The 57,671-nt window shown below is 72.7% G+C and carries 44 protein-coding genes, 1 tRNA gene and 1 pseudogene (1 of these 46 running past the window's edge); 26 read left to right on the top strand and 20 right to left on the bottom strand.

The annotated features are described in order from the left end of the window. The 11 genes from BT364_RS32790 to BT364_RS32740 form a co-directional block, all read left to right on the top strand. Positions 1-78, top strand: the 3' end of a protein-coding gene (locus tag BT364_RS32790) for a carbohydrate ABC transporter permease (RefSeq protein WP_072488848.1). It extends 864 nt beyond the left edge of the window; only the last 78 of its 942 coding nucleotides appear in the window; its start codon lies off the left edge, out of view; its stop codon occupies positions 76-78. A gap of 1 nt (position 79) precedes the next feature. After that, positions 80-982, top strand: coding sequence for a carbohydrate ABC transporter permease (locus BT364_RS32785; protein WP_072488847.1), 903 nt, complete (start codon positions 80-82; stop codon positions 980-982). A 3-nt stretch (positions 983-985) separates the two neighbouring features. Continuing rightward, positions 986-2,251, top strand: a complete 1,266-nt coding sequence (locus tag BT364_RS32780) for a 6-phospho-beta-glucosidase (RefSeq protein ID WP_072488846.1) — start codon at positions 986-988, stop codon at positions 2,249-2,251. Beyond that, a complete protein-coding gene (locus BT364_RS32775; protein ID WP_072488845.1) occupies positions 2,242-3,216 on the top strand; it encodes an N-acetylglucosamine kinase in 975 nt (324 codons plus the stop codon). Before BT364_RS32780 ends, BT364_RS32775 begins: the two co-directional genes overlap by 10 nt. Positions 3,217-3,554: 338 nt before the next feature. Next, on the top strand, positions 3,555-4,946 hold the full coding sequence (locus tag BT364_RS32770; RefSeq protein ID WP_371268674.1) for a hypothetical protein: 1,392 nt from the start codon (positions 3,555-3,557) through the stop codon (positions 4,944-4,946). Between the two features lie 11 nt (positions 4,947-4,957). After that, complete coding sequence (locus BT364_RS32765) at positions 4,958-6,013, top strand: glutamate ABC transporter substrate-binding protein (protein ID WP_107408369.1); 1,056 nt, start codon at positions 4,958-4,960, stop codon at positions 6,011-6,013. 104 nt (positions 6,014-6,117) lie between these two features. Further along, on the top strand, positions 6,118-7,443 hold the full coding sequence (locus BT364_RS32760) for a coiled-coil domain-containing protein (protein WP_072488842.1): 1,326 nt from the start codon (positions 6,118-6,120) through the stop codon (positions 7,441-7,443). A gap of 61 nt (positions 7,444-7,504) precedes the next feature. Beyond that, the gene (locus tag BT364_RS32755; protein ID WP_072488841.1) at positions 7,505-10,255 is read left to right on the top strand and encodes a serine/threonine-protein kinase; all 2,751 of its coding nucleotides are present in this window, start codon (positions 7,505-7,507) and stop codon (positions 10,253-10,255) included. 2 nt (positions 10,256-10,257) lie between these two features. After that, positions 10,258-11,604: a protein phosphatase 2C domain-containing protein gene (locus tag BT364_RS32750; RefSeq protein ID WP_177328331.1), complete on the top strand. Its 1,347-nt coding sequence runs from the start codon at positions 10,258-10,260 to the stop codon at positions 11,602-11,604. A gap of 122 nt (positions 11,605-11,726) precedes the next feature. After that, complete coding sequence (locus BT364_RS32745) at positions 11,727-13,085, top strand: vWA domain-containing protein (RefSeq protein WP_072488840.1); 1,359 nt, start codon at positions 11,727-11,729, stop codon at positions 13,083-13,085. Between the two features lie 154 nt (positions 13,086-13,239). Next, positions 13,240-14,475: an FHA domain-containing protein gene (locus tag BT364_RS32740; protein ID WP_072488839.1), complete on the top strand. Its 1,236-nt coding sequence runs from the start codon at positions 13,240-13,242 to the stop codon at positions 14,473-14,475. Between the two features lie 6 nt (positions 14,476-14,481). On the opposite strand, the gene BT364_RS32735 is transcribed toward BT364_RS32740, so the two are convergent. Then, positions 14,482-15,462 carry a methyltransferase domain-containing protein gene (locus BT364_RS32735; protein ID WP_072488838.1) on the bottom strand — a complete coding sequence of 327 codons (981 nt, stop codon included), beginning with the start codon at positions 15,460-15,462 and terminating at the stop codon, positions 14,482-14,484. A gap of 131 nt (positions 15,463-15,593) precedes the next feature. Between BT364_RS32735 and BT364_RS32730 the strand changes: the two genes are divergently transcribed. The 6 genes from BT364_RS32730 (at position 15,594) to BT364_RS32705 (ending at position 26,126) form a co-directional block, all read left to right on the top strand. After that, complete coding sequence (locus tag BT364_RS32730) at positions 15,594-15,998, top strand: globin (RefSeq protein ID WP_072488837.1); 405 nt, start codon at positions 15,594-15,596, stop codon at positions 15,996-15,998. Positions 15,999-16,916: 918 nt separating this feature from the next. Beyond that, complete coding sequence (locus BT364_RS32725) at positions 16,917-19,514, top strand: FtsX-like permease family protein (RefSeq protein ID WP_371268675.1); 2,598 nt, start codon at positions 16,917-16,919, stop codon at positions 19,512-19,514. Position 19,515: 1 nt separating this feature from the next. Next, a complete protein-coding gene (locus tag BT364_RS32720) occupies positions 19,516-22,311 on the top strand; it encodes an FtsX-like permease family protein (protein ID WP_072488835.1) in 2,796 nt (931 codons plus the stop codon). Beyond that, positions 22,308-23,270: an ABC transporter ATP-binding protein gene (locus BT364_RS32715; RefSeq protein ID WP_072488834.1), complete on the top strand. Its 963-nt coding sequence runs from the start codon at positions 22,308-22,310 to the stop codon at positions 23,268-23,270. The genes BT364_RS32720 and BT364_RS32715 overlap by 4 nt, the downstream gene beginning before the upstream one ends. 112 nt (positions 23,271-23,382) lie before the next feature. After that, positions 23,383-24,933 (top strand): alpha/beta hydrolase, encoded by a 1,551-nt coding sequence (locus BT364_RS32710; RefSeq protein WP_072488833.1) that lies wholly within the window; start codon positions 23,383-23,385, stop codon positions 24,931-24,933. Further along, positions 24,930-26,126 carry a serine hydrolase domain-containing protein gene (locus tag BT364_RS32705; RefSeq protein ID WP_079179754.1) on the top strand — a complete coding sequence of 399 codons (1,197 nt, stop codon included), beginning with the start codon at positions 24,930-24,932 and terminating at the stop codon, positions 26,124-26,126. Before BT364_RS32710 ends, BT364_RS32705 begins: the two co-directional genes overlap by 4 nt. A 22-nt stretch (positions 26,127-26,148) precedes the next feature. On the opposite strand, the gene BT364_RS32700 is transcribed toward BT364_RS32705, so the two are convergent. The 7 genes from BT364_RS32700 to BT364_RS32670 all read right to left on the bottom strand — a co-directional run bounded on the left by BT364_RS32700 (position 26,149) and on the right by BT364_RS32670 (position 35,038). Then, positions 26,149-26,829 carry a DUF8010 domain-containing protein gene (locus BT364_RS32700; RefSeq protein ID WP_072488831.1) on the bottom strand — a complete coding sequence of 227 codons (681 nt, stop codon included), beginning with the start codon at positions 26,827-26,829 and terminating at the stop codon, positions 26,149-26,151. Next, the gene (locus BT364_RS32695) at positions 26,826-27,248 is read right to left on the bottom strand and encodes an acyl-CoA thioesterase (protein WP_177328330.1); all 423 of its coding nucleotides are present in this window, start codon (positions 27,246-27,248) and stop codon (positions 26,826-26,828) included. Before BT364_RS32695 ends, BT364_RS32700 begins: the two co-directional genes overlap by 4 nt. A gap of 5 nt (positions 27,249-27,253) precedes the next feature. After that, complete coding sequence (gene ettA / locus BT364_RS32690) at positions 27,254-28,918, bottom strand: energy-dependent translational throttle protein EttA (protein WP_072488830.1); 1,665 nt, start codon at positions 28,916-28,918, stop codon at positions 27,254-27,256. Positions 28,919-29,163: 245 nt separating this feature from the next. Continuing rightward, positions 29,164-30,609: a Cys-Gln thioester bond-forming surface protein gene (locus BT364_RS32685; RefSeq protein ID WP_177328329.1), complete on the bottom strand. Its 1,446-nt coding sequence runs from the start codon at positions 30,607-30,609 to the stop codon at positions 29,164-29,166. A 239-nt stretch (positions 30,610-30,848) separates the two neighbouring features. After that, entirely contained in the window at positions 30,849-31,370 is a 522-nt protein-coding gene (locus BT364_RS32680; protein ID WP_079179752.1) for a single-stranded DNA-binding protein, read from the bottom strand. Between the two features lie 99 nt (positions 31,371-31,469). Next, entirely contained in the window at positions 31,470-33,389 is a 1,920-nt protein-coding gene (locus tag BT364_RS32675; protein WP_072488828.1) for a YfjP family GTPase, read from the bottom strand. Beyond that, positions 33,386-35,038, bottom strand: a complete 1,653-nt coding sequence (locus BT364_RS32670; protein WP_072488827.1) for a dynamin family protein — start codon at positions 35,036-35,038, stop codon at positions 33,386-33,388. Before BT364_RS32670 ends, BT364_RS32675 begins: the two co-directional genes overlap by 4 nt. Positions 35,039-35,366: 328 nt before the next feature. Here BT364_RS32670 and BT364_RS32665 point away from each other — a divergent pair. Continuing rightward, positions 35,367-35,439: transfer RNA gene (locus BT364_RS32665), tRNA-Arg, on the top strand. 278 nt (positions 35,440-35,717) lie between these two features. On the opposite strand, the gene BT364_RS32660 is transcribed toward BT364_RS32665, so the two are convergent. Beyond that, positions 35,718-37,229, bottom strand: coding sequence for an FG-GAP and VCBS repeat-containing protein (locus BT364_RS32660; RefSeq protein WP_072488826.1), 1,512 nt, complete (start codon positions 37,227-37,229; stop codon positions 35,718-35,720). Between the two features lie 267 nt (positions 37,230-37,496). On the opposite strand from BT364_RS32660, the gene BT364_RS32655 reads away from it, so the two are divergent. Beyond that, positions 37,497-38,267 (top strand): nucleotidyltransferase domain-containing protein, encoded by a 771-nt coding sequence (locus tag BT364_RS32655; RefSeq protein WP_072488825.1) that lies wholly within the window; start codon positions 37,497-37,499, stop codon positions 38,265-38,267. Positions 38,268-38,443: 176 nt separating this feature from the next. Then, positions 38,444-38,915 (top strand): annotated as a pseudogene (locus BT364_RS32650) (ATP-binding cassette domain-containing protein); the annotation flags it as partial. 85 nt (positions 38,916-39,000) lie between these two features. Here BT364_RS32650 and BT364_RS32645 read toward each other — a convergent pair. From BT364_RS32645 to BT364_RS32620, 6 genes are all read right to left on the bottom strand, one after another. Beyond that, complete coding sequence (locus tag BT364_RS32645; protein WP_072488868.1) at positions 39,001-39,468, bottom strand: anthrone oxygenase family protein; 468 nt, start codon at positions 39,466-39,468, stop codon at positions 39,001-39,003. A 42-nt stretch (positions 39,469-39,510) separates the two neighbouring features. Then, entirely contained in the window at positions 39,511-41,112 is a 1,602-nt protein-coding gene (locus BT364_RS32640) for a vWA domain-containing protein (protein ID WP_072488824.1), read from the bottom strand. 132 nt (positions 41,113-41,244) lie between these two features. Beyond that, positions 41,245-42,123 (bottom strand): ABC transporter permease, encoded by an 879-nt coding sequence (locus BT364_RS32635; RefSeq protein WP_072488823.1) that lies wholly within the window; start codon positions 42,121-42,123, stop codon positions 41,245-41,247. Further along, a complete protein-coding gene (locus BT364_RS32630; RefSeq protein ID WP_079179751.1) occupies positions 42,120-44,780 on the bottom strand; it encodes an alpha/beta fold hydrolase in 2,661 nt (886 codons plus the stop codon). The genes BT364_RS32635 and BT364_RS32630 overlap by 4 nt, the downstream gene beginning before the upstream one ends. A gap of 168 nt (positions 44,781-44,948) precedes the next feature. Continuing rightward, positions 44,949-45,671 carry a DUF981 domain-containing protein gene (locus tag BT364_RS32625; protein ID WP_072488822.1) on the bottom strand — a complete coding sequence of 241 codons (723 nt, stop codon included), beginning with the start codon at positions 45,669-45,671 and terminating at the stop codon, positions 44,949-44,951. A 117-nt stretch (positions 45,672-45,788) separates the two neighbouring features. After that, positions 45,789-46,391 (bottom strand): DUF4291 domain-containing protein, encoded by a 603-nt coding sequence (locus BT364_RS32620; RefSeq protein ID WP_107408370.1) that lies wholly within the window; start codon positions 46,389-46,391, stop codon positions 45,789-45,791. A gap of 226 nt (positions 46,392-46,617) precedes the next feature. Between BT364_RS32620 and BT364_RS32615 the strand changes: the two genes are divergently transcribed. Then, complete coding sequence (locus BT364_RS32615; RefSeq protein WP_072488820.1) at positions 46,618-47,340, top strand: VC0807 family protein; 723 nt, start codon at positions 46,618-46,620, stop codon at positions 47,338-47,340. A gap of 122 nt (positions 47,341-47,462) precedes the next feature. Next, entirely contained in the window at positions 47,463-47,885 is a 423-nt protein-coding gene (locus BT364_RS32610) for a hypothetical protein (RefSeq protein ID WP_107408368.1), read from the top strand. A 67-nt stretch (positions 47,886-47,952) separates the two neighbouring features. On the opposite strand, the gene mmsA is transcribed toward BT364_RS32610, so the two are convergent. Genes mmsA through iolC form a run of 5 tightly spaced genes read right to left on the bottom strand, consistent with a single transcriptional unit; the run spans position 47,953 to position 54,144 of the window. After that, complete coding sequence (gene mmsA / locus BT364_RS32605) at positions 47,953-49,452, bottom strand: CoA-acylating methylmalonate-semialdehyde dehydrogenase (RefSeq protein WP_072488819.1); 1,500 nt, start codon at positions 49,450-49,452, stop codon at positions 47,953-47,955. A gap of 12 nt (positions 49,453-49,464) precedes the next feature. Continuing rightward, on the bottom strand, positions 49,465-51,345 hold the full coding sequence (iolD, locus tag BT364_RS32600) for a 3D-(3,5/4)-trihydroxycyclohexane-1,2-dione acylhydrolase (decyclizing) (RefSeq protein WP_072488818.1): 1,881 nt from the start codon (positions 51,343-51,345) through the stop codon (positions 49,465-49,467). Continuing rightward, entirely contained in the window at positions 51,342-52,226 is an 885-nt protein-coding gene (gene iolB, locus BT364_RS32595; RefSeq protein WP_072488817.1) for a 5-deoxy-glucuronate isomerase, read from the bottom strand. Before iolB ends, iolD begins: the two co-directional genes overlap by 4 nt. Further along, positions 52,223-53,152, bottom strand: a complete 930-nt coding sequence (locus BT364_RS32590) for a Cgl0159 family (beta/alpha)8-fold protein (protein WP_072488816.1) — start codon at positions 53,150-53,152, stop codon at positions 52,223-52,225. Before BT364_RS32590 ends, iolB begins: the two co-directional genes overlap by 4 nt. Then, positions 53,149-54,144 carry a 5-dehydro-2-deoxygluconokinase gene (gene iolC / locus BT364_RS32585; RefSeq protein WP_072488865.1) on the bottom strand — a complete coding sequence of 332 codons (996 nt, stop codon included), beginning with the start codon at positions 54,142-54,144 and terminating at the stop codon, positions 53,149-53,151. Before iolC ends, BT364_RS32590 begins: the two co-directional genes overlap by 4 nt. 229 nt (positions 54,145-54,373) lie before the next feature. Between iolC and BT364_RS32580 the strand changes: the two genes are divergently transcribed. From BT364_RS32580 to BT364_RS32565, 4 genes are all read left to right on the top strand, one after another. After that, positions 54,374-55,321 carry a sugar phosphate isomerase/epimerase family protein gene (locus BT364_RS32580; protein ID WP_072488815.1) on the top strand — a complete coding sequence of 316 codons (948 nt, stop codon included), beginning with the start codon at positions 54,374-54,376 and terminating at the stop codon, positions 55,319-55,321. Positions 55,322-55,600: 279 nt separating this feature from the next. Then, positions 55,601-55,843 (top strand): protein kinase family protein, encoded by a 243-nt coding sequence (locus BT364_RS32575; protein ID WP_072488814.1) that lies wholly within the window; start codon positions 55,601-55,603, stop codon positions 55,841-55,843. A 90-nt stretch (positions 55,844-55,933) separates the two neighbouring features. Then, positions 55,934-56,242 (top strand): heavy-metal-associated domain-containing protein, encoded by a 309-nt coding sequence (locus BT364_RS32570; protein WP_072488813.1) that lies wholly within the window; start codon positions 55,934-55,936, stop codon positions 56,240-56,242. A 121-nt stretch (positions 56,243-56,363) separates the two neighbouring features. After that, the coding region (locus BT364_RS32565) for a heavy metal translocating P-type ATPase (RefSeq protein ID WP_143166583.1) at positions 56,364-57,671 on the top strand (1,308 nt) is incomplete at its 3' end.

The following is a 57,671-nucleotide window of genomic DNA, read 5'->3' as shown; positions in this document are numbered from 1 at the left end:
GTTCTCTTCGTACTCGCCATGGCGTTCACCGCACTGCTGATGCGACGCCGCAGCGGACTGATCCAGGCAGGTGAGTGACGTGGCGCAGGTACTCGACGCCGTCAAGGAAGCCGACCCCGCGACCGGCCCGGTCACCCCGGCCGGACGCAGGGCGCGCCGCAAGTCGCTGCTGAACTGGATCGCCGTGCACTCGCTCGGGGTCGCCGCCGCGCTCTTCTTCGTGCTGCCGTTCGTCTTCCTGGTGCTCACCTCGCTGATGAGCGGCCAGCAGGCGCTGACCCGCGATCTGTGGCCGCACCCCTTCGAGTGGAGCAACTACCAGCGGGTGTTCGAAACCGACGGCTTTCTGACCTGGTGGAAGAACACCCTGCTGTACGCGGGACTCGGCACCGTCCTCACGGTCGTGTCGTCGCTGCCCGTGGCGTACGCGCTCGCCAAGTTCCGCTTCCGCGGCCGGCAGCTGTCACTGATGCTCGTCATCTCGATGATGATGCTGCCGCCGCAGGTCGTCGTCATCCCGATGTACCTGTTCTGGGCCAAGCAGCTGGACCTGTCCGGCACGCTCTGGCCGCTGATCATCCCGATGGCCTTCGGCGACGCGTTCTCCATCTTCCTGCTGCGGCAGTTCCTGCTGACCATCCCGAACGAGTACCTCGACGCGGCGAAGGTCGACGGCTGCGGCGAACTGCGCACCCTGCTCAGGGTCGTCGTGCCGATGGCGAAGCCGGGCATCGCCGCGGTGGCCCTCTTCCAGTTCTTCTACGCCTGGAACGACTACTTCGGCCCGCAGATCTACGCCTCGGAGAACCCGGCCGCCTGGACGCTCAGTTACGGCCTGGAGTCCTTCAAGAGCGCGCACCACACCGACTGGAACCTGACCATGGCCGCGACCGTACTGGTCATGGCCCCCGTGATCCTCGTCTTCTTCTTCGCACAGAAGGCATTTGTCGAGGGCGTCACACTGACCGGAGTAAAGGGCTGACCTATGAAGCTCGCAGTAGTTGGTGGCGGGTCCACCTACACCCCTGAACTGATCGACGGCTTCGCCCGGCTGCGGGACACGCTGCCCATCGAGGAGCTGGTGCTCGTCGACCCGGCGGCCGACCGTCTGGAACTCGTCGGCGGCCTCGCCCGGCGGATCTTCGCCAAGCAGGGCCACCCGGGGCGGATCGTCACCACCTCGGACCTCGACGCGGGCGTCGCCGACGCCGACGCGGTCCTGCTCCAGCTGCGCGTCGGCGGCCAGGCCGCCCGCAACCAGGACGAGACCTGGCCGCTGGAGTGCGGCTGCATCGGCCAGGAGACCACCGGCGCCGGCGGCCTCGCCAAGGCGATGCGCACCGTGCCGGTCGTCCTGGACATCGCCGAGCGGGTCCGCCGCACCAACCCCGATGCCTGGATCATCGACTTCACCAACCCGGTCGGCATCGTCACCCGGGCGCTGCTCCAGGCCGGCCACAAGGCCGTCGGCCTGTGCAACGTCGCGATCGGCTTCCAGCGGAAGTTCGCCCGGCTGCTCGACGTCACTCCCGGCGAGGTGCACCTCGACCATGTCGGGCTCAACCACCTGACCTGGGAGCTCGGGGTGCGCCTCGGCGGCCCCGACGGCGAGAACGTCCTGCCGAGGCTGCTCGCCGAGCACGGCGACACGATCGCGGACGACCTGCGCATGCCCCGGGCGATCGTCGACCGGCTCGGCGTCGTCCCCTCGTACTACCTGCGTTACTTCTACGCGCACGACGCGGTCGTGCGGGAGCTCGGCACCAAGCCGTCCCGGGCCGCCGAGGTCGCCGCGATGGAGAAGGAACTCCTCGCCATGTACGGCGATCCGGCGCTGGACGAGAAGCCCGCGCTGCTCGCCAAGCGCGGCGGCGCCTTCTACTCGGAGGCGGCCGTGGACCTGGCGTCCTCACTGCTCGGCTCGGGCGGCTCCGCGGTGCAGGTGGTCAACACGTACAACAAGGGCACGCTGCCGTTCCTGCCGGACGACGCGGTGATCGAGGTGCAGGCCCGGGTCGACGGCACGGGCGCGACGCCGCTCGCCGTTCCCGAGCTGGACCCGCTGTACGCCGGTCTGATCGCCAACGTGACGGCGTACGAGGACCTCGCCCTGGAGGCCGCGCTGCGCGGCGGCCGGGACCGGGTCTTCAAGGCGCTGCTCGCGCACCCGTTGATCGGCCAGTTCGAGTACGCCGAGGCGCTCACCGACAAGCTGATCGCGCACAACCGGGAGCACCTGGCGTGGGCGTGAACGCTTCGGTCCTCGCGATCGACGCGGGGAACAGCAAGACCGACGTGGCACTGATCGGTGCGGACGGAACGGTGCTTTCGAAGGCCCGGGGCGGTGGCTTCCAGCCGCCGGCCGTGGGCATCGAGACGGCCGTCGACGTCCTCGGCGCGGCCGTCGGCCGGGCGCTGGAGCTCTCCGGCGAACCGGCCGGCCCCGTCGCGCACGTGTCCGCCTGTCTCGCCAACGCCGACCTCCCGGTGGAGGAGGAGCAGCTGGCCGCGGCGCTGCGCGCACGGGGCTGGGGCACCACCGTCGAGGTGCGCAACGACACCTTCGCGATTCTGCGCGCGGGGGTGGACGAGCCGCGCGGTGTGGCCGTGGTCTGCGGCGCGGGGATCAACTGTGTCGGCATGGTGCCGGACGGGCGGACCGCGCGGTTCCCCGCCATAGGACGGATCTCCGGTGACTGGGGCGGCGGCGCGGGGCTGGCCGAGGAGGCGATGTGGTTCGCCGCGCGGGCCGAGGACGGGCGCGGTGAGCCGACCGGGCTGGTCCGTACGCTGCCGGGGCACTTCGGGCTCGGCTCGATGTACGAGCTGATCGAGGCGCTGCATCTGGGCCGGGTCGGGTCCGAGCGCCGGCACGAGCTGGCTCCGGTGCTCTTCGCGACCGCGGCGGCCGGGGACGCGGTGGCGGGTGCGCTGGTGGACCGGCTGGCGGAGGAGGTCGTCGCGATGGCCTCGGTCGCGCTGGGCAGGCTGGACCTGCTGGACGAGGAGGCGCCGGTGGTGCTGGGCGGTAGCGTACTGGCGGCCCGTCACCCGCAGTTGGACGCGAAGATCGGCGAACTCCTCGCGGTACGGGCCCCGAAGGCGGAGATCCGGGTGGTGACCCAGCCGCCGGTGCTGGGGGCCGCGCTGCTCGGCCTGGACCACACGGGCGCGGCCGCCGCGGTGCACGAGAGGCTGCGTGCGCAGTACAGCTGACATGTCGTCCGTGATCCACGACACGGCCGACGACACGGCCTGGGGGCGTTCCGCCGCGTTTTCGCGCTGCGGGACGCCCCTCGCGTACGGGAACCGTTCAGTTGTCCCGGACGTGTTCATGAGTGGGGAGATCGGTCCGCTCCGGGTACTGGTCCGTCGATCGTCTTGATCGGCGGCGCAGGCCTTGATCGAATGCGTGTGAGCGCATCCGTGGGCCGATGCAGGATCCGGACGTTCGTGGTGTGGATGTCGGTCCCTGCGGCCATACTTCATGGCCGGGCACCAGTCCCCGATCGGCCGGGGGTCGGGCCACCGTCAGTGACCGAGGGGGAGGTCGAGTGACATACCCGCCGAATGTGCGCACGGCACCTGAGCACGAGCGGGAACAGTCGCCCGTGCCCGCGACCGTACCCGCTCCGCCGCAGCGCGGTGTGCTGTCCGTGACGGCCGACAAGGTGCGGGCCGCGGCCACCACCGAGCCGGGCAGGCTCCAGATCATCGGGGCCGTACTGGCCCTGCTCGTCGTGGCGTTCGGGGCCGTGACGGCCTTCGAGATCGCCGACCGGGCGGCCGCCGCCGACGACGTGGTGGGCCGCAGCCAGCCGCTGAGCGCCGACGCGGCGGCCATCTACCGCTCGCTGGCGGACGCCGACACCGCTGCGGCGAGCGGTTTCCTGGCCGGGGCGCAGGAGCCGCGCGATGTCCACGACCGGTACGAGAAGGACATCGAGGAGGCGTCCCGCCTCCTGGTGAAGGCCGCCGCCAACACCGAAGCGTCGACGAAGTCCGGCCAGGAGATCACCACGCTCAACAAGGAACTCCCCCGGTACACGGGTCTGATCGAGCGGGCCCGCGCCAACAACCGGCAGGGCCTGCCGCTGGGCGGTGCCTACATCCGGTACGCCAACCAGCGGATGAGCAAGGTGATGCTGCCGGCCGCCGAGCGGCTGTACGCGGCGGAGACCGGCCGGCTCGGCGAGGACAGCGACTCGGCCAGGGCCTGGCCGTTCTTCTCGCTCGGGCTCGGGGTCGTGGCGCTGGCCGGGCTGGTCTGGGCGCAGCGGCGCAACTACCGCAGGACCAACCGGGTGTTCAACCACGGGCTGCTCGTGGCGACCGCGGCGTCCACGGTGCTGCTGCTGTGGCTGGCCGTGGGGCACACGGTGGCGCGGTCCGAGCTGCATGGAGCCGATGTCAACGGTCAGCAGTCCCTCGACGTCCTCAATCGCGCGCGGATCGACTCGCTGAAGGCGCGTGCCAATGAGAACCTCACTCTGGTCGCCCGCGGCGCCGTGCTCACCGCGGACGGCAGGAACGACAAGTACGAGACCGACTACAGCACGGACATGAAGGCCCTCGGCGAAGAGCTGGGGAGAGCCGGGAAGCTTGCCGACGACGACCAGGGAAGGGGACCGGTGGCGAAGGCCGTCGACGCCGTCTCCGAGTGGCAGGGCCGCCACCGGACGGCCCGTACGGCCGACGACAGCGGCGACTACGAGGGCGCGCGGACGCAGATCATCGGGTCGAAGGACTCGACGGGTGAGTCCTTCGAGCGGGTGGACGACGCGCTGAAGCAGGCGCTCGCCCATGAGCAGGGCGAGTTCACCCGGGCCGCGAAGGACGGGCAGGGGGCGCTGGGCGGGCTGCCGACCGGGGCCGCCGCGCTGGCCGCGCTGGCCGCCGTGGCCGCGATCGTCGGAGTCAACCGCAGGCTCTCGGAGTACCGGTGAGAGGGGCAGCGATGACCAGGAAGCGCGCGGGCCGGTGGTCCGCCCGCCGCAGGCTGCGCGGCTGGGGCGGGGTGACGGGCATGGCCGCGGCCTGCGCGGTGACGGCCGCGCTCACCCTGCTGCCGCTCTCCCACGGCGGCACCGAGGCCCTCGGCGGGGATGCCGCGGGGCCGGGCACGGCCCAGGCCGTGCAGATCAGGGCCGACGACTGCACGGACCCGGAGGCGAGCCTTCCGCCGTCGTCCGGCAGCGGCCCGAACATCGAGAAGATCAAGAAGCGCGGAAAGCTGATCGCGGGCGTCGACCAGAACAGCTTCAGCTGGGGATACCGCAATACGGCGGCCGGCGAGGGCAAGGACAAGCTCGAAGGCTTCGACATCGACCTGGTGCGGGCCATCGCCGAGAACATCCTGGGCGACCGCGACGCGGTGATCTTCCGGGCCATCCCCACCAACCAGCGGATCGCCGCCCTGGAGAACGACAAGGTCGATGTCGTCGTCCGGACGATGACCATCAACTGCAGCCGGCTGAAGCAGGTCTCGTTCTCCACGGCCTACTTCCAGGCCGGGCAGCAGGTCCTCGCGCCGAAGGTCTCGACGATCACCGGCTTCGACAAGTCCCTGACCGGCAAGCGGGTCTGCACCGCCGAAGGCTCCACCGCCTACGAGGCACTGGAGAAGCAGTCGTTCGGCGCGGTCTTCAAGGACCCGCACGACGGCACCGAGGCGGACGAGGACCAGCTCACCGTCCCCAACCAGCTGGACTGCCTGGTGCGGCTGCAGCTGGGCGAGGTCGACGCGGTGGTCACGGACAACGCGCTGGCGGCCGGCCAGGCCGCCCAGGACCCGGCGGTCGAGCTCAAGGGCGACAAGTCGTTCACCACCGAGTACTACGGCGTGGCGGCGAAGCTCGGCGCCGACGACCTGGTGGCCAGGGTCAACCAGGTTCTGGTGGACTACCGCAGGGGCGGCAGGGACAGCCGCTGGATGCAGTCGTACCGGAACTGGCTGGAGGACGGTCTGCCGGGGATAACGGCGCCGCCGGCCCCCAAGTACCGGAGCAACTGACGCCGGGCCGGCCGGGTGGGCGCGACGGAGCGGCCCCGGCCGGAGAGACAGTGGTACTGATCCTGCCGGGGCCCGTCCCGGCAGGAAGAGCGGAGAGGTGATCGATGGGCGTCGCGGGCCCCTTCCCCGGCCAGGCGGCCGGGCCCCCCGTCCCGGTCATGGACCGGGACGAGGCGGACCGTGCGCTGGCCCGGCTCGGCGCGGAGCACGAGGCGATCGAGACCTCGCTCCTCGCCCTGCAGGACCATGCGGGCCGCCGGCTCCTGGAGGGCGCCGAGCTGACCGGTGTCACCAAGGAGCGCTGGGCCTCGACCGACCAGGCGATCACGCTGCTCTGGGGGTATTTCGACGCCTACGCGGGGACGCTCGCCCAGGCGCGTGCGGTGCGGGCCCGCCGCCGCTATCCCAACCGGGACGATCTGGTGGCCCTCACCGAGCTGCTGCGCGGCCAGGGCGTCACGGTGGCGCACGCGGCGGCCCGCCCCGATCCTTCGGTCAACGGCCCGGCCAGGCTCTCCGAGCGGTTCACGCTGGAGGAGCTGGTCGGCCGGATGAACGAGCTGTACGCCCGCTCGCTGGACATGGTCGTCGCCTCCGACTCCGTGTGGTCCGCGCTGCCCGCCCGGATAGATCTGCTCGCCGCCGAGCTGCACCGCACGCGTTCGCTGGCGCACTCCGTGGGGGTGCGCCCCGGTGAGCACCCGGCGGGCGACGACCTGGAGGCGATCACCCACGAACTGGCCACGCTCCGCGTCCAGGTGATCTCCGATCCGCTCGCCTTCTGGCTGCCCGGACCGGGCAGTTCGGCGCCCGGCGGCGGCCGCCCCGACACGGCGCGCTACGACCGGGCGGCCCGCGCCCTGGACGACGTACGCCGTGAGATCGAGGCGGTGCTCGCGGTGCGGCAGGACGCCGAGCAGCGCCTGGTCCAGCTGCGCGACGTGCTCTCCCGCGCGGACCGCACCCTGACCGAGGCCCGGGCGGCGCGCGGCGAGGTGCTGGCGAAGATCGCGGCCTCCGAGGTGCCCGCGGTCAGCGGCCCGGCGACCGTGCTCCAGGAGCGGCTGGCCGCCGCCTCGGAGTACCGCAGGCATGCCCAGTGGCACCGGCTGTCCCCGCTCCTGGAGACGCTGGAGCGGGAGGCCGAGGACGAATTGCTGCGGGCCCGCGAGTCGTTGACCGCGGTCACGGCCCCGCTGGCGGTGCGGGCGGAGCTGCGCGGCAGGCTCGACGCGTACAAGGCGAAGGTCGCCCGGCACGGTCTGGCCGAGGACCCGCTGCTGATCGAGCGGTACGACGCGGCGCGCCGGATGCTGTGGAGCGCGCCGTGCGATCTGCGGGTCGCCGGACATGCGGTGCTGCGCTACCAGGAGGCCGCGGCCGAACTGCTCTCCCAGCGCCGGGCACCGGGGCCGGAGGACCGGCGATGACCACAGGGGTACGCAAGGCAAAAGGGCCGCTTCGGCGGCGGGGCGATCAGGGGGACCGACCATGAGTACGCAGTGCCAGCGCCCCGCGTGCGAGGGCAGTTACGAGGACATGGGCGGCGGTGAGCTGTACTGCGACACCTGCGGTCTGGCTCCGGTCGTGTCGCCGAATGGCCTGGTGAGCTCGCCGCCCACCGGGATCGCGGGCGGCGGCGCGAACAGCCGGGGCAGCGGGAGCGGTTCGGGGTCCTCGTCCCAGGCGTCCTCGCGTTCGTCCCGCTCGTCCCGCTCGTCGACCTCCCGGCGTTCGGTGTCGGGGCGGCTCTCGCGTTCGCTGTCCGGCTCCGCCGCCTCCCCCTCGGTCTCGGTGCGTTCCTCCGGTTCGTCCTCGGGCGCGTCCGCCCGGGGCAGGCTGGGTATGGGCCTGGTGCAGGTGCCGGACGTGCCGCGTCCCGACCCGCGCTCGGCGGTGATGGAGAACCCGGAGGTGCCGGAGCGAAAGCGTTTCTGTTCGCGTTCCGACTGCGGGGCCCCGGTCGGCCGGTCCCGCGGGGAACGGGCGGGCCGCACGGAGGGGTTCTGCACCAAGTGCGGTCACCCCTACTCGTTCGTGCCCAAGCTCCACGCGGGCGACATCGTGCACGGTCAGTACGAGGTCGCCGGCTGTCTGGCGCACGGCGGGCTCGGCTGGGTCTATCTCGCGGTCGACCGCGCGGTCTCCGACCGCTGGGTGGTGCTCAAGGGCCTGCTCGACACCGGTGACCAGGACGCCATGGCGGCCGCGATCTCCGAGCGCCGCTTCCTCGCCGAGATCGAGCACTCCAACATCGTCCGGATCTACAACTTCGTCGAGCACCTCGACCAGCGCACCGGCTCGCTCGACGGCTACATCGTGATGGAGTACGTCGGCGGCAAGGCGCTCAAGGACATCGCCAACGAGCGCCGCACCGCCGCCGGCAAGCGCGATCCGCTGCCGGTCGAGCAGGCCTGCGCGTACGGCATCGAGGCGCTGGAGGCGCTCGGTCATCTGCACAGCCGCAACCTGCTGTACTGCGACTTCAAGGTCGACAACGCGATCCAGACCGAGGACCAGCTGAAGCTGATCGACATGGGCGCCGTCCGCAGGATGGACGACGACGAGTCGGCCATCTACGGCACGGTGGGGTACCAGGCGCCGGAGGTCGCGGAGGTCGGCCCGTCGGTCGCCTCCGACCTGTACACGGTCGCGCGGACGCTCGCGGTGCTCACCTTCGACTTCCAGGGCTACACCAACGTCTTCGTGGACTCGCTGCCGGATCCGGACAACATCGAGGTGTTCCGGACCTACGAGTCGTTCTACCGGCTGCTGGTGCGGGCCACCGATCCGGATCCGGCGCGGCGGTTCGCCTCGGCGGCGGAGATGGCGGAGCAGCTGACGGGTGTGCTGCGCGAGGTGGTGTCGCTGCAGACGGGGCGGCCGCGCCCGGCGCTTTCGACGCTGTTCGGCACGGAAGTACGGGTCACGGACACGCAGTTGTTCCCCGAGCTGACGGACGATGTGTCCCGGCTGGGGGCCCGGGGCACCGCGTCCGGCCGCTCCGGGCGGCGGCGGGGCGGGGCGGGAGGCGCCGCGCCGGCCGCGGTGCCGGTGGCGCCCGCCGCACCGGCGCCGGGCGCGCTGCCCGCGGGCGCCCCGCCCGCTCCCGGGTACGCCGCGCCGGGGGCCGGTCCGCTGACCGCGCCGCCCACCCACGTCCGGGCCGGCGGCGCACCGGGCCGGAGCGGCGAGGCCCTCCCGTACGCGCAGGCGCAAGCCACGATTCCGGGCCCCCGGCTCCCGGCCGGCGCCCCCGGCGCGCCGTCGGGGTTCCCCACCCCGCAGGGCACCCGGCCGGCCGGGCTCGACGTACGGTCCACCTCGCTCGCGCTGCCCGTGCCCCGGGTCGACGCGAGCGACCCCAACGCGGGTTTCCTGGCCGGGCTGATGACCACCGCCCCGGCCGAGCTGATCACCGCGCTGAACGCGGTGCCCGTGGCCTCGCTGGAGACCCGGCTGCGTGAGCTGCGCGCCCGCCTGGAGATGAACGAACTCGGTGCCGCGGGCCGGACCCTGTCGGCGCTGGAGGGCCAGTACCCCGACGACTGGCGGGTCGTCTGGTACCGCGGCGTCACCTCGCTGGTGACCGGTGACAACGAGAACGCGGCGCTCTCCTTCGACGCGGTGTACGACGCGTTCCCCGGTGAGCCGGCGCCCAAGCTGGCGCTGGGGATCTGCGCCGAGGTGCTGGGCCAGCTGGACAACGCCGCCGAGTACTACCGGCTGGTGTGGACGACCGACCCGAGCTTCGTCAGTGCCGCCTTCGGGCTGGCCCGGGTGCGGATCGCCGCCGGGGACCGGGCCGGGGCCGTCAGGGCGCTGGAGTCGGTGCCGGAGGCGTCGATCCACTACACGGCGGCCCGGGTCGCCGCGGTGCGTGCCCGGCTGCGTGGCCGGGCCCCGGACGAGCCGCTGATCGACGATCTGACGGCCGCCTCCGACCAGGTCTCGGGACTGGCCGGTTTCGGGCTGGACGCGGTGCGCCGGGAGCAGCTGTCGACCGAGGTGCTGGGCGCGGCGCTCGACTGGGTGCTCTCCGGCAGCCCGGCGGCGCGGTCGCCCGCGCCTGCCGGGCCGACCGGGCCGAGAAAGCTGCTCGGCAGTGAGCTGGACGAGCGGGGCCTGCGCTTCGGGCTCGAGCGTTCGTACCGGATGCTCGCCAGGCTTGCGGAGCCCGGCGATGAGAGGATCGAACTGGTGGAGCGGGCCAACCGTTTCCGCCCCCGGACGTGGGTGTGAAAATGTCGCAGAAGCCCCAGGAGACGGCCCTGTCGAAGTGCCCCGGCTGCGAGGAGCCGCTGGAGCCGGGGGACCTGTTCTGCGGTGCGTGCGGGTACGACCTGTCGGCCGTGCCCCCCGCCCCCCAGGACCACCCGACGATCGCCCTGGCCGTCCCCGTGGAGAACGGTGCGGAGAGCGGTGCTCAGGCCCGCGCGGCGGAGGTCCGCTTCGACCGGCGGGCCGGATCGGACGGACCGGACGGACCGGACGGAGCCGCCGGACCGGACGGAGCCGCCGGACCGGGAACCCCGGGCGGATCCGGGGACTTCGAGCTGGCCGCGCCCGTGCCGGCCGCTGCGCCGTCGGCCGCTGCGCCGGCGCCCGACCCCCGCACCCCCGCCTCGGAACCGCTCGCGGCCACGCCGCCGGCCGGTACCCGGGTGTGTGTGGCCTGCCGGGCCGGCAGTGTCGACACCGACGGCTACTGCGAGAACTGCGGTCACGCCCAGCCGCGCGAGCGCGACCACATGGAGCAGGAGCTCGGTTCGGTGGCCGCCGTCAGCGACCGGGGGCTGCGCCATCACCGCAATGAGGACTCGTTCGCGGTGTCGACCACCGCCCTGCCCGACGGTTCACCGGCCGTCGTCGCGATCGTCTGCGACGGTGTCTCGTCGGCCAGCCGCCCCGACGAGGCGTCGGCGGCCGCCGCGAGCGCGGCCAACGAGGCGCTGCTGGAGTCGCTGCCGCGCGGCACCCATCCGCAGCAGGCGATGCACGAGGCGATCCTCGCGGCCGCCGAGGCGGTCAACGCACTGGCGCAGGAGCCCGGCCGGGCCACGGAGCACGACCGGCACCGCCACCAGAACGCCCCGGCGTGCACCCTGGTCGGCTCGATCATGGCGGGCGGCCTGCTGGTCGTCGGCTGGGTCGGCGACAGCCGTGTCTACTGGGTGCCCGACGACCGCGCCAACCCGCCCGCCCGGCTGACCGAGGACGACTCCTGGGCCGCCCAGATGGTGGCGGCGGGGCTGATGAACGAGGCCGAGGCGTACGCGGACGAGCGCGCCCACGCCATCACGGGGTGGCTCGGCGCCGACGCGTACGAGCTGGAACCGCACACCGCGTCCTTCAAGCCGGACCGGTCCGGTCTCGTGGTCGTCTGCACGGACGGCCTGTGGAACTACGCGGAGTCGGCGGCCGAGATGGCCGCGGCGGTGCCGGCCGACGCGCATCAACGGCCGCTGCACGGCGCCCAGGTGCTGGTGGGGCATGCGCTCGACGGCGGGGGCCACGACAACGTAACAGTGGCTCTGCTGCCGTTCGCCGTGGAGCCGCAGGGGGCAGGATCGGCGTGCGGTACCCCGTGAGTCCCGTTCCGTAACGCTTGGTTCCAGTTCCGACCGTCCGCCCCGCCACCGCTGCCTTCGCCCGTTTTTCTTCGCTCACAGCTGTCTTCATCCGACACCTGGAGTCCCAAGGAGCCGACCAGATGGCCAACTTCTCCAAGTCGAACGTGCCGCAGTTCTCCGTCGAGGTGTACCAGAACGAATATCTGCCGGAAGGCGGACGCGAGGTCAACGCGATCGTCACGGTCACCTCGACCGGGGGCGGCACCACCGGCGGCGTTCCGCTGTCCGGTGCGGCGGTGACGCCCGCGCGGACCTCCGGGCAGGCGCCGAAGGCCGCCGTGGTGATCATGGTCGACTGCTCCGGTTCGATGGACTATCCGCCGACGAAGATGCGCAACGCCCGCGATGCGACGGCCGCCGCCATCGACACCCTGCGCGACGGCACCTCGTTCGCCGTCGTCGGCGGTACGCATGTCGCCAAGGAGGTCTACCCGGGCAACGGCAGGCTCGCCGTGGCCGACGCGCGGACCAAGGCCCAGGCGAAGGAGGCCCTGCGCGCGCTCAGCGCCGGTGGCGGTACGGCGATCGGCACCTGGCTGCGGCTGACCGACCGGCTGCTGGGCGCGGCCGATGTGGACATCCGGCACGGCATCCTGCTCACCGACGGCCGCAACGAGCACGAGGCCCCGGAGGACCTGCGGGCCGCGCTCGAGTCCTGCGCGGGTCGCTTCACCTGTGACGCCCGCGGTGTCGGCACCGACTGGGAGGTGAAAGAGGTCACAGCGATCGCCTCCGCGCTGCTCGGCACGGCCGACATCGTCGCCGACCCGGCGGGGCTGGCCGCCGACTTCACGCAGATGATGGAGAACGCGATGGGCAAGGAGGTCGCGGATGTCGCGCTGCGGCTCTGGACGCCCGTCGGGGTCGAGATCAGGTTTGTGAAACAGGTCGCACCGACGGTGGTCGATCTGACCGGCCGGCGCACCGAGGCGGGCCCTCGCGCCGGGGACTACCCCACGGGCTCCTGGGGCGACGAGTCCCGTGACTACCACGTGTGCGTGCAGGTGCCTCGGGCCGGGATCGGGCAGGAGATGCTGGCGTCCCGGGTCTCGCTGATCCTCCCCGACCCGTCGGGCGGGGCTCCGCAGACGCTTTCGCAGGGCCTGGTCAGGGCTGTGTGGACCGAGGACATGGCGGCGTCCACCTCGATCAATCCGCAGGTCGCGCACTACACCGGCCAGGCGGAACTGGCACAGGTCATCCAGCAGGGAATCGATGCCCGCAAGTCGGGAGACTTCGACGGCGCGACCGCGAAACTGGGCCGCGCGGTGCAGCTGGCGTCGGCGTCCGGGAACGAGGACACTGCGAAACTGCTTTCGAAGGTGGTGGACGTCGTGGACGCGGCGACCGGTACTGTGCGACTGAAGGCCAAGGTCGCGGACGCCGACGAGATGACACTCGAAACGCGCTCGACCAAGACCGTTCGCGTCAAGAAGTAACCACCGAGCCGTACAGCGAAAAAGCCACAGAGCCGTACAGCGAAAAGCACAGCGCCGCATAGTCGAACCGCCCGGCGGAATGCTCCGCCGGGGGGCGAAGAGCAAGAAAATACGCCGGCCCCGGGGCCGGCCCAGGAGAGGGGGAAGCGCCGACATGCCGACCTGCCCGAACGGACACCAGTCGGGTTCCGACGACTGGTGCGAGGTCTGCGGCCATCGCATGACCGGCGCGGGCGCGCCTGCGGGCGCGGCCCCCACGCCGCCGCCTCCGCCGCCCGCTCCCGGATACGGCTACCCGCCCGGCCCGGGATCCGACGCGACCCAGCAGGCGGAGCTCTGCCCGCAGTGCCGCACGCCCCGCGAGGCGATGGCGCCGTTCTGCGAGGAGTGCCGCTGGAACTTCCTCACGAACACCGCGACGTCGTACACGCCGCTGGCCCCGGCCCATGGCGTTCCCGGTCCGCCGCCCGGTCTCAATCTGCCGCCCGGCTTCCAGGCGCAGCAGCCGCCGGCCCCGCAGCCGCGCGATCCGTTCGAGTACCAGGGTTCGCGGCCCTCGCAGGTGAACCGCCCGGCCGAGCCGCTCTCCTCCGAGCCGGGAAACCCCCCGGGTCCCCCGGTGCCCGGACCGGGCCCGCAGTCGCCCCCGGTCCCCGGCCCGCAGTCGCCCCCGCCGCCGTTCCAGCAGGGTCCGCCTCCGCCGTCCTTCCAGCAGCAGTCGGCGCCGCCCTCGCCGTTCCAGCAGCAGTCCGCGCCACCGCCGTTCCAGCAGCAGTCGGCGCCGCCCGCCCCGCAGCCGCCGGCCCCTCAGCCGCCCGCACCGCAGGGCCCGCAGCCGCCTGCCCCGCCGCAGGGACCGCAGGGTGGTGGTGACGACGACTGGATGCTGTCGCCGCCGTCCCGTACCCAGCCCCCGCAGCAGCAGCCGGCCCCGCCGCAGCAGGGACAGCCGCCGTTCCCGGGGCCGGGCCAGAACCAGCCGCCCGCGAGCTGGACCGCGGTCATCGCCCCGGACCGTGAGTACTTCCTGGCGATGATGCAGCGCAGCGGCCCCGAGGCGACCGGGCTGAACCTGCCCGCGTACTCCCCGGAGCAGCAGCTTCCGCTCTCCGGCAACCAGGTCACCGTCGGCCGCCGCAGGCAGAGCACCGGCGAGTCCCCCGACATCGATCTGTCCGTGCCGCCGGAGGACCCGGGCGTCTCGCACCAGCACGCGGTGCTGGTGCAGCAGCCCGACGGCAGCTGGGCCGTGGTCGACCAGAACTCCACCAACGGCACCACGCTCAACGGCGCCGAGGACCCGATCCAGCCCTATGTCCCCGTCCCGCTCCAGGACGGCGACCGGGTGCATGTCGGGGCGTGGACGACGATCACGATCCGCCGCGGCTGATCCGCGTCACACGGTGGGCAGTGGCCAGACGTACGGCCCCTCGGGGTCGTCCAGCCAGGCCCACTGCCGCCCGTCCCTGACCGTGATGCCGAACCTCTCCCGCTCGGGGCGCTGCTCGCGCCGCCAGAGGGAGAGGGCCTCGCGCGGGTCGAGGGAGCCCTCGGTCAGCGCCAGCATGAACCGGAAGAGGTCGTTCTCGCTGACGTGCCTCGGCACCGTGCCGGTGTGCGGGCGCCGTGCGGTCCGCGCCGGGGCGCCGCGCAGCGGTACGAAGTACGCGGCCGTGTGCAGGAACCGGCCCTCGGCGTATCTGCCGTGTGCCCCGTCCCGTACCCGCAGCGCGATCAGTCCGGTGGCGAACGGGGCCAGTATCCGGGCGCCCGGCACGCACTGCTCCAGCCAGGGCTGCGGTACGCACGGCAGGGTGCAGGTCGCGATGATCCGGTCGTACGGGCCGCGCCGGGGCCAGCCCCGGGTCCCGTCCCCGGTGATCACCGCCGGGTGGTACCCGGCCGCGGCCAGGTGCCGGCGGGCCGACTCGGTGATCTCCGGGTCGAGGTCGACGGTGGTCACGGCGTCGTCGCCGAGCCGGTGGGCGAGCAGCGCCGCGTTGTAGCCGCTGCCCGCACCGATCTCCAGGACCCGCTGTCCGTCCTGTACGTCCAGCTCTTCGAGCATCCGGGCCATCAGCGACGGCTGGCTGCTCGACGAGATCAGTTCGCCGTCCTTGATCCGGGTGGCCAGCGGCCCGTCCTCGTACGCCCCGCGCAGCCACCGGGCCCGCCGGACCGGGTCGGGGTCCTCGCACCACAGGCGGTCGTAGCCGCCGGCCACGAAGTAGTACGGCACGAACAGATGCCGCGGCACCTCCTCGAAGGCGGCCCGCCAGTCGGGGTCGCCCAGCGCCCCGCCGGCCACGATGGAGCGCACCATCGCCCACCGCTCCTCGGCGGCGGCCACGGCGAACCGGTCGGTGTGCGCGTTCATACCTCCACCTTCCTGCGTCGAGGGCCCGGGGGCCAGGAACCGGGCGGGCGACGGGTCGTTGGACTGCCGGGAGCTGCCCGGGTGGTCCTAGGACCCCGGTCCTCGGCCGGTGCGTCTGCGACGATGGACGGGTGACAGAGATTCCGCGCGACACGCTGCAGGAGCAGACCTTCTACGAACAGGTCGGCGGCGAGGAGACCTTCCGGCGCCTGGTGCACCGCTTCTACCAGGGGGTGGCGGAGGACCCGCTGCTGCGGCCGATGTACCCGGAGGAGGATCTGGGCCCGGCCGAGGAGCGGTTCGCGCTGTTCCTGATGCAGTACTGGGGCGGGCCCCGTACCTACAACGAGCGGCGCGGGCACCCCCGGCTGCGGATGCGGCACGTCCCGTTCCGGGTGGACCGGGCGGCGCACGACGCCTGGCTGAGCCATATGCGGGTGGCCCTCGACGAGCTCGGGCTGGCGCCGGAGCACGAGCGGCAGCTGTGGGACTACCTGACCTACGCCGCGGCCTCGATGGTGAACACCCAGGGCTGAGCCCCTCTCCCTCACCGTATTCCCCGCCGTAAGCGCGGAATTCGGTCTTCCATCACCGATAAACGGTCACAATTGGATCAAGTACGGACGCAAGCGGTTTCCAAGAGCGCATGCGCCTTGAAAGCATCCGTAGAACGCCGGGGGGCGTGTGTGTGACGAGGGCCCAGGGGGGCGTGAGTGACGGGGTTCGTCTTTCTCCGGGTGCGGGCCCATCGGCTCCTGCTCTCCGCGGCCCTCCTGGCCGTCGTACTGACCACCTCGGTGCTGGCGGCACTGACCGCCTTCTCCGGCTCCGTCGGCGACGCGGCACTCCGCCACGCGCTGACCCACCGTTCGGCGGCCGACGCCTCCCTCGTGATGTCCGCCCAGGTGGCACCCGCGCAGCGGGACACGGCCGACGCGATCGCCCGGAAAGCGGCCCGCGAGGCCTTCGACGGCCTTCCGGTGACCGTCCGGACGCTGGAGACCTCGGGTGCGTACGCGCTGCCGCGCGAGCTGCGGGCCCCGCAGGCCCGGGGCGGCGAGCCCGATCTCACCCACTTCGCCTCGGTCGACCGCAGCCGGGTCCGTATCACCGCGGGCCGCATGCCGGCCTCGGCCGACAGAAAGACCGGCGGAGAGTCCGACGGGAAGACCGGCGGGAGCACCGACGGGCCCGTCCAGGTCGCCCTGCCGCGGCCGGCCGCCGAGGCGCTGAAGATGAAGCCCGGTGCGCGGATCACCGTCACCGACCGGCTGACCGACAAGCCGCTGCACGTCCTGGTCACGGGCGTGTACGAGGTGTCCGACCCGGCCGATCCGTACTGGCAGCTGGACGAGCTCGGCGGGCGCGGCATCCGCAAGCTCGCCTTCACCACCTACGGCCCGCTGCTCACCGGCCCCGACCCGGCCGGCTCCGGACGGATCAGTTCCGGGACGATGTCCTGGCTCGCTGCCGCCGATTTCCGCACCGTCACCACGGACCGCATCGACGCGCTGCACAGCGCCGCCACGGCCGCTCCGAAGACGGTGACGGCGGCCCCCGAGTTCAAGAGCGGTGCCGCCGCGCGGACCTCGCTGCCCCAGGTGCTGGAGCAGATCGACCGGGCGCTGCTGGTCTCCCGCTCGACACTGATGATCGTGGCCGTCCAGCTGGTGCTGCTCGCGGGATACGCGCTGCTGCTGGTGGCCCGGCTGCTGAGCAGCGAACGCGACGGCGAGACCCGCGTGCTGCGGGCACGCGGCGGATCGCGCGGCCGCATCACGGCGCTCGCCGCGATCGAGGCGCTGCTGCTCGCGCTGCCCGCCGCGCTTGTGGCCCCACTGCTCGCCGGGCCGCTGACCCGGCTGCTCGCGGGCCGCGGCGCGCTGTCCCGGATCGGGCTGCGGCTCGACGGCGGCGCCACCGCCACCGTCTGGCTGGTCGCCGTGGTCGCCGCGCTCGCCTGCGCGCTGGCCGTGGTGGCGCCCGCGCTGACGGCGGGCGCCGGGGAGCGCCGGGGCGGCCGGACCGCGTCGCTGCCCGCGCCGCTGCGGGCGGGCGCCGACCTCGGGCTGCTGGCGATCGCGGCGGTGGCGTACTGGCAGCTCGACCGCCGGGCCGCGGATGTCGGCGGCGGTGTGCTGAGCGGGGACCGGCAGGGCCGGCTCGGTGTCGATCCGCTGCTGGTCGCGGCGCCCGCGCTGCTGCTGCTCGCGGGCACGGTGCTGACGCTGCGGCTGCTGCCGCCCGCGGCCCGGCTCGCGGAGCGCGGTGCGGCGGGCGGCCGGGGGCTGATCACGGCCCTGTCCGGCTGGCAGTTCAGCCGGCGCCCGCTGCGCAATGCCGGGCCCGTGCTGCTGCTGGTCCTCGCGGTGGCGATGGGCATGCTGGCCATCGGGCAGCGCGCTTCCTGGGACCGTTCGCAGAGCGACCAGGCGGACTTCAGGGCCGGTGCGTCGCTGCGCGTGACGACCGGTGCCGACGACGATCCGGCGAAGGCCGGCGGGTACGCGCGGCTGCCGGGCGTACGGGACGCCGCGCCCGCGTTCCGCGCGACCACGGAGCTCTCGGGCGACCGCACCGCCTCGGTCATCGCCCTGGACACCGCGCACGCCACCGAGCGGATGCTGATCCGCGACGACCTCGGCGACCGGCCGCGCGAGCGGCTGTTCGACCCGATCGACCCGCCGAGGACCGCGCGGGCCGGGCTGGCGCTGCCGGAGCGCAGCGAGCGGCTCCGGTTCGACGTACGGATCACGGTGGCCGGGGCGCACGCGGCGACGGCCGACGATCCGGTCCTCGCCGTGCTGCTGGAGGACCGCTACGGACTGCCGTACCGGGTGCCGGCCGGGGCCGTGCCCGTGGACGGCAAGGCGCATCCGGTCGACTTCGCGGTGGCGGCCGAGGGTGGGCTCGCGGTGACCGGGTTCGAGCTGAGCGGCAACCGGCCGACCGGGGCGGGCGAATCCCAGCGGCTCGGCATCGGCGCCCTGCGGACCGTGACGGCCGACGGCACCGAGCACCCGGTCCCGGTCCCCGAGGGGTTCGGCTGGCACGCCGAGCTGACCGGCACCGGCAACGGTGGCGAGGCGGAGCCCGGCGAGGCCGTGGACGCGGCGGCCTCCGCGAAGAGCCCGCTGACCGTCGGGTACGACACCGGCTCCGCCCCGAACATGTGGAACTACACGCCCGCCTTCTCCGTACGGGTCACCGCGCCCCGCCCGACGGCGCCGATGCCGAAGGCGATCGTCACCGACGCGTATCTGAAGGCCGCCGGAGCGAAGAAGGGCCAGAGCGTCGATGTCACGCTGGCCGGCGAGACGCTCCGGGTGAGGATCGCGGACGTGGTGCGCCGGCTGCCGACCACCGGCACCGGCGTGGACGACTCCGCGGCCGGGCGCGCCGAGGACCGCGACGGCGGAGCCCTGCTGCTCGACTTCAGGGCCGTCGGCCAGGTCTTCGCGCAGCGCCCCGGCGCCGTGCTCACCGCCAACGAGTGGTGGCTGAGCACCGCCCCCGGACAGGCCGCGAAGGCCGCCGCCGCGCTGCGGGCGCAGCCCTACACCGATCCGGCGCAGGTCCTGGTGCGGGACGAGATCGCACGGGAACTGGTCGGCGATCCGCTGGGCGCCGGGCCGCAGGCCGCGCTGCCCGCGGTGGCGGTGGTCGCCGCGGCCCTGGCCGCGGTCGGCTTCGCGGTGAGCGCCGTCGGCGCCCAGCGGGAGAGGGCCGCCGAGTTCGCCGTCCTGCGGGCGCTGGGCACCCCGCGCCGACGGCTGACCCGGATGATCGCCGCCGAGCAGGGCGTACTGATCGCGATCGCGCTGCTGGTCGGGGCCGTGCTCGGGGCCGTGCTGAACCGCGCCGTCGTACCGCTCGTCGTACTGACCGGACAGGCCACCGCGCCGGTGCCCGGGGTGCTGGTGCAATTGCCGGCCGGGCAGATCGCGGCGCTGCTGGCAGGTGTCGCCGCGCTGCCGCTGGTGATCGTCGTGGCGCTCGCTCTGCGCGGCGCCGACCCCGCGGCCTCGCTGCGCGTCCAGGGGGACAACTGACATGACTCCGCGTTCCGTTCGAGAGGGCGGCGGCCGCGCCGCCGCGCCCTGGGTCCGTACCCGGCTGCGCACCGCCCCCGGTACGGCCTGGGCGCTGGGGCTGCTCGTCCTGCTGACGTCGTTCCTCGCGGCCGTCCACCCGCGCGCCGTCGCGTACTACGAGGACGAGGGGCTGCGCCACGACATCGCCGCCGCGGACCCCCGGCACAGTGTTCTGGAGCTGAACAGTCCGCAGCCCGAGCTGCAACTCCCCCCGGAGGAGCGCGAGGCGGCCGTGCGCGAGGCGGCGCTGGCGTCCGTCCACCGCAATGTGCGGTCCGCGCTGCCCGCCGAGGTGCTGCCCGGCGGCGCCGATTCCGCGTACGGCTTCCGCACCGGCCAGCCGATGCCCGCCGCCGACGGCTGGCTGCCGAGGCCGGACCGCGTCGACCCCCAGCTGAGCTACTCCACCCTCTCCGCCCTCCCGGACCACGCCACCCTGCGCGCCGGGAAGTGGCCCGCCGTCCGCGGCGAGGTCTCCGAGAACACCTCCGAGGTGGAGGGCGCGGTCACCGAGGAGACGGCGAAGGCCCTGCGGGCCGAGCCCGGTGCGGTCATCACCGTACCGACCCAGAACGGGAAGCGGCTGAGCGTCCGGATCACCGGCATCGTCGCCCCGAAGCACCCCCGGACGGCCTACTGGTCGACCCAGCCGCTGCTCCGGACCCCGGCCCTGGTCCCCGAACCGGATCTGTTCCCCCCGCGTTACCACTGGACCGCGGCCGTCCTGCTGCCGCCGGACGCCGCGCCCGTGCTGCTCGCCACGACGGGCGAGCCGGAGATGTTCTGGCGGTTCGCGCCGGACCCCTCCGGCCTCACCTCCTCCGACGCGGCGGGGCTGCGCGCGTCGATCGCCTCGCTGGAAGGCGGCCCCGGCCTGGTGCGGATGCGCGCGGTGGCCGGCCCCAACGCCACCTTCACGACCGACCTGGACGAGATCCTCACCGGGTACGACACCCTGCGAACGGCGATCGGCCCGGTCGTCACGGTCGCCGCCGTGGGCATCGGAGCCGTCGCCGCCGTCGTCCTGCTGATGACCGCCGGGCTGATCGGCGGGCGGCGCCGCGCCGAACTGGCGCTGCTGCGGGCGCGCGGCGGATCGCTGCGCGGCATCGGCGGCCGGCTGTTCGCCGAGACGGTGGTGATCGCGGTGCCCGCGGCGGCACTGGGGCTGCTGATCGCCCTGCCGTTCTTCGACGGGGGCCGGCTGTGGCCCTCCGTCGTGGGGCCCGCCGCCGTCGCCGCGCTGGTCTGCCTCGCCCTGCCGCTGTGCTCGGTGCTGCCGCACCGCAAGCCGCAGCCGCCCGGGGCCCGCGAGGACCTGATGGACGCCCGTCCGTCGCGGCGGCGCACGGTCGCCGAACTCACCGCGCTGGTGCTGGCCGTCGGCGCGGTCGCCGCTCTGCGCCGGCGCGGTACGGGCGGCGACGGCGGCGGTGACCTGCTGATCAGCGCCGCCCCCGTACTCGTCGGGCTGATCGCCGCCCTGGTCCTGGTACGGCTCCTGCCGCTGCCGCTGCGTCTGGCCTCCCGTGCCGTCGCCCGGCGGCGTGGCGCGGTCGGCTTCCTGTCGCTGGCCCGTGCCGGGCGGACCTCGGCGGGCGGCACGCTGCCGCTGCTGGCGCTGCTGCTCGCGCTGACCACGGCGGCGTTCGGCGGCTCGGTGCTCGCGGGTGTCGCGGACGCGCGGGACCGGGCGGCTCTGCACACGGTCGGCGCGGACGCCCGGATCAGCGGCGTGCTCGACTCCGTGCCGCTGCCGGACCGCCTGATCCGTGAGGTACGGGCGGCGGACGGCGTACGGGAGGTGGCGGCGGTCCAGGTCGTGTACGGCGTGCCGCTGCCCGCCGACCCGGCCGGGAACAGCCGCATGAAGAGCGCCGCCATGCTGGGGGTCGACCCGGCGGCGTACGCCCGGCTGGCCCGGTCGACGGGGATCGGCCCGTTCCCCGCCGACCGGTTGAGGGCCGCGGGCGGCGCGGCGGCGAAGGACGCGGTGCTGCCCGTGATCGTGTCGCCGTCCGTCGCCGCGGAGCTCGGCGACCGGCCGCGCGAGCTGTCCACGGCGGCCGGGGACCTCAGGGTGCGGGTGGCGGGCGTCGTCCCGCGCACCGTCGCCGTCCCCGACAGCGACTTCCTGATCGTCGACGCCGCCTCGCTGCCCCGCAAGCAGACCACCACCCTGCTGGTCACCGGCGGCTCCCCGGACGCGAAGGCGCTGCGGGCGGCGGCACGGCACGCGGGCGAGGGCCTCTCCGTACGGCTGCGCTCCGAGGAGCGCGCGGCGTTCGTCGACACCCCCATGCAGCAGGGTGCCTGGCGGATCTACGCGGCGGCGATCGTGGCCGGCGCGGGCTACGCCCTGCTCGCCGTCCTGCTGTCGCTGCTTCGGACCGCGCCGGAACGCGCGGCCCTGCTGGCCCGGCTGCGGACCATGGGCCTCACCTCCCGGCAGGGCAGACGGCTGCTCGGCCTCGAATCGCTGCCGCAGGCGCTGCCGGCGGCCTTCGGCGGGGTGCTCGTCGGCTGGGCGACGATCGTGCTGCTGGCACCGGGCGTCGACCTGGTGGGCCTCGCGCTCTCCGCCGGGCCCGTCCCCGTCGCACTCGACACCGCTCAGCTGCGGGCCGACCCGTGGTCGCTGACGCTTCCGGCGCTCGGCGTCGTCGTCCTCACCGCCACGGTGGCCGCCGTCCAGGCCTGGTGGGCCGGCCGCCGCGGACCGATCACCGAACTCAGGTCAGGAGACCCTCGATGACGTCGCCCGACACCACGCTCGCCGAGCTCGAACAGCGGGCCGCCGCGCGCCGCGACCGGCCCTCGTACGGGCACGACGCGCTGATCGCCTGCGACCGGCTGGTCCGCATCTTCTCCGCGGACGGGGTGGAGGTGCAGGCCCTCCAGGGCCTCGATCTCCTGGTCACCGAGGGCGAGTTGATGGCCCTGGTCGGCGCGTCCGGCAGCGGGAAGTCGACCCTGATGAACATCCTGGCGGGCCTCGACGTGCCGACGGCCGGGTCGGCGAAGGTCGCGGGCTGCGATCTGCTGTCGATGGGGCCGAAGGAACGGCTCCGCTACCGGCGGGACATCGTCGGCTTCGTCTGGCAGCAGACCGCCCGCAATCTGCTCCCGTACCTCACCGCCGTCCAGAACGTCACCCTGCCGATGCAGCTGCGCGGCCGGGGCCGGATCCGGGGTGCCGAACGGGCCGCCCGCGCCGAAGAACTGCTCCGGATCCTGGAGGTCGCGGACTGCCGCGACCGGCGCCCGCAGCAGCTCTCCGGCGGCCAGCAGCAGCGGGTGGCGATCGCGGTCGCGCTCGCCAACAACCCGTCGGTGCTGCTCGCCGACGAGCCGACCGGCGAGCTCGACTCGGCCACCGGCGAGCAGGTCTTCGCGGCGTTCCGCCGGGCCAACGAGGAGCTCGGCACCACGATCGTGATCGTCACGCACGACCAGGCGGTGGCCGACGAGGTCCGCCGCACGGTCGCCATCCGCGACGGCCGTACCTCCTCCGAGGTGCTGCGCCGCACCGAGGTCGACGCCACGACGGGTCTGGAGTCCCAGGTGGCCCGGGAGTACGCGATGCTCGACCGGGCGGGCCGGCTGCAACTGCCCGCCGACTACACGGAGGCGCTCGGGATGGAGCACCGGGTGATGCTGGAGCTGGAGCGCGACCACATCGGGGTCTGGCCGGACGACCAGCCGCGCCCGTGACGGGTGTTGGTGGTGCTGGCCCCAGGTCGCTTCGACCGGGTGGCCCGATGTTCCCGCGCCGCGTACGCCTTTAGCGTCGTGCGGGAGTCATCCACCTGATCCGAGGAGCACGATGCGCGTCGCCCCATTGCTCACCGCCGGTCTCGGCCTGACCGGATTGCTCGCGGGCGGTGTGCCCGCGTCGGCCACCCCCGCCGTGCCCGCCGTGCCCGCCCACCAGCGGCTCGTCTGGGGCCCCTGCTCGCCGCAGCAGCAGGAGCTGAACGAGGCGGGCGCACAGTGCGCGAAGGTGGCCGTTCCCCTCGACTACTCCGCCCCCGGCGGCCCGACGATCAAGATCGCGGTCTCCCGCATCAAGGCCGACCCGGAGCACGGCGGGCGGCGGGGCGTCCTGCTGTCCAACCCCGGCGGTCCGGGCGGCACCGGACTCGCCGACCCCCTTTACCTGCGGCCCGCGTTGAAGGACGTCGCGAACCGCTACGACCTGATCGGCTTCGATCCCCGGTTCCTCGGCGAGTCCACCCCCATCACCTGCGACCCCGCCGCCCCCACGCCCGCGCCCGGCCCGGCCACGACCCGTCGCGAGGACTTCGAACAGTCGGTACGGTCCGCCCGCGACACCGCACGCCGCTGCCGGGAGCACGGGGACAACGCCCGGCTCCTCCCGCACGCCACGACCAGGAACGTCGCCCGCGACATGGACGCGATCCGCGCGGCGCTGGGCGAGCCCAGGCTGTCGTACTACGGCGTCTCGTACGGTGCCGATCTGGGCGCCGTCTACACCCAGATGTTCCCCCGCCGTGCCGACCGCATCGTCATCGACTCCTCTACCGACCCGACGGCCACCCAGTACGAACTCTTCCAGCGGGCGGGCAGGCCGCTCGAAGAGGCACTGGACGCCTGGGCCGGATGGACCGCGCGGCGGGACGGCATCTACCGGCTCGGCAGCACGCCGGCCGAAGTGCGGTCGAGCGTCCAGCGGTTGCTCGACGGGGCCGAGCGGCGCCCGGTCACCGTCTCCGGCGTCCGGCTCGACGCGCAGTTGCTGCGCCTGGTGCTGAGGCAGCTCATCCAGCACGAGGAGTACGACCCGGCGCTCGCCGGTACGGTGCGCGACCTGACCGATGCCGCCGCGGGCAGGCCGGTCGAGCCCGGCCCGGAGCTCGCCGCCATGCTCGAACTGCTCGCGTCGCCCGAGCTGGCGGACAGCATGCTGGGCGGGGCCCTCTTCATGTGCGGCGACCACGGCTGGCCGGCCGGCGGCTGGCCGAGGAACCCGGAGACGTACTGGCAGAACATGGAGCGCAGCCGCGCCGCCCAGCCCGTCTTCGGCCCGCTCGTCAACAGCATGATGGCCCCGTGCGCGTTCTGGACGAGCACATCGCGCGAGCCCGCCACGGTGATCGGCAATGACGTACCCGTGCTGATGCTCCAGGCCCGGCGCGACAACAACGTCCCCTACGAAGGGGCCTTGGCCCTGCACCGCCGGCTGGCCGGTTCACGGCTGGTGACGGCGGACATCCGCTCGCACGGGGTGTACGGGCGCGGACTCGACGGCCTCACCCCCGTCCCCTGCGCCGACGCAGCGGTCAACGACTACCTGCGCGACGGCACACTGCCCGGCGCCGACCTGACCTGCCCCCGCACCGGGGAGGACCGGTGATCAGCAGACGTACGGGCCTGGCGGCCACGGCAGCGGCCCTGCTCACCGGAGCGTCCGGACCCGCGGCGACGGCCGCCGCACCCCGCCGTGCCCCCGGGACCGGCGGCCGTCTCCAGAGCGATGTGGACGCGATCCGGGCCACCGGCGCCACCGGCGTACTGGCCGAGGTGCAGAGCGCCCGGGACCGGACGACGGCCCGTGCCGGATCCGCCGCCCTGGGGGCCCCGCACCACCCGGTCCCCTGGGACGCCTACTACCGGATCGGCAGCGACACCAAGACCTTCACGGCCACGCTCGCCCTCCAGCTGGTGGGCGAGGGGCGGCTCGCGCTCACGGACACCGTCGAGCGGTGGCTGCCCGGTGCCGTGCGGGGCAACGGAAACGACGGCCGCCGGATCACGGTCGCCAATCTGCTGCGCCAGACCAGCGGGCTGAACGACTGTCTCGCCGTCTCACCGGACTCGGCCGACGCCTTCACCCCGGACGGCTACCGCCGGTCGCGATTTCGCACCACGGCCCCCGAGGACCAGCTGAAGGCGGCTCTGAGCCGACCGCCCCTGTGGGTGCCGGACGCCGGACACCCCGCCCGGGAACGGCGCTGGGGCTACTCCAACACCAACTACGTGGTGGCGGGCCTGATCATCGAGCAGGTGACCGGCAACCCCTGGGCGCAGGAGATCCACGACCGGATCATCGAACCCCTGGGCCTGCGCCACACGTTCACGCCGGGAACCTCGCCGTACCTGCCCCGGCCCACGGCCACCGCGTACACCTGGTTCCCCGGCTGCGCCCGGCCGACCGACACGACGATGGCCTCCGGCGGTTGGGCGGACGGCTCCGTCATCAGCACCACCCACGACCACGGTGTCTTCCTGCGTGCCCTGATGAGCGGCCGGCTGCTGCGCCCGGCCCAGCTGGCCGCGATGAAGGAGACGGTCGTGACCGAGGACTGGAGTCCGGCGCCGGGGGTCCGTTACGGACTGGGCATCGCCTGGCGCCCGGTGGCGGGGAGCAAAGGCGGGATCTGGTTCCATGGCGGAACCCATCTGGGGATCGTCTCCGAGAGCGGGGTGACGCCGGACGGTGCGCGGGCCGCGACCAGCGCCACGTTCTCCCTGCGGATGGGCGATCCGGCTCAGGACGCCCAGGACCTGGCCGCGCTCCGGCTGGTGGACCGGGCCCTGACCGGTTAGGTCATGTCGTCGGGCCGGTCGCTCAGCCCGCGCCCACCGTCACCGCGAGCGTGCCGAGCCCGCTGCCCGGGCCGCGCAGGGCGATCGAGCCGAACGGGGTGCGCAGCCGCAGCCAGGACCCGGCCGCGAGCAGGGCGACCGGGAAGTCCGGCGCCGGGCGGAGGAAGCCGAGGGACTGGGCGGCGTGCACGGCCCGCAGCGGAAGTTCGGTACCGGCGAGCGTGCGCGACCAGATCTCGCGGCCGATCAGGTCCCGCTCCGCCCGGGTGCGGCGCTCCTCGGGCAGGGCCTCGTCGCGGGAGCGGAACTCCGCCACCGCGGCGGTGACCGCCGTGCGCAGGGAGACCGGGTCGGGCAGGCCCGGCAGTTCGCGCCAGCCGCCGCGGGGCGGGAGGACGCCGGTCCACGGCGGCCCGGTGACGGGTGCCGGGATCGCGCCGGAGTCGGTGGACTCCCCGAGGGTTTCGAGGAGTTCACCGGCGGACACGGTGAGGTCGAAGTCGTCCGGCTCGGCCAGCCGCGCCGCCCGGATCGCCAGGACCTCGAACGACGGCGGCCTGCCGAAGACGGCCAGCGCGCCGCCGCCCGCCTGCATCCGCACCGCGGCGGCCCGGTCGTAGTGGAGCAGCCGGCCGAGGAAGGCCGCGAGATCCGCGGCCTCCCTCGGGTCGGCGAACTCCAGCGACCGTACGGGCACCGTCATGCTGCGGCAGGCTCCTCGGCCAGGTACTGCTGGAGGTAGAGCTTCTCCTCGGCGGAGATCCGCCGGGGCCGCTCCTCGGCCAGGTCGTACGGCACGACGACGGTCGAGGCCCGTACGTACACCTGGTCCGGGTCCTTGATCTCGTACGCGATCGTCAGCGACGCCGCGCCGATCTTCGTGACCCAGGACTCGACGGTCACCGGCTCGTGCCGGTGGACCAGCGGGCGTACGTAGTCGATCTCGTGCCGGGCCACGACGGAGCCGCCCGAGAAGGACGGCGAACCGTCCCCCGGCGCCAGCCGGAACATGAAGTCGATGCGCGCCTCCTCCAGGTAGCGGAGGAAGACCACGTTGTTCACATGGCCGAAGGCGTCCATGTCCGACCAGCGCAGCGGGCAGCTGTAGATGTGACGAGCCAAGACGATCAGCCTCGCGTGAGCTTCTTGTACGTGGCACGGTGCGGGCGGGCCGCGTCCGCGCCGAGGCGCTCGACCTTGTTCTTCTCGTACGACTCGAAGTTGCCCTCGAACCAGTACCACCTGGAGTCGCCCTCGTACGCCAGGATGTGCGTGGCGACGCGGTCCAGGAACCAGCGGTCGTGGGAGATGACCACTGCGGCGCCCGGGAACTCCAGGAGGGCGTTCTCCAGCGAGGACAGGGTCTCGACGTCGAGGTCGTTGGTGGGCTCGTCGAGGAGCAGCAGGTTGCCGCCCTCCTTGAGCGTCAGCGCCAGGTTGAGGCGGTTGCGCTCACCACCGGACAGGACGCCGGCCGGCTTCTGCTGGTCCGGGCCCTTGAAGCCGAACGCGGAGACATAGGCCCGCGAGGGCATCTCGACCTGGCCGACGTTGATGTAGTCCAGCTCGTCCGAGACGACGGCCCAGAGGGTCTTCTTCGGGTCGATGTTGGCGCGGGACTGGTCGACGTAGGAGATCTTGACCGTGTCGCCGACCTTGATGGAGCCGGTGTCCGGGGTCTCCAGGCCCTGGATCATCTTGAACAGCGTGGTCTTGCCCGCGCCGTTCGGACCGATGACGCCGACGATGCCGTTGCGCGGCAGCGTGAACGACAGGTCGTCGATGAGGACCTTGTCGCCGAAGGCCTTCGAGAGGTTCTCGACCTCGACGACGATGGAACCGAGCCGCGGGCCCGGCGGGATCTGGATCTCCTCGAAGTCCAGCTTCCGCATCTTGTCCGCCTCGGCCGCCATCTCCTCGTAACGGGCGAGACGGGCCTTGGACTTGGTCTGCCGGCCCTTGGCGTTGGAGCGGACCCACTCCAGCTCTTCCTTGAGCCGCTTGGCGCGCTTCTCGTCCTTGCGGCCCTCGACCTTGAGGCGGGTGGCCTTCTTGTCGAGGTACGTGGAGTAGTTGCCCTCGTAGGGGATGGCGCGGCCGCGGTCGAGTTCGAGGATCCACTCGGCGACGTTGTTCAGGAAGTAGCGGTCGTGCGTGACGGCGACGACGGCGCCCGCGTACTTCGAGAGGTGCTGCTCCAGCCAGTTCACCGACTCGGCGTCGAGGTGGTTGGTGGGCTCGTCGAGAAGCAGCAGGTCGGGGGCCTCGATCAGCAGCTTGCAGAGCGCGACACGGCGCTTCTCGCCACCGGAGAGGTTGACGACGGGCCAGTCGCCGGGCGGGCAGCCCAGCGCGTCCATGGCCTGCTCCAGCTGGGCGTCCAGGTCCCACGCGTTGGCGTGGTCCAGGTCCTCCTGGAGCTTGCCCATCTCGTCCATGAGCGCGTCGGAGTAGTCGGTCGCCATGAGCTCGGCGACCTCGTTGAAGCGCTTGAGCTTGCCCATGACCTCGGCGGCGCCGTCCTGGACGTTCTCCAGGACCGTCTTGGTCTCGTCGAGGTGCGGCTCCTGCATGAGGATGCCGACGCTGAAACCGGGCGACAGGAACGCGTCACCGTTGGAGGGCTGCTCCAGGCCCGCCATGATCTTCAGCACCGTGGACTTACCGGCGCCGTTGGGACCCACCACACCGATCTTCGCCCCGGGCAGGAAGCTCAGCGTGACGTCGTCAAGGATCACCTTGTCGCCGTGCGCCTTGCGCGTCTTGCGCATGGTGTAGATGTACTCAGCCAAGAGAAACCGTCCGGCAATCGATGTGTGGGCAGATACACCCCATCTTGCCTGACGGCCGCACCGGGATGGAAACCCGCCCGGTCCGCGATACGTCCGTCCCGGCTCGCCGAGCGTGCCGGGAGCCGGTTTCCGGCATGCGAAGGCCCCGGTACGCGTCGGCGTACCGGGGCCTTCACCAGGCGGACGTGACAGTCCGCCGCCCGATCGTCACTCCGTGGATTCGGCTACGGGGCGACGGTGCGGAATCACTGTGCGGAGGTCTGCGTCTTGCGCTTGCGGAGGAGGAAGACCGCACCGCCGCCGACGACGACGAGAGCGATCGCGACGCCCGCGATGACCGGGGTGGCGCTGGAGCCACCGGTCTCGGCGAGGTCACCCGAGCCGCCGGTCGAGCTGCCGCCGGACGTGGCCGGGGTCTTGTCCCCGCCGGTCTGGGGCTCGGTGCCGCCCGTGGCGCTGCCGCTGGTCTTGCAGTCCAGGACGCCCTTGAACGTCTTCGTGAAGCCACCGGGGCCGGTGATCGTGAAGTCGTACGCCTGGTCCTCGGCGACCGGGACGGTGACCGTCTCGGACTTGCCCGCCTCGATGGTGTGCTTCACACCGGCCAGCTCGAAGGTGAAGGCCTCGTCGCCCTCGTTGGACGCGGTGACGTCCACGCCGCCCTTGGCGCAGTTCTTCTTCGCCGAGACGGCCGGGATCGCGCCCTTCTTGGCCCAGGTCCCGGTGGCGGTCGCGGAGACCGTGGTCTCGCTGGAGCCGGCCAGGATCATGGTCTGGCTCTTGGTCACACCGGCGAAGGCCCGGCCGACCGGCACCGAGGTGGTGGCCTGGACCGTCAGCGAGGCGGTGCCGTCGGCGGCGCCCGCCGGCACGTCGAAGTAGAGCTCGGCGCCGTTGGCCGCGGCGGTGACGGGCTTGCCGGCCTTGTCGGTGACCTTGACACCGCTGGCGGCGTCGGCGGGCGGGGTCACGGAGACCTGGCCGGCGTTGGTACGGACGGTGACCGGGCCGAGCCGCTCACCGGACTTGCCGGAGACCGCGGCCGGGTCCAGGGCGAGGGACGCCTTGGGCTCGGCCTGGTCGACGGCGCTGTGCTCCAGCCAGTCGGCGAGCTTCTCGGCCTGGCTGTCGCTCGCCTCGATGTCGACGTTGTCCGAGTAGCGCCAGATGGCGACCTGGGTGCCCGCCGCCGCGGTCTTCTCGGTGAGCGGCCCGGTGCCGGCCTCCTTGGCGAGCGCCGCGAGGTCGTCGACCTGCGGGTAGGAGTGCTCCAGGATCCAGCGGATCTTGCCGGCGTTCTTGTTGCTGCCGAGCGAGGTCTGGTTCCAGGGGGTCTCCAGGTACTTCGCCTGGTCCTGGGTGGGGTTGTGGATGTCGATGCAGTACGTCTTGAGCTTGCCGCCGCCGTCGACGGTCATCTCGAAGAGGCCGGCGGGCAGCTCCTGGTTCCTGCCGTCCGCGTGCAGCACGGCGCGGTCGAAGGTCTTCAACCCGTCCAGCACCGCGGCCGCGCCGCCCTGGTGCTGCGGCGTCTCGTCGGCGACCGCGCTGCCCGCGCCGACGAGGGCGCCTGCCATGACCAGACCGGATGCCACCACCGATGCGGCCAGCCGGGCTATGCCACGCCGCCTCGGAGAATTGACCGTCGTCTCCAAGGACGACGAAGCGGTCGCTGAAGAAGCAGAAAACACAGAATTCCCCTCCGGGCGGGACCCTCCGCGCCTGATGCGCGTGTGGGGACTGCCCCGCCAGTCGACTCAAGTGCCCCGTGAGTACTGGGGAATCCTAAGGACGAAGCGATGAACAGTCCCCCGTCATACCGTCGTACAACCATTCCGAATCGGAATCGTTATCGCCGGTATCACTCCCGTTCGCCTTCCCGGCCCGCCCCAGGCCCGATTTCGGCCCTTTCTCCTCCGCTGCCGGCCCGTCACGGCACCGACGCCAGCTCCTGCCCGGCCTTCTGACGCCCTGTCGACCGCTTGCTCCCGGAGCGTCCCGCCCCTTCCCCGGACTCGCCGGACCCACCGGGCTCGTCCGGACCGTCGTCCGGCCTGTCCGCACTTCCCACACGCGCCGTCAGTGCGGGGTCACCCCGCACGACCCGCCGGAACGCGGCGGTTCCCCGGGTCAGGTCGTGGCCCACCGCGACGGCCTCGATGTCCACGAACGTGCGCCGCTGCCCCTCCCGTTCCTCCTCGCGCACCTTCAGCCTGCCGTGCACGACGAGTGGTTCCCCGACGGAAACGGAACCGGCCAGATTCAAGGCCAGGGTCCGCCAGGCCCACACGGTGTAAAAGCTGGTGTGCCCGTCCGTCCAGAGCTGTTTCTCGCGGTCCCAGCGGCGCGGCGTCACCGCGAACCGGAATCGCGCCATTGGGCCGGTCGCGGTCTCCCGGAACTCCACGCCCGTCGCCGCGTTGCCCACCAATGTCACCAAGGTGTCGTTCATGACTCCGCCTCCCCTTCGGCCTTCGGACCGGCGATCGCGTCCGCGCGGTCACTGATCCCAGGTTGGAGGGAAGGCGGAAATCCCGCTGATGCCTGTGGACTACCCGCCGGTTGTGGAAATCTCCGTCACCGCCGCGTACCTCTCCCGCACCTCGCGGTATCGCACGAGTTCGGCGGCCACCGGATCGAGCACCCGGGCCCGGCCGCAGGCCGCCGCCGCCTCGCGCAACTGCCGCTCGGCCTCCTGCCCGTACCGTCGCGCCGGCCCGCGCGCCGCGGCCACGCACGACCACTCCACGAGGGGGCCGCCGACGACCCCGGCCAGCATCACCAGGGCGGGCGTGAGCCACCCCGGTTCGAGTACGCCGACGATCTGGCCGACCAGCCAGAGACCGCCGAAGATCTGCAGCAGCGTCATGGACGCCTGCGCCAGCACCGCGGCGGGCCACCACCTCGGCCGCGGCGGCTTCCCACCCACCCGGCCGCTGTGCGCCACCCCGGAGGCTCCGGCCACCCCCGTCGCCACCGCCGCCGCACCGCCCGACGCGTGCTCGGCCCCGGCCCTCCCCGCCAGCGCGTCGAGCGCCTCCGGCAGTCCCTCCGCACCGTGCACCGCGGCCTCGCGGACCGCCTGTGCCCAGGGGCCCGGCAGCCCGTCGGAGGCCTCGTCCGCCACCGTCCGTACCGCCTGCTCGACGCACTGGCGGGCGGTGAGCTGCTCCTCGGGGGGCTCGGGCAGCACCGGGCGCTCCAGGCTTCCGGGCCGCCGGACGGACTCGCACCAGCGCCACAGCCGCAGCCAGGGCGTGCCGCACGCCCGCCCGGCGTTCCTGCGCCACTCGCGCTCGGCCGCCTGGCCCGCCGCGGCCGCCCCGACGGCGTCCGCCAGCCGGTCGGCGAACTCCTCGCGGGCCCGTTCACCGAGGCCGGGGCGCCCCTCGCCCACGTATACCGGGCGGAGCCTGGCCGCGGCGGCGTCCACGTCCGCGGAGAGTCTGCGCGCCGCCGCGGTGCGCTCCTGGACGAACCGGCCGAGCACCTCGCGCAGTTCGCCGACGCCCTCGCCGGTGAGCGCGGACAGGGACATGACGGTGGCGCCGGGTTCGCCGTGCTCGCCGAGCGCCATGCCGTCCTCGTCGAGCAGCCGGCGCAGATCGTCGAGGACCAGGTCGGCGGCGTCGCCGGGCAGCCGGTCGATCTGGTTGAGGACGACGAAGGTGATCTCGGCGTGTCCGGCGAGCGGCCGCAGATAGCGCTCGTGCAGGGCCGCGTCCGCGTACTTCTCCGGGTCGACGACCCAGATCACGGCGTCGACCAGTGCGAGCACCCGGTCGACCTGTTCCCGGTGTTCGGTCGCCGCCGAGTCGTGGTCGGGCAGGTCGACGAGGACGAGGCCCTGGAGGGCCTCGTCGGCGTCCGCGCCGCCCTGCTGCGGCCTGCGCCTGAGCCGGCCCGGGATGGCGAGCCGGTCGAGCAGTCCGGCGGCCCCGTCGGTCCAGGAGCAGGCGAGGGGGGCGGCGGTGGTCGGCCTGCGCAGCCCGGTGTCGGAGATCTGGGCGCCCGCGAGGGTGTTGAAGAGCGTCGACTTGCCACTGCCGGTGGCCCCGGCGATGGCGACGACGGTGTGCCGGGAGGAGAGCCGCTGCCGGGCCGCCGCCTCGTCGAGCACCCGTCCCGCCTCGGCGAGGGTGTCCCCGTCGAGCCGGGCCCGGGACAGCCCGACGAGTTCGCGCAGCGCGTCGAGCCGCGGCCGGAGCGGTCCGCCGGAGGGTACGTAGGCCTCGACCTGGGGCGGCCGTACGTCGTCGTCCGGGGCGGTTTCGGGCCCGGGGTCCGCCGCCCTGGTGGTCGCCCGCCGGGCGATGAGCCCGTCGTTCCATTCCCGGCCCGCCTCGGGGATCCGGCCCGCCCCGGAGATCCGGCCCGCCTCGGAGGTCCGGCCCTGCCCGTCCGGGTCCCGGTCCTCGTGGGAAGCGGGGCCGCCGATCCGGCCGGGCCCCTCGTCAGTGACGGCAGTCATCGCTGCCACCTCTCCTTCTGCAGTACGGACAGCGCGGCAATCAGTTCGGCCTGCGGCTCCGGGGCCACGTCGAGCGCGTCGAGCGGTGCGAGCCGCCGGTCGCGCTCGCCGTTCAGCACCCGGTCGAGGCAGTCGGTGAGCAGCGCCCCGCCCTTGTCGCGCAACCGCAGCGCGCCCTGGGCGCCGATCCGTTCGGCGAGTTGCTCCCCGGCGCCCCGGGTGCGGCGCCCGCCGAGCAGTGCGGCGGCCAGCAGCGCGGCCACGGTCTCGGCGTCGGGGGCGGCGTTGCGTTCCAGGCTGCGCACCTCCTCCTCGGCCAGCTCCTCCAGGACCCGCCACCACCGCCGTACGGCCATGGTGATCCGGCCCCGGATGTCCTCGGCGGGCCCCCATCCCCCGGCCTCCCGGCCGACGTCCTCGAAGCCGAACTCCCCGGCCGCGGGCTCGCGCTGCCAGGTCGTGCGGATCTGTTCATCGGCGGCGGCCACGGCGCACTGGAGGAGCGCGGAGAGGCTTTCGACCAGCGCTTCGAGGAGTTCGCCGGAGGTGCTGTACAGCGGGTATCCGCGCCATCTGGTGCGGGCGTCCCCGGCGAGCACGCCGCCGCTGCGCAGCCCGCGCCGGACCCGGGCGCCTTCCGTGCGGTACGCGTCCTCGACCACGCCGGTCAGCCGCACGGCCGCCGCGTACTGCGCCGCGACGGCCCCGGCCAGCTCGGGCATCCGTACGTCCAGGGAGTCGATGACCCCGGCCGCCGTACGCCCCACCGCCTGCTGGCGGGCCGCCGGGTCCTGGGCGCGGTGGGTGAGCCAGGCCCGCAGCGGGGCAACGGCGGTCATGGGCAGCAGCCCGTTGCCCCCGCCGGCCGATTCGGGCAGTTCGGGAATGGTGAAGCGCGGCACCTCACCGAGGCCCGCCCGGGTGAGCAGCGCCCCGTACTGCCGCGACACCTCACCGATCACCTGGTGCGGCACCCGGTCGAGGACGGTGACGAGCGAGGCGTCGTACTGCTTGGCGGTACGCAGCAGGTGCCAGGGCACCGCGTCCGCGTACCGGGAGGCGGTGGTCACCATCACCCAGACGTCCGCGGCGCAGATCAGCTCGGCGGCCAGCATCCGGTTGCGCACCACGAGCGAGTCGATGTCGGGTGCGTCGAGCAGCGCGAGGCCGCGCGGCAGTCCGGGCGAGGTCTCGACCCGCACCGTGGTCCCGTCGTCCTCCTCGTACCCGTCGAGCCCGTCGAGGTCCGCGCACCGGCCGGGCTTCCCGGACTCCTCCGGCGGCAGCCAGACCCGGGTCAGCTGCGGCAGTACGCGTACCCCCGCGAACCAGTGGTGATCATCCGGATGGCAGACGAGCACGGGGGTCCGGGTGGTCGGCCGCAGCACCCCGGCCTCGCTGACCGGTCGGCCCACCAACGAATTGACCAGTGTCGACTTGCCCGCCCCGGTGGACCCGCCGATGACCGCGAGCAGGGGTGCTTCGGGATCCCTGAGCCGGGGAAGCAGATAGTCGTCGAGCTGGGCGAGCAGCTCCCCCCGGGTCTGCCGGGCGCGCGCGGCCCCCGGCAGCGGAAGTGGAAGACGCACGGCAGCGACACGGTCGCGCAGGGCGGAAAGTGCGTCGATGAGCTGAGGCCGTACGTCCAAGGTCACCACATGCGAAGAATGCCCAATTTTGGAGCCTTTTTGAAGCGTATAGCCACCTCTGCGCGCCGGTTCTCCCCCAGGGATGAAGTCGGGACAGAGGGGATGAGTGGGGCGCAGGCATAACGAGTGCACAACACCCGGGGCGCGAGGCGCGAAAAGCGCTGCACGAATCCCACCTACCTGCGATTATCGGTTCGCTTCACCGAACCTCCACATCGTGCCACGCAGGTGAAGCAACCAGGACGAGGCGATCGGAGCCCTATCCTTGTCCCGGCAGGTCACCGACCGGCCCGGCCCCAGGGCTCCAGGCCGCCGAGGCCACCACCCGGCCCCCGTAGCTCAGTGGATAGAGCAGGCGCCTTCTAAGCGCTTGGCCGCAGGTTCGAGTCCTGCCGGGGGCGCACAGTGCGCACGCCATGAGGCCCTCCGACCAGGAGGGCCTTTTCACTGCCTGGATCCGGTGCTCGGTCCGCCGGCCGCATAGCCTCCCGGAGGCACGTTGACGAGCGTGCCGTAGCGGTGGCGTAAGCCCGGACGGAAGTGGACCGGCGGCAGGGGCGCGGGAAGGTCAGGCGCGCACCGGGTGCATGGCCTCACCGTAGGAGGCGGCCCCCGGGCGGGACATACCCGCTGCCCGGCTTCCGGGGATGGGGCCGGCCCCACCCCCGTTCCCGTGCGGTCAGCGGTTGAACGACGATCCCAGCGTCGCGGACGTTCCCACGGTGCCCAGCGTGCCGTGGCCGAAGGTGAACGAGCCCTTGGCCGTCAGGCCCTTGGCCGTGGTCGGGAAGACCCACAGGGAGCCGGCACCGCTGTTCTCGCCGGGGGCGCCGACGGCCAGTTCGCTGCGGCCGTCGCGGTCGACGTCGACCAGCTTGGCGGCGCCGCCGAACAGGTCGCCGGCCTCGGCCGCCCCGGGGACGTCCGCCGTGTCCTGGTTGAAGCCCACCGTGCCGGTCCCGGTCGGGCCGGACGCGGTGCCGGGGAGGACCAGGACCGAGCCCGCGTCCTTCTTCGTGCCGATGTCCTCCTGGGCGACGCCGACGGCGATGTCGCCGTACCCGTCGCCGTTCATGTCGCCGATCGACAGGGACGCGCCGAATCCGTCGTGCACTTCGGCGGCACCGGGGACACCGGCGCTGTCCTGGTTGAAGACCTTGGCCCGGTCGCCGCGCGGTCCGGTGGCACTGCCCGGTACGTAGGTGATCATGCCGCCCAGGGCGAGCGGGTAGTCCAGATCGCTGTCGTAGCCCTCGACCGTGCGGCCCACCACGAGGTCGGCGTACTTGTCCCCGTTGATGTGGCCGGCCGTGATGGTCTCGCCGCCCTGAAGGCGGTAGCCGTTGGGCCGGTTGACGGTGGTGTAGTCCTCGGCGAGGCCGGTGGCGCCGCCGTTGCGGATGAGGATGCGCCGGGCGTCGTACTCGTCGCCGTCGTGGACGACGGCGGCCAGGTCGTCGCGGCCGTCGCCGTTGAAGTCGCCCGCGGCGATGTCCATGTAGCGCAGATCGTCCATGTCGGGGATCTTCCGGGCGGGGGCCGCCGCGCTGCCGTCGCGCTTGAACGGCCCGGACAGGACGCGGATGTCGCCCACCCCGAGCGTGACGATGTCCATGGCACCGTCGCCGTCGAAGTCGCCGACGGCGGTCTGGGAGCCGACCCCGTCGTACAGGTGATCGCCGGTCAGGAGGGTCGCGCCGCCGGACAGTCCCCTCTCGCCGCCCCAGACGACGGTGAGCGAACCGGCCTCCTTGAACGTTCCGATCTGCTCGTTGCCCGCACCGACCACGAGGTCGCTGTAGCCGTCCTTGTCGAGGTCGGCGGAGACCATCGAGCTGCCGAACGCGTCGCCGCTCTCGGCGGCGTCCGGTATTCCGGGCGAGTTCTGGGTGAAGACCTGCTTGGTGGAGGTTTGCAGTCCGTTCTTGGAGCCGTACACCACACCCACGTATCCGGCCTTGGTCCTGCCGTCGACCGTGGCACCCGGTGCGGTGAACGCGAGGTCCGGGTAGCCGTCCCCGTTGAAGTCGTCGCGGCGCGGGGTCGGTGCGGGCACCGCCCCGTTCGCGGACGCCGACACCGAGGTCGTGGCGCGGGCGGGCGTCGACGCCTGGGCGGTGGGGAAGGTGGTCACGGCGGTCGCCACGGTGATGGCGAGGACCACGGTGGTTCCTAGGGCACGGGATGCCACGTGGACTCCTTCGTTCGGGTTTCGGAAGGTTCGGGTGAACAGTGCGATGCGTCGATGGAGCACCGGCACCGTGCAGTCTCAGACCGGCGGCGGCGCGCGACGGTTGCCTCCCCGAAACGACCGTTACAGCTCTGCCACTCGAACGACCGGCGAACGCCGGGCGACGAAACCCGGCCGCCGAGGCCGGAGTTGAGCAGCAGGACGCACGCGCCATGTCCCCTCCGGGGCACTGTCCGGCCGGGTCCGCTCCGTGTCATGGTCGGTTCCATGAATGCTTCCGAGGCTCAGCCCACCCGGCAGCTGCTGGAACGGTTCACCGCCGAAGTCGGTCACGTGGTCGCCCTGGAGGCCCTCTGGGCGCACGGGTCGCTGGCACTGGGCGACTACCGGCCCGGCCGCAGCGACCTCGACCTCGTGGCCCTCGTGGGTGCGCCGGTCAGCGGCCCGCAGCGGCAACAACTCGAAGCGCTGCACCGCACGTTGATCTCACAGGTACCGGAGGCGGCCGGGCTGCACTGCTCCTACGTGGTGCGCTCGCAGCTGTCGGACACCGGGCGCGACCATGTGACCTGGGCACAGTCCCGGCTGTTCGAGCGGCCGGTCACGCCGGTCAGCCGACGGGAGCTGAGCACGGGCGGGCCGGCGCTGTTCGGCCCGGGGCCCGCCGGGATCGTCGCGGAGGTGACCGACCAGGAGCTGGCGGAGTTCATCCGGGGCGACCTCAAGGAGTTCTGGTACCCGGCGAGTGCCCGGCCCTCGCTCTGGCAGAGGGACATCTGGGTGGACCTCGGGCTGCTGACGCTCGCGCGGGCCGCGGTCACCCTGCGGGACGGACGGCTCATCACCAAGGGGCAGGCGCTGGAGGTGCTGGCCGCGTGGGGTGCGCCGGCCGAGGTCGTCCGCGACATCCACCGCCGCCGGTACGAAGCCGGTCCGCACCGCACGTCCCTGCCGTGGCGCATCAGACGCGGCCGTCTCGCGCGCGTCTTCGTCCGGACGGGCATCGAGGACACCCTGGCCGCCCACCCGGGCCCCTGACCGGTGGGTGCGGAACAGGGGGCACCACCGCACCATTGACTGCGCCCGCGATCCCCGTCCACCTTCCGAGGCGCCTCATTGAATCCTTTCACGGCGTAAGACACTCACGGTGTACGGGCACTCACGGTGTCCGGACATCGCGCTCCACCCGCGTATGCCACCGCCGAGGAGCCCCCATGAACCAGCCCGCCGAGGGCCCGCCCCCGGGCCCGGATCCCGTCGCCCCGGTCCTGGCGCCGAAGGATGTGAGCAAGTCCTTCGGCGCCGTAACGCGCCCTGCGGGACGTGTCCCTGTCGCTGTGTCCCGGCGAGGTCCACGCGCTCGCCGGGGAGAACGGCGCGGGCAAGTCCACCCTCATCAAGATGCTCGCCGGTGTGCACCGCCCGGACCGCGGGCAGTTGCTGCTCGACGGCGAGCCCGTCGTCTTCCACGGGCCCGCCGACGCCCGCGATGCCGGGATCGCGGTCATCTACCAGGAACCGGCCCTCTTCCCCGACCTGTCGATCGCCGAGAACATCTTCATGGGCCGCCAGCCCCGGCGCGTCCTCGGCCGGATCGACCGCCGTGCCGTGCACGCGGCCACCGAGTGGCTCGCGACCGGGCCGTCCGTACTCGTCGTCGACGAGCCGACCCGCGGCATCGATGTCGTCCTCGGCAAGCCGACCGTGTTCGACCGCGGCAACATCGACAAGTTCGACTTCTGAGCGGAGGAGGCCGGCCCGCCGGACAGACCTAGAACTCCGCCCCGGCCACGGCCAGCAGGGCGAACGCGGCGAGGGACAGGAGCGTCCTGACCCGGTGGAGCCGGTTCCAGCGGGACTCGAACGCCGCGCGGGCCGCGCCGTCGTCGCCGCCCTCGGACTCCGCGAGCGCCTTGTTGAGCGGGATGTTGCCGGCGATCGTGATCAGGTGGCCGGCGACCGCGCAGACCAGCGCGGCGACGGCGAGTATCCGGTCCGAGCCGCCGTCGCCGCCGACGACCACGACGGCCGGGAACGCGATCACGCCGAGGAAGAGGACCAGGAAGGCCGGTCCCGGCACCTTTTCGTCGAAGCGGCGCATGGCGGCCGTGAACCGCTCGTCGGGCAGTGCCGCGATGCCCGGCATGATCGCGATCAGAAAGGTCAGCATGAATCCGGCGTAGAGGCCCGTCGTGATCACGGCGAGCGCCAGGAACAGGGAGGACAGGGTGGAGGACATGAGGGTCATCATGTCCTCGGCGGGCGGGCCGCCGCCCCCCGTTCAGTCCAGTTCGCCCTCCGGTACCTCCCCGGAACCGCCGTCGCCCGGGCCGTTCTTGAGCCGGTCGGCCTGTCCGACCATGGTCGCCAGCTTCCGCACCGACTCGTCCTCGGTCTCGGCGGCCAGCTTCCTTGCGTGCGAAGAGAGTTCACCGAGTCCGGGCGCGCCCGGCAGCCGGCCGCCGCGCAGCGCCTCCGCGAGGTACGCGGCGGTCGCGGTCACTTGGAGGCGTTTGCTGTCGCCGCCCCACAGCGGTCCGTCGATCGCGTCCGTCCCGACCGTGCCGTGCTGCTCGTGCGGTGCCCGGGTCCTGGGGTCCAGCCAGCGCACGGTCGCCGTCGCCACATGGCCGAAGGCGCCCGCCCTGAGGCGTACGGCGTAGAGCGCGGTCACCGTGTGGCCGGGGCCGACCTCGCCGCCGTCGACGCGGTCGTTGCGGAAGTCCTCGTCGGCGACCTTGCGGTCCTCGTACCCGATGAGCCTGAACTGCTTGACGGTGTCCCGGTCGAAGGCGACCTGGGCCTTGGCGTCGCGGGCCGTCAGTTCGAGGTGTGCGGGCAACTGGTCGACGAAGACCTTGCGGGCCTGTTCCTCGTCGGCGATGTACGTGGTGTGGCCGTCGCCCTTGTTGGTGAGCTGCTCCATCAGCGCGTCGCCGTAGTCGCTGCCGACGCCGACCCCGAAGAGGGTGATGCCGTAGTCGCGGCGGGCGGAGCCGATGCGTTCCAGGATGGCTTCGGCGTCGGTCTCGCCGGTGTTGGCGAGAGCGTCGGAGAGCAGGACGACCCGGTTGTTGGCGCCCTCGACGCGGCCGTCGACCGCCTCTTCGTAGCCGCGGCGGATGCCGGCTTCCACATTGGTGGAGTCGGTGGCCTCCATGGAGTCGACCCGGTCGCGGATCCTGCCGCGGTGGCCTTGCAGCCGGGTCATCGGCAGCAGGGTCTTCGCCTCGTCGCTGAAGGTGACCAGGGAGACCGAGTCGTCGTCGCGGAGTTCGTCGGTGAGGATGTCCAGGGACTTCTTCACCAGATCGAGGCGGCCCGTCTCGGCCATCGATCCGGAGATGTCGACGACGAAGGTGAGCGCGGCGGGCGGGCGTTCGTCACGGGCGGGAGCGGCCCGGGTGGCCAGCCCCACCCGCACCAGCGACCAGTCGTCGCCCTTCGCCCCGGCGCGGGCCCCGTCGACGTTCACGGTGAAGCCGTTGCCGTCCGGGCGCCGGTAGCCCTGGCGGAAGCTGTTGACGAACTCCTCGGGCCGCACGGTGGACGGATCCGGCAGGCCGCCGTCGCCGAGGGTACGGCGGGCGTAGCCGTACGAGGCGGTGTCGACGTCCAGGGCGAAGGTGGAGAGGTAGTCGGGCGGTGCGGACTCCCGCAGCCCGTCCCGCTTCTTCGCCCCCTCGCTGTCGGCCGCGCCGCCCGACGCGGCGGGCGCGGGGGCCGGGAGCGGGCCGTCGCGCCGGCCGTCGGCGGAGGTCTTGTTCCCGGCCGGCGTCCCGGAGCAGCCGGTGAGCAGCACCCCGCCCGCCAGCAGCACACCGAGTGCCCCCTGCCATGTCCGCGCGTACTTCTTCGTGTACTCGCCTGTCCGGCGTTCCATCGCCTGCCCCCAACGTCGTCGTGCCAGCACTTGCGAATGTGACGTGCGAGGCGGCGCCGGGGAGCAGACGAAGACGTTGCGGAAGCATCTCGATGCGGCAACGGAGGGCGGGAAAGCGGCGGAGCGTCAAGCTCAGGACACGATGTCCTTACGACTGAACCCGCGGAAGGCGAAGGCGAAAAGGATCAGGGCATACGTCACCGAGATCGCCGCGCCCTTGACCATGCCGCCCCATTCGATGCCGGGCTGGAGCGCGTCCGCCCAGGCGAACTGCCAGTGCGCGGGCAGGAATTCGCGCCAGGAGCCGAGCGCGGTGACGGCGTCCAGGACGTTGCCGACGATGGTCAGCCCGACCGCACCGCCGACCGCGCCCAGCGGGGCGTCGGTCTTCGTGGACAGCCAGAACGCCAGCCCGGCGGTGACCAGTTGGGACACGAAGACGAACGCGACGACGAGTGCGAGCCGCGGGACGGCCGCCGACGCGGCGAGCGCTCCCCCGGTGGGCAGTTCGAGTGGCCCCCAGCCGTACGCGACGGCTCCCGCGGCCAGTGCGACGAGCGGCAGCAGCACCATCGCGGCCAGGCTGAAGCCGAGCGCCACGACGAGCTTGCTCCACAGCAGCCTGGCCCGTGGCACCGGCGCCGCCAGCAGATAGCGCAGCGAGGACCAGCTCGCCTCTGAGGCGACGGTGTCCCCGCAGAACAGCGCGACCGGGACCACCAGCAGGAACCCGGCGGAGACGAAGAGGCAGGTCGCGGCGAAGTTCGCGGCGGACGCGGTCGCGGTGTCCATCAGGGTGATCCGGTCGCTGCCGCCGCCCCGCGAGTCCGGGGTGCCGCCGATCGCGAACGCGATGATCAGGACGAACGGCAGCACCGCCAGCACCCCGCCCATGAGCAGGGTGCGGCGCCGGCGCAGCTGGCGCACCGCCTCGACGCGCAGCGGCAGGGTGCGCCGGGCCCGGTAGCCGGGGGCTTCGGCGCTCCCGGCGAGATCGACTGCGGCACTCATGCGGAGCCTCCGGAGATCAGGGTGAGGAACGCGTCCTCCAGGCGGCGGTGCGGTCCGACACCGGTCAACGGCACGTCCAGCCTGACGAGTTCGGAGATCAGACCGGCCGGGGTGGCGCCGTCGAGCCGGACCAGCAGGCCGAGGCCGTCGTCGGTGCGGGCCGCCGAGCCGATCCCCGCCAGTGCGGCGATCTTCTCCACGAGCGGTTCGGCGACCTCCTGCGCGGTGGTGACGAGCAGCATGTCGCCGGAGCCGGTGATCTCGGCGACCGGGCCCGCCTGGACGAGCCGGCCGCGGTCCATGACCACCAGGTGGGTGCAGGACTGCTCGACCTCGGAGAGCAGATGGCTGGAGACGATGACGGTCCGGCCCCCGGCCGCGTATCGGATCATCACGTCACGCATCTCGCGGATCTGGGGCGGGTCGAGGCCGTTGGTCGGTTCGTCGAGGATGAGCAGGTCCGGCAGGCCGAGCATGGCCTGGGCGATGGCGAGCCGCTGCCGCATGCCCTGCGAGTACGTACGGACGGCGCGGGCCAGGGCGTCGCCGAGCCCGGCGATCTCCAGGGCCTCCTCCAGGTACGCGTCCTCGGCGGGGCGCCCGGTGGCCTGCCAGTACAGCTCCAGGTTGGCGCGCCCGGACAGGTGCGGCAGGAATCCGGCACCCTCGACGAACGAGCCGACCCGCGACAGTACGGTCGCGCCCGGCCGGATGGCCTGCCCGAAGACGCGGATCTCGCCGTCGTCGGGGGTGATGAGCCCCATCAGCATCCGCAGGGTCGTGGTCTTGCCCGCGCCGTTGGGCCCGAGGAGGCCGAGCACCTGCCCCTTCTCGACCCGGAAGGAGAGTTCCTTCACGGCATACCGGTCGGTGGACTTGCCGTACTTCTTGGCCAGGCCGGTGATCTGAAGGGGTACGTCGGCGAGCGCCGGGTCGGGTGCGGGCGTGGCGGTGCGGCGGCGGGCGGTGAGCAGCAGCAGGGCGGCGATCACCACGGCGGCGGCCGGGAGCCCCCAGGTCCACCAGGGCATGGTGGCGGGCGCGGTCCTCAGGGCGGCGGCGGTGGGGACGGTCAGCGGTCCGGCGGGGGTCACGGTGTACGTCGTCGGCTCGGCCGGTGAGGCGTAGCCGAGGTCGGTGGCGGAGAGGACGAGGCGGAGCCGGTGCCCCGCGTCGAACCGGTGATCGATGGCGGGGAGGGTCAGCCGGACCGGCTTGCCCTGCTGGTCCGGGGTGATGCGGAAGGGGGCGACCAGCTGGGAGGGCAGCAGCTGCTGCTTGCCGTCCGGGGACACGTCGTACACCTTGCCGAACAGCACCGCGTCGCCCCGCTTCGCCCCGACGGCGACCCGGACGGCCGGTGAGCCGGTGATGTTCAGCGGCTCGTCCAGCGGGGCCGAGTCGAAGCGGGCGTACTGTCCGGGGAAGTCGACCGAGAGCCCGACGCCGAGGGACGAGAGCTGGGCGAGGCCGCCGCCGACTCCGGGAACGGCGGAGATGGCGGGCGGGCCCGCCCCGGCGGGGTTGCGGAACGTCTGGGTGCGACGGCCCAGTTCGATGTCCTGCGTGCCGTTGTCCAGCCCGGGGTAGGTGTCGCTGCTCGCCCCGCGTACCAGGGTGGCTCCGTCGGTGGAGTCGATGCCTCCGGTGCGGGTGACGCGGAAGCCGGGCCCGGTGTCGGCGCCCTTGTCGTCCTTGAGATGGCGGTCGAACCAGTCGCCGATCCGCCGTTGGACCCGGTCGGTCTCCGGGTTGCCGCCGTCGTGCCCGCCGGCGATCCAGTCGACGGCGACCGGTGCGCCGTTGCCGCTGATGGCCTTGGCCATGGCGTCGGCCTGGCCGAGCGGGAAGAGGGAGTCGGACTGCCCCTGCACGATGAGCGCGGGCACCTCGATGCGGTCGGCGACGGCGCTCGGTGACCGTTCGGTCAGCAGCGCACGCGCGGCGGCGTCCGGCTCTCCGCTGACGGCGACCCGTTCGTACATCTCGCAGAGCCGCTTCTCGAACTTCTGGCAGCCGCCGCCGGTGGTGACGAAGATTCCGGCCCAGAGCTTCTTGAACACCGCGTCGGGGAACAGGGCGTCGGCGAGGTTCCAGTACGTGATCTGCGGTGCGACGGCGTCGACGCGCTTGTCGTACCCGGCGGCGAGGAGCGAGACGGCCCCGCCGTAGGAGGCCCCGGTGATCCCGACGCGGGGGTCGCCCTCGGCGTCGAGTCGCACCTCGGGCCGGTCCGCGAGCCAGTCGATCAGCCGGGACACGTCCTTGACCTCGCGGTCGGGGTCGTTGAGCCCGATGTCGCCGCCCGACTTCCCGAACCCCCGGGCGGACCAGGTCAGCACGGCGTAGCCGGCACGGGCCAACTGCTCGGCCTGCGCCCGCACATCGTCCTTGCTGCCGCCGAAACCGTGCCCGATCAGCACGGCGGGCCGGCGCCCGGTGTCACCGGCGGTGAAGTACGAGGTGTCGATGGACACCCCGTCGGCCTTCATCATCCGGTCCTGGCGGTGCACGGCGGGCCCGCCGTCGTCGGCCACGGCGTTCCAGGTGCCCGCACCGGCCAGCACGGCGAGCGCCGCCAGGCCGGCGGCCCACCGGCCGCGTCGGCGGGGCAGCAGGCGCCGCCACCGGGGCGTACGCACAAGAGGGGTCTCCATGGTTGTCGACCCTAAGCGGAGCACCGCCGCGCGTGGGCAGCCCCCGGGGCGAACTCTCCGGCCTCCTTGCGGCGTACGACGCTCCCCCGCCGTACTCCGTACGCGGTATGCCGGGCGGTTCGCGCGCGAAGGGCCGTCGGATGCGGGGCACCCGGGGCGCCGGGTGGCTCACATGGTGTTGACGATGAGGCCGATGTGGGTGAAGTAGTTGAGCCCGCCGAAGAGCAGGAACGCCAGACCGGCCAGTCCCCAGACGACCCCGGTCACCGGAGCCATCCAGCTCGACGGCCGGCGCAGCACGAACGGGAACAGCAGCGCGCCGATGCCCACCAGGACGTACAGCCCGGACATGAAGCTCGCCTCCAGGATCGGCCACCGCGCGAACTCCCCGGAGATGGGTTCCTCGGGCGGTGCGGCGAAGAGGGTGTACTTCCAGCCCGCGGCGGCGATTCCGAGGCAGGCGAGTCCGATCCCGAACACGAAGACCGAGATGGGCATGGCGACACGGGCCGACCGCACGATGCGGTCCGCGCTGTTGAGTTCCGCCCCGCGCCTCCAGAGGTAGACGGACGCGGCGAGGAGGAAGACGCCGAAGGCGAGCGCCGGTTCACCGAAGATGATGTTGTCGAACGGGAAGCCCTGGCCGGCGAGCGGCCAGGTCAGGGTCATGTGGAGGCCCGTGGTGACCAGGGTGAAGCCGAGGGCCCCGAACGCGAGGACCCAGCCTTCGGGGTTGATGGTGCGTCCGGGCGCGAGGAGCTGGCGCCCCAGCGCCACCACGAGCAGCAGCCCCGCGCCGGCGGCCACCGACATGATCGTGTTGTACGTCGGCATCCTGGCCCAGTCGATCTTCAGGCCGGATGCCGCCAGGGGGATGACATGGTGGATCATCCCGGGAGCGTATCGATGGATATGAACCTGATGCGGCATTTGCCCGCTGGCCCGAGTCGCAGGCACGTGTCACGTTCCCGCGGTCTCTCTCCCCCAGCCGTTCGGCCCGGCAGCGGGTCAGGCGGCCGCTGCCGGGAGCGGGGCGCCGCCCAGCGGGTACGGCGACTCGTGGGGCAGGAGCGCCGCCGCCTCGTCGAGCCTTCCGTCACGCACCAGTTGATGGATCTGCCGGGCGAGCGGGGTGACATCGCGGACCGACACCGTCCACTCGTCCGCGTACCGCCGGGACGCCTCGCCGGAGAGCCCGAGCTGGAGGGAGCGGTACGGCAGCCGGTCCAGGCGGAGGTCGCGCTCGGGGTCCCACTGGACGCGGGCCGGGGCGCGGCGCAGGTTGTGCTGCCAGGTGGCGCGGTCCGGGTGGACTCCCCTGACGTAGTGCGAGAGTTCGGCGTTCTCCAGGGCCCAGTCGAAGCCCTCGCGGACGATCTCGACGGCCAGGACGGTCTCCTGACCCTCCTTCACGGCCCAGCCGCAGCGGTACATCATCCACAGGAAGCTCGGCTTGATCCATGTCATGCGGTCGCGCTTCCAGACCTCGGGGAAACGCCCGTCACGGGCGGCGGGAAGGCCGATGGAGGGGGCGTACGCCTGGTACACGGTGACGGTGGTGTCCGTGTGCTGGGCGCGGATCTCGTACTGCGGCCTGGTCGGAGCGGTCATGGTCCCCATCAGAACACCGGTCCGCCGGGCGCGGCGAACGGTTTGCCGGCGCACCGGAGTCCGGGACTCCGCCGGGTGGTGAGCGGGTGTGTCACCGGCGGGGGCTGACATTCGTCATACGGAGCCCGGTACACGCGGCTCTGCCGGGCACCGGGCCCCGGCGGCCAGTCTGTACGTATCGAGAGCGGGGCCGCGAAGGCTCCCGCCGATACGGGAGGAACCCTTCATGACCAGCCCGGCCGCCACAGTCACCGCCCCTGTAGCAGACACTCCGGCCGCCACCGCTCCGCGCGCGCCGCGCAAGGCCCTGCTGGACAGCATGATGCCGCTGCTGGTGGATGTGGGGGTGCCGCTCGTCTCGTACTACGCGCTGAAGGCGGCGGGCCTGAGCACCTTCGCCGCGCTGGCCTGGAGCAGTGTGCTGCCGGCCGTGCGCACCGTGTGGGGCGTGGTGCGCGAGCGGCGGCTCAACGGGCTGGCGGCGCTGATGGTGACGGTCAATGCGGTCAGCCTGCTGACGAGCCTGCTGGTCGGGGACCCGCGGCTGATGCTCGCCAAGGACAGCGGGGTGAGCAGCGTCATCGGGCTCGTCATTCTGGTGTCCGCGCTGAAGGGGCAGCCGATGATGAGTGACGGGGTGCGGCCCATGCTGGTCAAGGGCGACGCGGCCAAGGACACCGCCTGGCAGCGGCTCTCGGCCCACTCGGCGGCGTTCCGGCGGGCGGAGATCCGGTTCTCGGCGGTGTGGGGTGCGGCGCTGCTGGGCGAGTGCGTGGTGCGGGCCGTGGGCGCGTACACGGTTCCGGTGGAGACGATGGTGTGGCTCGGCACGGTGATCATGGTGGCGACGATGGTGTTCGCGTTCATGGTCTCGGGGCGGGTGGGCGCGGTCCCGATGCAGCGGATGATCGCCGAGGAGGCGGAGAAGGCGGCGCGGAGCGCGCGCTGACCGGCCCGAGCTGCCCGCTCGATTACCCCTGAGGTAATTGAGCGGGCACCTGAGCGTTCCTACCGTTCCCGTACAGACATGCGTTCCCCTGTGCGGCCGCATGACAACGGAAGGAAGGCCTCATGATGTCGTCCCAGAACGCGAGTGCGGTCCGGTCGGCGGACACCGCCCGTCCCGACCGGCTGCTCCGGTTCGCCCTGGTCGCGGACGTGATCCTCACCGGGGCGAACGGCATCGGCTATCTCGTGCTCGCCACGGTCCTGGACTCGTTCCTCGGCGTGCCCCGCTCGGTGCTGTACCCGGTCGGAGTGTTCCTCACGGTGTACGCCCTGTGGGTGCTGGCCGTCTCCCGCCAGGAGAACATCGGCCGCGGCGCGGTCTCCGTCATCATCGCCCTGAACACGGCGTGGGCTGTGGCGGGTGTGGTGATGGTCGCGGTGGACGCGCTGACCGCCACGGGCGTCGGCGACTTCTGGATCGTGTTCCAGGGCCTGGCGGTGGCGGCGATGGCCACGCTCCAGTACGCGGGGCTGCGGCGGCTGTGAGGCGTACGGCGACGCCCCGTACGGATGCGGGGTGCATCCGTACGGGCCGTCGGGGCCGGGCCGCTGATCAGTGGTTGCGGGGGAAGCCCAGGTCCACGCCCGCCGGGGCGTCGGCCGGGTCCGGCCAGCGGGTGGTGACGACCTTGCCGCGGGTGTAGAAGTGCACGCCGTCGTTGCCGTAGATGTGGTGGTCGCCGAAGAGCGAGTCCTTCCAGCCGCCGAAGGAGTGGTAGCCCACCGGCACCGGGATCGGCACGTTGACGCCGACCATGCCGGCCTCGATCTCCAGCTGGAAGCGGCGGGCGGCGCCGCCGTCCCGGGTGAAGATCGCGGTGCCGTTGCCGAACGGCGAGGCGTTCATGAGGGCGACGCCCTCCTCGTACGTCTCGGTGCGCAGGACGCACAGGACCGGGCCGAAGATCTCGTCCTTGTACGCGTCCGAGTCGGTGGACACGTTGTCGAGGAGGGAGAGGCCGATCCAGTGGCCGTCCTCGAAGCCCTCGACGGTGAAGCCGGTGCCGTCCAGGACGACGTCGGCACCCTGGGCCGCGGCACCCGTGACGTAGGAGGCGACCTTGTCGCGGTGGGCGGCGGTGATCAGCGGGCCCATCTCGGAGGCCGGGTCGTTGCCGGGGCCGATCTTGATCTTCTCGGCGCGTTCCTTGATCTTCGCGACGAGCTCGTCGGCGATGGAGCCGACCGCGACGACCGCGGAGATCGCCATGCAGCGCTCACCGGCGGAGCCGTACGCGGCGGAGACGGCGGCGTCGGCCGCGGCGTCGAGGTCCGCGTCCGGCAGCACCAGCATGTGGTTCTTCGCGCCGCCGAGCGCCTGGACGCGCTTGCCGTTGGCGGAGGCGGTGGCGTGGATGTAGCGGGCGATCGGGGTGGAGCCCACGAAGGAGACCGCGGCGACGTCCGGGTGGTTCAGCAGCCCGTCGACGGCGACCTTGTCACCGTGCAGGACGTTCAGCACACCGTCCGGCAGACCGGCCTCGGCGGCCAGCTCGGCCAGCAGGTTGGCGGCCGACGGGTCCTTCTCGCTGGGCTTGAGCACAAAGGTGTTGCCGCAGGCGATGGCGAGCGGGAACATCCACATCGGCACCATGGCCGGGAAGTTGAACGGGGTGATGCCCGCGACGACGCCGAGCGACTGGCGGATCGAGGAGACGTCGACCCGGCTGGAGACCTGGGTGGACAGCTCGCCCTTGAGCTGGGTGGTGATGCCGCAGGCCAGCTCGACGATCTCCAGACCGCGGGCGACCTCGCCCAGCGCGTCCGAGTGCACCTTGCCGTGCTCGGCGGTGATCAGCGCGGCGATCTCGTCGCGGTGGGCGTCGAGCAGCGCCCGGTAGCGGAACAGGACCGCGGTGCGGGCGGCCAGCGAGGACGTGCCCCAGGTGGCGTAGGCGTCCTTGGCGGCGGCGACCGCGGCGTCGACCTCTTCGAGGGAGGCGAGCGCGACCTGGGTGGTGACGGCGCCGGTGGCCGGGTCGGTGACCGGGCCGTAGTTGCCCGACGCGCCCTCGACGGTCTTGCCACCGATCCAGTGGTTGACGGTCTTCATGACAGAACTCCTTCAGAGGTGGTGGCGTCGGTCGGCGACGTGGCGGTCGTACTCTTCCCGGGCTTTCACGGCCGACGGCCGGGCGGCCGTTTCGGCTACGGGAACATCCCACCACGCCTGTGCCGGAGGGGGGCCCGACACAGTGTCTGCCGTTTCGGTCTCGACGTAGACACAAGTGGGACGGTCCGCGGCGCGCGCCTCGGCGAGGGCTTCGCGCAGGTCACGTACGGTCTCGGCGCGCAGCACCCGCATGCCGAGCGAGCCGGCGTTGGCCGCGAGATCGACGGGGAGCGGGGGTCCGGTGAACGTGCCGTCCGCGGCGCGGTGCCGGTAGGCGGTGCCGAGGCGCTCGGCGCCGACCTGCTCGGAGAGCCCGCCGATGGACGCGTAGCCGTGGTTCTGGAGGACGACCAGTTTCACGGGGAGTTCCTGCTGGACGGCGGTGACGATCTCGGTGGGGTTCATCAGGTACGTGCCGTCGCCGACCAGGGCCCAGACGGGCCGGCCGGGGGCAGCGAGCTGGACGCCGATCGCGGCCGGGATCTCGTAGCCCATGCAGGAGTAGCCGTACTCCACGTGGTACTGCCGCGGGGAGCGGGCCCGCCAGAGCTTGTGCAGGTCGCCGGGGAGCGAACCGGCCGCGTTGATCAGGATGTCGTCCTCGGTGACGAGGGCGTCGAGGAGGCCGAGGACCTGGGCCTGGGTGGGCCGGGCGTGCGGGTCCTCGGCGGTGAACGCGGCGGTGACGCGCTGCTCCCACCGCTCCTTGGCGTCGGTGTACTCCGTCTCGTAGGCGGGGTCGACGCGGTGGTTGCGGGCGGCGAGCGCGGTGGTGAGGGCTTCGAGGGCGGCGCGGGCGTCGGCGACGAGCGGGAGTGCGCCGAGCTTGTGGGCGTCGAAGCCGGTGATGTTGACGTTGAGGAAGCGGACCGCCGGGTTCGAGAAGAGCGTGGCGGAGGCGGTGGTGAAGTCGGAGTAGCGGGTGCCGATACCGATGACCAGGTCGGCGGTGCGGGCCAGCTCGTCGGCGGTCGCGGTGCCGGTGTGGCCGATGCCGCCGACGTCGGCGGGGTGGTCGTGGCGCAGCGAGCCCTTGCCGGCCTGGGTGGAGGCGACGGGGATGCGGGTGGCGGCGGCGAACGCGGCGAGGGTCTCCTCGGCGGCGCTGTGGTGGACCCCGCCGCCCGCCACGATCAGCGGCCGGCGGGCGGTGCGCACCGCCCGGACCGCCCGGTCGAGTTCGTACGGATCGGGGGCGGGGCGACGTACGTACCAGACGCGCTCGGCGAAGAACTCCTCCGGCCAGTCGTACGCCTGGGCCTGCACGTCCTGCGGCAGCGCGAGCGTCACGGCGCCGGTCTCCGCCGGGTCGGTCAGGGTCCGCATGGCCTGGAGGGCGGCCGGGACCAGGGCCTCGGGGCGGGTGATCCGGTCGAAGTAGCGGGAGACGGGGCGCAGGCAGTCGTTGACGGAGACGTCGCCCGCGGCCGGGACCTCCAGCTGCTGGAGCACGGGGTCGGCGGGCCGGGTCGCGAAGGTGTCCCCGGGCAGGAGGAGGACGGGGAGGTGGTTGACGGTGGCGAGGGCGGCGCCGGTGACGAGGTTGGTGGCGCCGGGGCCGATGGAGGTGGTGACGGCGTGCGTGGAGAGCCGGCCCGACTGGCGGGCGTAGCCGACGGCGGCGTGCACCATGGCCTGTTCGTTGCGGCCCTGGAGGTAGGGCATCGCACGGCCGGACTCGACGAGGGCCTGGCCGATCCCGGCGACGTTGCCGTGGCCGAAGATGCCCCAGGTGGCACCGATCAGGCGCCGGCGCCGGCCGTCGCGCTCGGTGTGCTGGCGGGACAGGAAGGCCATCAGGGCCTGTGCCGTGGTGAGGTGACGGGTACTCATGGGCGTGCCTCCGTCCCGTAGAAGGGGAGTCTGGGGTCCACCGGCTGCGTGGGCCAGGTGTCGCGGATCCAGCTGTGGCCGGGGTGGTCGGTGATCAGCCACTCCCGCTGCTCCCCCGGGCCCGCCATCACATTGAGGTAGTAGAGGGTGCGGCCGGGCGAGGCGATGGAGGGGCCGTGCCAGCCGTCGGGGATCAGGACCGCGTCGCCGCCGCGGACCTCGGCGAGGACGTCCGTACCGCCGTCGCGGGACGGTGAGACCCGGTGGTAGCCGAGGCCGTCGTGCTCCACCTCGAAGTAGTAGATCTCCTCCAGCACGGACTCGGCGCCGGGGCGGTGCTCGTCGTGCTTGTGCGGCGGGTAGGACGACCAGTTGCCGCCGGGGGTGAGGACCTCGACGGCGATCAGCCGGTCGCATGCGAAGGTGTCGGCGGCGGCGAAGTTGTTGACCTGGCGGGAGCAGTTCCCGGAGCCGCGCAGCTCGACGGGTACCTCCGGCGCGGGACCGTAGCGAGCGGGGAGTCGTCGCTCGCACTTCGCTCCTGCCAGGGCGAAGCGGCCTCCAGCGCCGGAGGCGATCTGTACCCGGGCGTCACGCGGTACGTAGGCGAAGTCGGATACCCCGCTGAACACGCTTTCCCGGCCCAGCAGTTCAAAGATCTCACCTGAGGAGTGCACCGTACAGCCACCGGTCAACGGCAGTACGATCCACTCGCTTTCTCCGGTGCCGAACGTGTGGACTCCACCGGGTGCGAGCTCCAGGACGCGCAGGCTCGACCGGTCCCAGCCGGCCCGCTCCGGGTCGATGTCGAGGGTGTACGGGCCGCTCGCCGTACTCCCGGCCTTCAGGTGGTACCGCGATCCGTCGTCAGTCGTGGTCATGGACTCGGCTTCCTCTCTTCCGGCCCCGTCCCTCTCGGCTCCAGCAGCGAAACGGCCGTGTCGACGGCCGCGGCCACCTCTCCGTCGGCCGGGTAGAGCAGCGAACGCCCCACCACCAGGCCCTGGACGGTCGGCAGCCGCAGCGCCGTGCGCCATCTCTCGAACGCCCCGTCCAGGTCGTCGCCCACCTCCCCGCCCAGCAGCACCGCGGGCAGCGTCGACGCCTCCATCACCCGGGCCATGTCGTCGGGGTTCTCGGTGACGGGGACCTTGAGCCAGGTGTACGCGGACGTCCCGGCCAGCCCGGACGCGATGGCGATCGAGGTGGTGACCGCCTCCGCGCCGAGGTCGTTGCGGACCTGGCCGCCGGTGCGGCGGCAGAGGAACGGTTCGACGAAGACCGGCAGCCGGTGCGCGGCCATGGCGTCGATGGCGCGGGCGGTGGCATGCATGGTGTCGAGCGAGCCGGGGTCGTCGTAGTCGATGCGGAGCAGCAGTTTGCCCGCGTCGAAGCGGAGGCGGGCGAGGTCCTCGGGGCGGTGGCCGGTGAACCGGTCGTCGAGTTCGAAGGCCGCGCCCGCGAGTCCGCCGCGGTTCATCGATCCGATGACGACCTTGTTCTCCAGCGCACCGAGGAGCAGCAGGTCGTCGAGGATGTCGGCGGTGGCGAGCACCCCGTCGACGCCGGGGCGGGAGAGGGCCAGCCGGAGCCGTTCCAGCAGATCGAACCGGTTGGCCATGGCCAGCGCGCGGTCGCCCACGGCGAGGGAGCCACGGGCCGGATGGTCCGCCGCGATGATCATCAGCCGGCCGCCGCGGCCGACCAGGGGACGTCTGCGGCGGCGCGCGGCGGCTTCGGCGACGGCCTCGGGATGGCGCATGCGCAACTGGACGAGTTCAGAGACGGAGGAGGCCGGGGGCGTCATGGGGTGGCTCCGGTGGGGCGGGAGGTGACGGCGCCTTCGGTCAGGGCCGCTTCGACTTCGTACGGGAACGGCATGGCGGACGAGCAGGCGAGCCGGGAGGCGACGATGGCCCCCGCGGCATTGGCGTACCGCATGATGCGCCCGGTCTCCCAGCCCGCGAGGAGCCCGTGGCAGAGCGCCCCGCCGAAGGCGTCGCCGGCGCCGAGGCCGTTGACCACCTCGACGGGCAGCGGCGGCACTTCGGCCACCGTGCCGTCGCGGTGGACGGCGAGCACGCCCTCGGGTCCCTGTTTGACGACGGCGAGTTCGGCGCCCGCGCCGATCAGGGCGCGGGCGGCCGCGTGCGGTTCGCGCTCACCGGTCGCGATCTCGCACTCGTCGAGGTTGCCGACGGCGACGGTGGCGAGGGCGAGGGCCTCGCGGTAGCGGACGGCGGGGGCGCTCTCCGACGCGTCCTGCGTGGTGTCCCAGAACATCGGGCGCCAGTCGAGGTCGAAGACGGTGATGCCGCAGCGGTCGCGGGCGCGCAGTGCGGCGAGGGTCGCGGTCCGGCTCGGTTCGGCGCACAGCCCGGTGCCGGTCATCCAGAAGACCCGGGCGGACCGGATCGCTCCGAGGTCCAGTTCCGAGGTGTGGATCTCCAGGTCGGGGGCCTTGGGCTGCCGGTAGAAGTAGAGGGGGAAGTCGTCGGGCGGGAAGATCTCGCAGAAGGTGACCGGTGTCGGATACGCGTCGACGGGCGTCACCCACCGGTCGTCCACCCCGAACTCCCGCAGCTGGTGGTGGAGATACTCCCCGAAGGCGTCCCGGCCCGTCCGCGTCACCACCGCCGTCCGCCGCCCGAGCCGGGCCGCGGCGACGGCGACATTGGACGGCGATCCGCCGAGGAACTTCCCGAAGGTGTCGACCCGGGCGAGTGGCAGACCGGTCTGCAGGGGGTAGAGATCCACACCGATGCGGCCCATGGTGATGACGTCGTACCGCTCAGGCATGACCATCCCTTCGACCGGCGTCCGGGGTGACTGCCCCAGGTCCAGCATCCTTCGTCCGGAACATGCCGGGCTCGCGTGCCCCGGCACCGGACCCCGCTCCCTGATCCGGCCTGATCCGGCCTGATCCGGACGAAGGACGCTAGCCCTCCCCCGGAACCCTGTCAATCCTTTGTCCGGACATACGGACGAATGATTGACACCCGCTCCCCCGGCCGGAAGTCTGGACGTCATGACCTCCTCCGCAGGGGCCCCGGCCCGTATCCGTATCGGTTCGGCACCCGACTCGTGGGGGGTGTGGTTCCCCGACGATCCGCTCCAAGTGCCCTGGCAGCGCTTCCTCGACGAGGTCTCCGCGGCGGGTTACGAGTGGATCGAGCTCGGCCCGTACGGCTATCTCCCGACCGACCCGGCCCGCCTCGCCGACGAGACCCGCAGCCGCGGGCTCTCGGTCTCGGCCGGAACCGTTTTCACCGGATTGCACCATGGACCGGACGTCTGGGACCGGACCTGGGCGCATGTCGCCGGCATCGCGGCACTCACCCGGGCGATGGGCGCCGGGCACCTGGTGGTCATCCCCTCGTTCTGGCGCGACGACAGGACGGGCGAGGTGCTGGAGGACCGCGATCTCACAGCCGGGCAGTGGCGCCACCTGACCACCCAGACGGAGCGGCTGGGCCGCGAGGTGCGGGACCGCTTCGGGCTGCGCGTCGTCGTCCATCCGCATGCCGACACCCATATCGACACCGAGGAGAACGTGAGCCGCTTCCTCGACGCCACCGATCCCGGCCTCGTCTCGCTCTGCCTCGACACCGGGCACTACGCGTACTGCGGCGGCGACAGCGTCAAGCTGATCGAGACCTACGGCGAACGGATCGGCTATCTGCACCTCAAGCAGGTCGACCCGGAGGTCCTGGCCCAAGTCGTGGCGGACGAGGTGCCGTTCGGCCCGGCCGTGGCGCGCGGGGTGATGTGCGAACCGCCGGGCGGGGTGCCCGCGCTGGAGCCCGTGCTGGCCGCCGCCCGCGCGCTGGACGTCGATCTGTTCGCCATCGTCGAGCAGGACATGTACCCGTGCCCGCCCGACAGGCCCCTCCCCATCGCCCGCCGCACCCGGGAGTTCCTCCGCTCGTGCGGGGGTCCGGCGCGCCCGGACACGCCGAACGGCCCGGAGAAGTGACTTGCAGCGCCTCCAGGCGGACCACCCGCCGCTCGTACCGGACGACCGCGTCACCCCGGCCACCCGGCCGGCGCTCTGGCGCGCGGGGCCGAACCGCGTGACCCCGCCGCCCTTCCCGTAACCCGCCCTTCTTCCCGGTCCCGTACGGGCCGGGCACCTCGCACGGGGCACCCCTCGCCCGAATGCCGCACAGCACCACACCCCATAAGATTCGGACAAATTAGGAGATAGGATCCGCACCTGTCTCGGCGTCGCCGTGCTGCACTCGCCTGGGACTCGATGCACGGCATCGCGATCCGGCTGGTCGCCAGGATCACCGACACGGGCCTGAGCCGTGCGCTCTTCGCGCAGGGCTACATCCCGGCCCCCACCGACGAGCAGCAGCATCTGTTCACCTTCTTCTCGGTCGGCGGCATCGTCGTGATCACGCTCGTCGCGCCGGCCTGGCTGCGGTCGCCGGCCCGCAGCGCGCGGACCTCCGGGGCGGGCGACCGGCACGGCACTCGCATTTATACCCCCTAGGGGTATAGTGTGGAACGTGTCGGGGCGCACCGGGCTCCCCCGGGGCCCCCGACTCCGCAACCCTTTGTGCTCGTCGAAGAGGAGAACACCATGACCGCCGAGACCCAGCTCCCCCAGGCCACCGGCTCCTGCTGCTCGCCCAGCGGCTCCTGCCACGACGGTGCGGACGGCGGTGCGCAGGCGGGCGGCGTGACCACCGTCTACCAGGTGTCCGGCATGACCTGTGGACACTGCGAGGGTGCCGTCTCCGAGGAGATCTCCGGCATCGAGGGTGTCACCTCGGTGAAGGCGGTGGCCTCCACCGGCCAGGTGACCGTGATCTCCGCGGCCCCGCTGACCGACGAGGCCGTGCGCGCCGCGGTCGACGAGGCGGGCTACGAGCTCGTCGGCCGGGCCTGAACACCGTCGGGGCACGCCCCGATACGCCGGACGCACCCGCATCGCCCCCTTTGCCACCGGGCCGGACCGACCAGCAGATACTGGTGGGGAACGGCCCGGTCGGCATTTCAGGAGTTCGGACATGCACAGCGCAACAGAGGCCGGGACCCGGGCGGCGGAGGGTTCGACCGCTGAACTCGCGATCGGCGGGATGACCTGCGCCTCCTGCGCGGCCCGCGTCGAGAAGAAGCTCAACCGGATGGACGGCGTCACCGCCACCGTCAATTACGCCACCGAGAAGGCCAAGGTCGCCTTCGGCCCGGGGACGGGCCTCGCGGATCTGATCGCCACGGTCGAGAGGACCGGTTACACGGCGCAGCCCGTCCTCCGTCCCGAACCGCCCCCGCCCGCCCCGTCACCGGCCACGGCCGAGGCCCGGCCCGACGCCGAGGACGGCGACCCCGAAGAGCGGAGTGCCGCCCGGGCTCTCGCTTCGCTGCGGCAGCGCCTGATCGTCTCGGCCGTACTGGCCGTCCCCGTCGTCGTGCTCGCGATGGTCCCGGCCCTCCAGTTCGACTACTGGCAGTGGCTCTCGCTCGCCCTCGCCGCTCCCGTCGTCGTCTGGGGCGGGCTGCCCTTCCACCGCGCGACCTGGACCAATCTCCGGCACGGCGCGGCCACCATGGACACCCTGGTCTCGATCGGCACGCTGGCCGCCTTCGGCTGGTCCCTGTGGGCGCTCTTCCTCGGCGACGCGGGCATGACCGGGATGCGGCACGGCTTCGACCTCACCGTCTCGCGCGACGGTGCCTCTTCCACCATCTATCTGGAGGTCGCGGCCGGCGTCGTCACCTTCATCCTGCTGGGCCGCTATCTGGAGGCGAGGTCCAAGCGGAAGGCCGGTTCCGCCCTGCGCGCACTGATGCACCTGGGCGCGAAGGAGGTCTCCGTCCTGCGCGACGGTACGGAGGTACGCGTCCCCGTCGCCCGGCTCGCCGTGGGCGACCGCTTCGTCGTCCGCCCCGGCGAGAAGATCGCCACCGACGGCACCGTCGTCGAGGGCACCTCGGCCGTGGACGCCTCGATGCTCACCGGTGAGTCCGTGCCCGTGGAGGCCGGCGTCGGAGACTTCGTCACCGGGGCCACCGTGAACACCTCCGGCCGGCTCGTCGTCGAGGCCACCCGGGTCGGTGCCGACACCCAGCTGGCCCGGATGGCGAAGCTGGTCGAGGACGCGCAGAGCGGCAAGGCGGAGGTGCAGCGCCTCGCGGACCGGATCTCCGCGGTCTTCGTTCCCGTGGTGCTGGTGATCGCGCTCGTCACCCTGTTCGTGTGGCTGCTCGTCACGGACGACGTGACCGCCGCGTTCACCGCCGCCGTGGCCGTACTGATCATCGCCTGCCCCTGCGCCCTGGGCCTCGCCACCCCCACCGCCCTCATGGTCGGCACC

It is taken from the genome of Streptomyces atratus (assembly GCF_900119365.1).
In the GTDB taxonomy this organism is placed as follows: Bacteria; Actinomycetota; Actinomycetes; order Streptomycetales; family Streptomycetaceae; genus Streptomyces; species Streptomyces atratus_B.
The sequence above is the reverse complement of the archived record's forward strand: the minus strand, read 5'-3'. Positions and strand labels throughout refer to the sequence as shown.

What these genes read in the sequence shown, in the direction of transcription:
- BT364_RS32780 (WP_072488846.1), top strand. Translation starts at nt 986, where the DNA reads ATGAAGCTCGCAGTAGTTGGTGGCGGGTCCACCTACACCCCTGAACTG.
- BT364_RS32765 (WP_107408369.1), top strand. Translation starts at nt 4,958, where the DNA reads ATGACCAGGAAGCGCGCGGGCCGGTGGTCCGCCCGCCGCAGGCTGCGC.
- BT364_RS32760 (WP_072488842.1), top strand. Translation starts at nt 6,118, where the DNA reads ATGGGCGTCGCGGGCCCCTTCCCCGGCCAGGCGGCCGGGCCCCCCGTC.
- BT364_RS32755 (WP_072488841.1), top strand. Translation starts at nt 7,505, where the DNA reads ATGAGTACGCAGTGCCAGCGCCCCGCGTGCGAGGGCAGTTACGAGGAC.
- BT364_RS32750 (WP_177328331.1), top strand. Translation starts at nt 10,258, where the DNA reads ATGTCGCAGAAGCCCCAGGAGACGGCCCTGTCGAAGTGCCCCGGCTGC.
- BT364_RS32745 (WP_072488840.1), top strand. Translation starts at nt 11,727, where the DNA reads ATGGCCAACTTCTCCAAGTCGAACGTGCCGCAGTTCTCCGTCGAGGTG.
- BT364_RS32740 (WP_072488839.1), top strand. Translation starts at nt 13,240, where the DNA reads ATGCCGACCTGCCCGAACGGACACCAGTCGGGTTCCGACGACTGGTGC.
- BT364_RS32735 (WP_072488838.1), bottom strand. Translation starts at nt 15,462, where the DNA reads ATGAACGCGCACACCGACCGGTTCGCCGTGGCCGCCGCCGAGGAGCGG.
- BT364_RS32725 (WP_371268675.1), top strand. Translation starts at nt 16,917, where the DNA reads ATGTCCTGGCTCGCTGCCGCCGATTTCCGCACCGTCACCACGGACCGC.
- BT364_RS32720 (WP_072488835.1), top strand. Translation starts at nt 19,516, where the DNA reads ATGACTCCGCGTTCCGTTCGAGAGGGCGGCGGCCGCGCCGCCGCGCCC.
- BT364_RS32715 (WP_072488834.1), top strand. Translation starts at nt 22,308, where the DNA reads ATGACGTCGCCCGACACCACGCTCGCCGAGCTCGAACAGCGGGCCGCC.
- BT364_RS32710 (WP_072488833.1), top strand. Translation starts at nt 23,383, where the DNA reads ATGCGCGTCGCCCCATTGCTCACCGCCGGTCTCGGCCTGACCGGATTG.
- BT364_RS32700 (WP_072488831.1), bottom strand. Translation starts at nt 26,829, where the DNA reads ATGACGGTGCCCGTACGGTCGCTGGAGTTCGCCGACCCGAGGGAGGCC.
- BT364_RS32680 (WP_079179752.1), bottom strand. Translation starts at nt 31,370, where the DNA reads ATGAACGACACCTTGGTGACATTGGTGGGCAACGCGGCGACGGGCGTG.
- BT364_RS32675 (WP_072488828.1), bottom strand. Translation starts at nt 33,389, where the DNA reads ATGACTGCCGTCACTGACGAGGGGCCCGGCCGGATCGGCGGCCCCGCT.
- BT364_RS32655 (WP_072488825.1), top strand. Translation starts at nt 37,497, where the DNA reads ATGAATGCTTCCGAGGCTCAGCCCACCCGGCAGCTGCTGGAACGGTTC.
- BT364_RS32645 (WP_072488868.1), bottom strand. Translation starts at nt 39,468, where the DNA reads ATGTCCTCCACCCTGTCCTCCCTGTTCCTGGCGCTCGCCGTGATCACG.
- BT364_RS32640 (WP_072488824.1), bottom strand. Translation starts at nt 41,112, where the DNA reads ATGGAACGCCGGACAGGCGAGTACACGAAGAAGTACGCGCGGACATGG.
- BT364_RS32635 (WP_072488823.1), bottom strand. Translation starts at nt 42,123, where the DNA reads ATGAGTGCCGCAGTCGATCTCGCCGGGAGCGCCGAAGCCCCCGGCTAC.
- BT364_RS32630 (WP_079179751.1), bottom strand. Translation starts at nt 44,780, where the DNA reads ATGGAGACCCCTCTTGTGCGTACGCCCCGGTGGCGGCGCCTGCTGCCC.
- BT364_RS32625 (WP_072488822.1), bottom strand. Translation starts at nt 45,671, where the DNA reads ATGATCCACCATGTCATCCCCCTGGCGGCATCCGGCCTGAAGATCGAC.
- BT364_RS32620 (WP_107408370.1), bottom strand. Translation starts at nt 46,391, where the DNA reads ATGACCGCTCCGACCAGGCCGCAGTACGAGATCCGCGCCCAGCACACG.
- BT364_RS32615 (WP_072488820.1), top strand. Translation starts at nt 46,618, where the DNA reads ATGACCAGCCCGGCCGCCACAGTCACCGCCCCTGTAGCAGACACTCCG.
- BT364_RS32610 (WP_107408368.1), top strand. Translation starts at nt 47,463, where the DNA reads ATGATGTCGTCCCAGAACGCGAGTGCGGTCCGGTCGGCGGACACCGCC.
- mmsA (WP_072488819.1), bottom strand. Translation starts at nt 49,452, where the DNA reads ATGAAGACCGTCAACCACTGGATCGGTGGCAAGACCGTCGAGGGCGCG.
- iolD (WP_072488818.1), bottom strand. Translation starts at nt 51,345, where the DNA reads ATGAGTACCCGTCACCTCACCACGGCACAGGCCCTGATGGCCTTCCTG.
- iolB (WP_072488817.1), bottom strand. Translation starts at nt 52,226, where the DNA reads ATGACCACGACTGACGACGGATCGCGGTACCACCTGAAGGCCGGGAGT.
- BT364_RS32590 (WP_072488816.1), bottom strand. Translation starts at nt 53,152, where the DNA reads ATGACGCCCCCGGCCTCCTCCGTCTCTGAACTCGTCCAGTTGCGCATG.
- iolC (WP_072488865.1), bottom strand. Translation starts at nt 54,144, where the DNA reads ATGCCTGAGCGGTACGACGTCATCACCATGGGCCGCATCGGTGTGGAT.
- BT364_RS32580 (WP_072488815.1), top strand. Translation starts at nt 54,374, where the DNA reads ATGACCTCCTCCGCAGGGGCCCCGGCCCGTATCCGTATCGGTTCGGCA.
- BT364_RS32575 (WP_072488814.1), top strand. Translation starts at nt 55,601, where the DNA reads ATGCACGGCATCGCGATCCGGCTGGTCGCCAGGATCACCGACACGGGC.
- BT364_RS32570 (WP_072488813.1), top strand. Translation starts at nt 55,934, where the DNA reads ATGACCGCCGAGACCCAGCTCCCCCAGGCCACCGGCTCCTGCTGCTCG.